Origin of the sequence: Sphingomonas endolithica (genome assembly GCF_025231525.1) — a bacterium.
GTDB classification, from domain to species: domain Bacteria; phylum Pseudomonadota; class Alphaproteobacteria; order Sphingomonadales; family Sphingomonadaceae; genus Sphingomonas; species Sphingomonas endolithica.
This window is the reverse complement of sequence record NZ_CP103057.1, coordinates 3,290,287-3,347,957: the sequence shown is the minus strand read 5'-3', so window position 1 is coordinate 3,347,957 and position 57,671 is coordinate 3,290,287. Positions and strand designations below refer to the sequence as shown.

49 protein-coding genes (1 of these 49 running past the window's edge) are annotated in these 57,671 nt (G+C 64.9%); 21 read left to right on the top strand and 28 right to left on the bottom strand.

Going from position 1 to position 57,671, the window contains the following annotated elements:
• The first annotated feature begins 37 nt into the window (after positions 1-37).
• Entirely contained in the window at positions 38-2,617 is a 2,580-nt protein-coding gene (gene clpB, locus NV382_RS15710; protein WP_260597650.1) for an ATP-dependent chaperone ClpB, read from the top strand.
• A gap of 51 nt (positions 2,618-2,668) precedes the next feature.
• On the opposite strand, the gene NV382_RS15705 is transcribed toward clpB, so the two are convergent.
• The gene (locus NV382_RS15705; protein WP_260597649.1) at positions 2,669-5,896 is read right to left on the bottom strand and encodes a TonB-dependent receptor domain-containing protein; all 3,228 of its coding nucleotides are present in this window, start codon (positions 5,894-5,896) and stop codon (positions 2,669-2,671) included.
• Positions 5,897-6,134: 238 nt separating this feature from the next.
• Here NV382_RS15705 and NV382_RS15700 point away from each other — a divergent pair, with 238 nt between their 5' ends.
• Complete coding sequence (locus tag NV382_RS15700) at positions 6,135-6,671, top strand: hypothetical protein (RefSeq protein ID WP_260597648.1); 537 nt, start codon at positions 6,135-6,137, stop codon at positions 6,669-6,671.
• A 210-nt stretch (positions 6,672-6,881) separates the two neighbouring features.
• Here NV382_RS15700 and NV382_RS15695 read toward each other — a convergent pair whose 3' ends face one another.
• Positions 6,882-8,117 (bottom strand): aspartyl/asparaginyl beta-hydroxylase domain-containing protein, encoded by a 1,236-nt coding sequence (locus tag NV382_RS15695; protein WP_312026753.1) that lies wholly within the window; start codon positions 8,115-8,117, stop codon positions 6,882-6,884.
• Positions 8,118-8,136: 19 nt separating this feature from the next.
• Between NV382_RS15695 and NV382_RS15690 the strand changes: the two genes are divergently transcribed.
• Complete coding sequence (locus tag NV382_RS15690; protein WP_260597646.1) at positions 8,137-9,264, top strand: hypothetical protein; 1,128 nt, start codon at positions 8,137-8,139, stop codon at positions 9,262-9,264.
• A 129-nt stretch (positions 9,265-9,393) separates the two neighbouring features.
• On the opposite strand, the gene NV382_RS15685 is transcribed toward NV382_RS15690, so the two are convergent.
• Positions 9,394-12,558, bottom strand: coding sequence for a TonB-dependent receptor domain-containing protein (locus NV382_RS15685; protein WP_260597645.1), 3,165 nt, complete (start codon positions 12,556-12,558; stop codon positions 9,394-9,396).
• A 34-nt stretch (positions 12,559-12,592) separates the two neighbouring features.
• On the opposite strand from NV382_RS15685, the gene NV382_RS15680 reads away from it, so the two are divergent.
• Positions 12,593-13,120 carry a hypothetical protein gene (locus tag NV382_RS15680; protein ID WP_260597644.1) on the top strand — a complete coding sequence of 176 codons (528 nt, stop codon included), beginning with the start codon at positions 12,593-12,595 and terminating at the stop codon, positions 13,118-13,120.
• Position 13,121: 1 nt separating this feature from the next.
• On the opposite strand, the gene NV382_RS15675 is transcribed toward NV382_RS15680, so the two are convergent.
• From NV382_RS15675 to xseA, 3 genes are read right to left on the bottom strand one after another with little or no spacing between them, the layout of a single operon-like run.
• The gene (locus NV382_RS15675; RefSeq protein WP_418066702.1) at positions 13,122-14,060 is read right to left on the bottom strand and encodes a M23 family metallopeptidase; all 939 of its coding nucleotides are present in this window, start codon (positions 14,058-14,060) and stop codon (positions 13,122-13,124) included.
• Positions 14,057-14,260 (bottom strand): DUF2093 domain-containing protein, encoded by a 204-nt coding sequence (locus NV382_RS15670; RefSeq protein WP_260597643.1) that lies wholly within the window; start codon positions 14,258-14,260, stop codon positions 14,057-14,059. Before NV382_RS15670 ends, NV382_RS15675 begins: the two co-directional genes overlap by 4 nt.
• A 12-nt stretch (positions 14,261-14,272) precedes the next feature.
• Positions 14,273-15,640, bottom strand: a complete 1,368-nt coding sequence (xseA, locus tag NV382_RS15665) for an exodeoxyribonuclease VII large subunit (protein WP_260597642.1) — start codon at positions 15,638-15,640, stop codon at positions 14,273-14,275.
• Here xseA and purD point away from each other — a divergent pair.
• Together purD and NV382_RS15655 are read left to right on the top strand one after the other, a co-directional pair.
• Positions 15,639-16,901, top strand: a complete 1,263-nt coding sequence (gene purD, locus NV382_RS15660; RefSeq protein WP_260597641.1) for a phosphoribosylamine--glycine ligase — start codon at positions 15,639-15,641, stop codon at positions 16,899-16,901. The genes xseA and purD overlap by 2 nt on opposite strands.
• A 106-nt stretch (positions 16,902-17,007) precedes the next feature.
• Positions 17,008-17,553, top strand: coding sequence for a hypothetical protein (locus NV382_RS15655; RefSeq protein WP_260597640.1), 546 nt, complete (start codon positions 17,008-17,010; stop codon positions 17,551-17,553).
• A 224-nt stretch (positions 17,554-17,777) separates the two neighbouring features.
• Here the strand turns inward: NV382_RS15655 and NV382_RS15650 are convergent, their stop codons facing one another.
• Positions 17,778-19,091, bottom strand: coding sequence for a hemolysin family protein (locus tag NV382_RS15650; protein ID WP_260597639.1), 1,314 nt, complete (start codon positions 19,089-19,091; stop codon positions 17,778-17,780).
• Between the two features lie 157 nt (positions 19,092-19,248).
• Here NV382_RS15650 and NV382_RS15645 point away from each other — a divergent pair, with 157 nt between their 5' ends.
• A complete protein-coding gene (locus NV382_RS15645) occupies positions 19,249-19,926 on the top strand; it encodes a YiaD family glycine zipper/OmpA-like lipoprotein (protein WP_260597638.1) in 678 nt (225 codons plus the stop codon).
• Positions 19,927-20,082: 156 nt separating this feature from the next.
• Here the strand turns inward: NV382_RS15645 and NV382_RS15640 are convergent, their stop codons facing one another.
• From NV382_RS15640 to NV382_RS15630, 3 genes are all read right to left on the bottom strand, one after another.
• Entirely contained in the window at positions 20,083-20,589 is a 507-nt protein-coding gene (locus NV382_RS15640) for a DUF1440 domain-containing protein (protein ID WP_260597637.1), read from the bottom strand.
• Between the two features lie 64 nt (positions 20,590-20,653).
• On the bottom strand, positions 20,654-21,103 hold the full coding sequence (locus tag NV382_RS15635) for a nucleoside deaminase (RefSeq protein WP_260597636.1): 450 nt from the start codon (positions 21,101-21,103) through the stop codon (positions 20,654-20,656).
• A 50-nt stretch (positions 21,104-21,153) separates the two neighbouring features.
• Positions 21,154-21,429 carry a hypothetical protein gene (locus tag NV382_RS15630; protein WP_260597635.1) on the bottom strand — a complete coding sequence of 92 codons (276 nt, stop codon included), beginning with the start codon at positions 21,427-21,429 and terminating at the stop codon, positions 21,154-21,156.
• Between the two features lie 161 nt (positions 21,430-21,590).
• Between NV382_RS15630 and rpmB the strand changes: the two genes are divergently transcribed.
• A complete protein-coding gene (gene rpmB, locus NV382_RS15625; protein WP_260597634.1) occupies positions 21,591-21,890 on the top strand; it encodes a 50S ribosomal protein L28 in 300 nt (99 codons plus the stop codon).
• 68 nt (positions 21,891-21,958) lie between these two features.
• On the opposite strand, the gene NV382_RS15620 is transcribed toward rpmB, so the two are convergent.
• Positions 21,959-22,942: an esterase-like activity of phytase family protein gene (locus tag NV382_RS15620; protein ID WP_260597633.1), complete on the bottom strand. Its 984-nt coding sequence runs from the start codon at positions 22,940-22,942 to the stop codon at positions 21,959-21,961.
• A 163-nt stretch (positions 22,943-23,105) separates the two neighbouring features.
• Here NV382_RS15620 and NV382_RS15615 point away from each other — a divergent pair, with 163 nt between their 5' ends.
• Entirely contained in the window at positions 23,106-23,510 is a 405-nt protein-coding gene (locus NV382_RS15615) for a glycine zipper 2TM domain-containing protein (RefSeq protein ID WP_260597632.1), read from the top strand.
• Positions 23,511-24,116: 606 nt separating this feature from the next.
• On the opposite strand, the gene phbB is transcribed toward NV382_RS15615, so the two are convergent.
• The 4 genes from phbB to NV382_RS15595 all read right to left on the bottom strand — a co-directional run bounded on the left by phbB (position 24,117) and on the right by NV382_RS15595 (position 30,112).
• Positions 24,117-24,839, bottom strand: coding sequence for an acetoacetyl-CoA reductase (gene phbB / locus NV382_RS15610; protein WP_260597631.1), 723 nt, complete (start codon positions 24,837-24,839; stop codon positions 24,117-24,119).
• A gap of 38 nt (positions 24,840-24,877) precedes the next feature.
• Entirely contained in the window at positions 24,878-25,885 is a 1,008-nt protein-coding gene (hemH, locus tag NV382_RS15605) for a ferrochelatase (RefSeq protein ID WP_260597630.1), read from the bottom strand.
• The gene (locus tag NV382_RS15600; RefSeq protein WP_260597629.1) at positions 25,882-28,134 is read right to left on the bottom strand and encodes a molybdopterin cofactor-binding domain-containing protein; all 2,253 of its coding nucleotides are present in this window, start codon (positions 28,132-28,134) and stop codon (positions 25,882-25,884) included. The genes hemH and NV382_RS15600 overlap by 4 nt, the downstream gene beginning before the upstream one ends.
• 286 nt (positions 28,135-28,420) lie before the next feature.
• Positions 28,421-30,112: a class I adenylate-forming enzyme family protein gene (locus NV382_RS15595; protein WP_260597628.1), complete on the bottom strand. Its 1,692-nt coding sequence runs from the start codon at positions 30,110-30,112 to the stop codon at positions 28,421-28,423.
• A gap of 67 nt (positions 30,113-30,179) precedes the next feature.
• On the opposite strand from NV382_RS15595, the gene lgt reads away from it, so the two are divergent.
• The 8 genes from lgt (at position 30,180) to NV382_RS15555 (ending at position 37,149) form a co-directional block, all read left to right on the top strand.
• Positions 30,180-31,049 carry a prolipoprotein diacylglyceryl transferase gene (lgt, locus tag NV382_RS15590; RefSeq protein ID WP_260597627.1) on the top strand — a complete coding sequence of 290 codons (870 nt, stop codon included), beginning with the start codon at positions 30,180-30,182 and terminating at the stop codon, positions 31,047-31,049.
• Positions 31,050-31,165: 116 nt separating this feature from the next.
• Positions 31,166-32,227 carry a class I SAM-dependent methyltransferase gene (locus tag NV382_RS15585; RefSeq protein WP_260597626.1) on the top strand — a complete coding sequence of 354 codons (1,062 nt, stop codon included), beginning with the start codon at positions 31,166-31,168 and terminating at the stop codon, positions 32,225-32,227.
• A complete protein-coding gene (locus tag NV382_RS15580) occupies positions 32,224-32,733 on the top strand; it encodes a GNAT family N-acetyltransferase (protein WP_260597625.1) in 510 nt (169 codons plus the stop codon). Before NV382_RS15585 ends, NV382_RS15580 begins: the two co-directional genes overlap by 4 nt.
• A complete protein-coding gene (gene pgeF / locus NV382_RS15575) occupies positions 32,730-33,488 on the top strand; it encodes a peptidoglycan editing factor PgeF (RefSeq protein WP_260597624.1) in 759 nt (252 codons plus the stop codon). Before NV382_RS15580 ends, pgeF begins: the two co-directional genes overlap by 4 nt.
• Positions 33,489-33,781: 293 nt before the next feature.
• The gene (locus NV382_RS15570) at positions 33,782-35,107 is read left to right on the top strand and encodes a cystathionine gamma-synthase family protein (RefSeq protein WP_260597623.1); all 1,326 of its coding nucleotides are present in this window, start codon (positions 33,782-33,784) and stop codon (positions 35,105-35,107) included.
• A gap of 87 nt (positions 35,108-35,194) precedes the next feature.
• Positions 35,195-35,572 carry a DUF2147 domain-containing protein gene (locus NV382_RS15565; protein ID WP_312026752.1) on the top strand — a complete coding sequence of 126 codons (378 nt, stop codon included), beginning with the start codon at positions 35,195-35,197 and terminating at the stop codon, positions 35,570-35,572.
• Between the two features lie 39 nt (positions 35,573-35,611).
• Positions 35,612-36,637, top strand: a complete 1,026-nt coding sequence (locus NV382_RS15560; protein WP_260597622.1) for an adenosine deaminase — start codon at positions 35,612-35,614, stop codon at positions 36,635-36,637.
• The gene (locus NV382_RS15555) at positions 36,634-37,149 is read left to right on the top strand and encodes a phosphoribosyltransferase (RefSeq protein ID WP_260597621.1); all 516 of its coding nucleotides are present in this window, start codon (positions 36,634-36,636) and stop codon (positions 37,147-37,149) included. Before NV382_RS15560 ends, NV382_RS15555 begins: the two co-directional genes overlap by 4 nt.
• A gap of 287 nt (positions 37,150-37,436) precedes the next feature.
• Here NV382_RS15555 and murA read toward each other — a convergent pair whose 3' ends face one another.
• The 4 genes from murA to NV382_RS15535 all read right to left on the bottom strand — a co-directional run bounded on the left by murA (position 37,437) and on the right by NV382_RS15535 (position 42,296).
• Positions 37,437-38,720 carry a UDP-N-acetylglucosamine 1-carboxyvinyltransferase gene (gene murA / locus NV382_RS15550; protein ID WP_260597620.1) on the bottom strand — a complete coding sequence of 428 codons (1,284 nt, stop codon included), beginning with the start codon at positions 38,718-38,720 and terminating at the stop codon, positions 37,437-37,439.
• A 421-nt stretch (positions 38,721-39,141) separates the two neighbouring features.
• Entirely contained in the window at positions 39,142-39,474 is a 333-nt protein-coding gene (gene clpS, locus NV382_RS15545; protein WP_260600443.1) for an ATP-dependent Clp protease adapter ClpS, read from the bottom strand.
• A 172-nt stretch (positions 39,475-39,646) separates the two neighbouring features.
• Complete coding sequence (locus tag NV382_RS15540) at positions 39,647-40,453, bottom strand: phasin family protein (protein WP_260597619.1); 807 nt, start codon at positions 40,451-40,453, stop codon at positions 39,647-39,649.
• Positions 40,454-40,562: 109 nt separating this feature from the next.
• Entirely contained in the window at positions 40,563-42,296 is a 1,734-nt protein-coding gene (locus tag NV382_RS15535; RefSeq protein WP_260597618.1) for a PHA/PHB synthase family protein, read from the bottom strand.
• A gap of 294 nt (positions 42,297-42,590) precedes the next feature.
• Between NV382_RS15535 and NV382_RS15530 the strand changes: the two genes are divergently transcribed.
• The 3 genes from NV382_RS15530 to NV382_RS15520 all read left to right on the top strand — a co-directional run bounded on the left by NV382_RS15530 (position 42,591) and on the right by NV382_RS15520 (position 45,566).
• Positions 42,591-43,796 carry an LL-diaminopimelate aminotransferase gene (locus tag NV382_RS15530; RefSeq protein WP_260597617.1) on the top strand — a complete coding sequence of 402 codons (1,206 nt, stop codon included), beginning with the start codon at positions 42,591-42,593 and terminating at the stop codon, positions 43,794-43,796.
• 19 nt (positions 43,797-43,815) lie between these two features.
• Positions 43,816-44,277, top strand: coding sequence for a RidA family protein (locus NV382_RS15525; protein ID WP_260597616.1), 462 nt, complete (start codon positions 43,816-43,818; stop codon positions 44,275-44,277).
• A gap of 152 nt (positions 44,278-44,429) precedes the next feature.
• Positions 44,430-45,566: a GNAT family N-acetyltransferase gene (locus NV382_RS15520; protein ID WP_260597615.1), complete on the top strand. Its 1,137-nt coding sequence runs from the start codon at positions 44,430-44,432 to the stop codon at positions 45,564-45,566.
• A 224-nt stretch (positions 45,567-45,790) separates the two neighbouring features.
• Here the strand turns inward: NV382_RS15520 and NV382_RS15515 are convergent, their stop codons facing one another.
• The 7 genes from NV382_RS15515 to NV382_RS15485 form a co-directional block, all read right to left on the bottom strand.
• On the bottom strand, positions 45,791-47,449 hold the full coding sequence (locus NV382_RS15515) for a hypothetical protein (RefSeq protein ID WP_260597614.1): 1,659 nt from the start codon (positions 47,447-47,449) through the stop codon (positions 45,791-45,793).
• Positions 47,450-47,461: 12 nt separating this feature from the next.
• Positions 47,462-49,246, bottom strand: coding sequence for a hypothetical protein (locus NV382_RS15510; protein WP_260597613.1), 1,785 nt, complete (start codon positions 49,244-49,246; stop codon positions 47,462-47,464).
• Entirely contained in the window at positions 49,243-50,748 is a 1,506-nt protein-coding gene (locus NV382_RS15505; protein ID WP_260597612.1) for an NAD(P)/FAD-dependent oxidoreductase, read from the bottom strand. Before NV382_RS15505 ends, NV382_RS15510 begins: the two co-directional genes overlap by 4 nt.
• Positions 50,749-50,826: 78 nt before the next feature.
• Entirely contained in the window at positions 50,827-52,047 is a 1,221-nt protein-coding gene (locus tag NV382_RS15500) for an argininosuccinate synthase (RefSeq protein ID WP_260597611.1), read from the bottom strand.
• Between the two features lie 35 nt (positions 52,048-52,082).
• Positions 52,083-53,324, bottom strand: coding sequence for an SAM-dependent methyltransferase (locus NV382_RS15495; protein ID WP_260597610.1), 1,242 nt, complete (start codon positions 53,322-53,324; stop codon positions 52,083-52,085).
• Between the two features lie 18 nt (positions 53,325-53,342).
• A complete protein-coding gene (locus NV382_RS15490; RefSeq protein ID WP_260600442.1) occupies positions 53,343-54,095 on the bottom strand; it encodes a molybdopterin-dependent oxidoreductase in 753 nt (250 codons plus the stop codon).
• A gap of 2 nt (positions 54,096-54,097) precedes the next feature.
• Positions 54,098-54,868, bottom strand: a complete 771-nt coding sequence (locus tag NV382_RS15485; protein WP_260597609.1) for a cytochrome b/b6 domain-containing protein — start codon at positions 54,866-54,868, stop codon at positions 54,098-54,100.
• 66 nt (positions 54,869-54,934) lie between these two features.
• Between NV382_RS15485 and NV382_RS15480 the strand changes: the two genes are divergently transcribed.
• On the top strand, positions 54,935-55,540 hold the full coding sequence (locus NV382_RS15480; RefSeq protein ID WP_260597608.1) for a flavin reductase family protein: 606 nt from the start codon (positions 54,935-54,937) through the stop codon (positions 55,538-55,540).
• A gap of 167 nt (positions 55,541-55,707) precedes the next feature.
• Here NV382_RS15480 and NV382_RS15475 read toward each other — a convergent pair whose 3' ends face one another.
• Positions 55,708-56,472: a sulfite exporter TauE/SafE family protein gene (locus tag NV382_RS15475; protein WP_260597607.1), complete on the bottom strand. Its 765-nt coding sequence runs from the start codon at positions 56,470-56,472 to the stop codon at positions 55,708-55,710.
• Between the two features lie 122 nt (positions 56,473-56,594).
• Positions 56,595-57,671, bottom strand: partial view of a dual-specificity RNA methyltransferase RlmN gene (rlmN, locus tag NV382_RS15470; RefSeq protein ID WP_260597606.1) — the 3' portion only. It continues 132 nt past the right edge of the window; only the last 1,077 of its 1,209 coding nucleotides appear in the window; its start codon lies off the right edge, out of view — the gene reads right to left on this strand; its stop codon occupies positions 56,595-56,597.

Here is a 57,671-nt window from a genome sequence, read left to right as displayed (position 1 = left end):
CTACATCGCGTGAGCATTCAAGAGGGGCGAACCACCCATGAACATCGAAAAATTCACCGACCGCGCGAAAGGCTTCCTGCAATCCGCGCAGACCGTCGCGATCCGTATGAGCCACCAGCGCATCGCGCCCGAGCATATCCTGAAGGCCTTGCTCGAGGACGAGCAGGGCATGGCCGCCGGGCTGATCACTGCCGCCGCCGGCGACGCCAAGCGCGCCGTGACCGAGACCGACCTGGCTCTGTCGAAGATCCCCGCCGTCTCCGGCGGCGGCGCGCAGCAGACGCCGGGGCTCGACAACGATGCGGTGCGCGTGCTCGACCAGGCCGAACAGATCGCGACCAAGGCGGGCGACAGCTTCGTCACCGTCGAGCGGTTGCTCGTCGCGCTGGCGCTCTCGCTCAACACGGTCGCCGGCAAGGCGCTGAAGAGCGCGGGCGTGACGCCCGAGGCGCTCAACACGGCGATCAATGAGGTGCGCAACGGCCGCACCGCCGACAGCGCCGGCGCCGAAGACAAGTTCGACGCGCTGAAGAAATTCGCCCGCGACCTGACGCAGGCGGCGCGCGACGGCAAGCTCGACCCCGTCATCGGCCGCGACGAAGAGATCCGCCGCACGATCCAGATCCTCGCCCGTCGTACCAAGAACAACCCCGTGCTGATCGGCGAACCGGGCGTGGGCAAGACCGCGATCGCCGAGGGCCTGGCGCTGCGCATCGCCAATGGCGACGTGCCCGATACGCTGAAAGGTCGCCGACTGATGTCGCTCGACATGGGGAGCCTCATCGCCGGCGCCAAATATCGCGGCGAATTCGAGGAGCGGCTGAAGGGCGTGCTCGACGAAGTGAAGGCGGCCGAGGGCGACATCATCCTGTTTATCGACGAGATGCACACATTGGTCGGCGCGGGCAAAGGCGAAGGCGCGATGGACGCGTCCAACCTGCTCAAGCCGGCGCTGGCGCGCGGCGAACTGCATTGCATCGGCGCCACCACGCTCGACGAATATCGCAAACATGTCGAGAAGGACCCGGCGCTGCAGCGGCGCTTCCAGCCGGTGTTCGCCGACGAGCCGACCGTCGAGGATACGATCTCGATCCTGCGCGGCCTGAAGGAGAAATACGAACTCCATCACGGCGTGCGCATCACCGATGGTGCGATCGTCGCCTCGGCGACTCTGTCGAACCGGTACATCACCGACCGCTTCCTGCCCGACAAGGCAATCGACCTGATGGACGAGGCCGCCAGCCGCATCCGCATGGAAGTGGAATCGAAGCCGGAAGAGATCGAGAATCTCGACCGCCGCATCATCCAGCTCAAGATCGAGCGCGAGGCGCTGAAGCGCGAAAGCGACCAGGCATCGCGCGACCGGCTGACCACGCTGGAGAGCGAGCTCGCCAATCTCGAACAATCCTCGGCCGAACTGACCACGCGCTGGCAGGCCGAGAAGGACAAGATCGCCGCCGAGGGCAAGTTGAAGGAGCAGCTCGACGCCGCCCGCCTCGAACTGGAACAGGCGCAGCGTGCCGGCGATCTCGCCAAGGCAGGCGAGCTTTCCTATGGTCGCATCCCGGACTTGCAACGCAAGCTCGACGAGGCGGCGGGTGCCGCGAAGGGCGCGATGCTGCGCGAGGAAGTAACCGCGGACGACATTGCCGGTGTCGTCAGCCGCTGGACCGGCATTCCGGTCGATCGCATGCTCGAAGGCGAGCGCGCTAAGCTGCTCGGCATGGAGGAAGCGATCGGCAAGCGCGTGATCGGCCAGCAACAGGCGGTGCGCGCGGTTTCCACCGCCGTGCGCCGCTCGCGCGCGGGGCTGCAGGAAGCCAACCGGCCACTAGGGTCGTTCCTGTTCCTCGGGCCGACGGGTGTCGGCAAGACCGAGCTAACCAAGGCGCTGGCCGAATTCCTGTTCGACGATCCAAGCGCGATGGTGCGCATCGACATGAGCGAATTCATGGAGAAGCACGCCGTCGCCCGCCTGATCGGCGCGCCTCCCGGCTATGTCGGTTACGAGGAAGGCGGCGTGCTGACCGAAGCGGTGCGCCGGCGGCCTTATCAGGTGATCCTGTTCGACGAGGTCGAGAAGGCGCACGGCGACGTGTTCAACATCCTGTTGCAGGTGCTCGACGACGGCCGGCTGACCGATGGCCAGGGGCGCACGGTTGATTTCAGCAACACGCTGATCATCCTCACGAGCAACCTCGGCAGCCAATACCTGACGGCAATGCCCGACGGTGCAGACGTCTCGACCGTCGAGCCGCAGGTGATGGACGTCGTGCGCGGCCATTTCCGCCCCGAATTCCTCAACCGCCTGGACGAGATCATCCTGTTCCACCGCCTCGGGCAAAGCGAGATGGCGCCGATCGTCGACATCCAGGTCAGCCGCATCGGCAAGCTACTCGCGGATCGCAAGATCACGCTTGATCTGACGGACGGTGCGCGGACGTGGCTAGGCCGCGTCGGCTACGATCCCGTATACGGCGCCCGCCCGCTGAAACGCGCGGTGCAGCGCTACCTTCAAGATCCGCTGGCGGACCTGATCCTGCGCGGCGACGTGAAGGACGGGACAACGGTGAAGGTGGGGGAAGGCGATGGGGAGCTGGAGCTCAGCCTGACATAAAAAAGGGGCGGACCGTAAAGGTCCGCCCCGATATTCTTATCAAAGCATAGACTAGAACTTGATACGTGCACCGGCGTAGAAACGCCGTCCAATAGCATCGTACGTTCCGGCATCTGTTTCAGCGCCCGTCGTGCTGCCCGGTAGACCGCTGATTACGGGAGGAGGAGCAGTGTCAAGCACGTTGTTCGCTCCGACGTAGAATTCGTAGTTATCGCCTGCACTGAAGCGGACCTGAGTGTCCAGATAGAAGGTCGATTTAATGCGCCCTCGACGATCCGTCGGCGAAAGATAGATATCGTTCGCAGTGGCCACGTCCTGGTTTTCAGGAAGCGCAGGATCCTGGAATTGAGTCAAGAACTGATCGTCCAGAAACGCCGGCCCAATATAGTTTCCGCGGAAAGTGACACCGACATTCTCGATATCATACGAGAACGTACCAAATACCTTGTTCCGTGAGGCACCTACTTCGTTGTTGAAGTTATCGCGCGGCTCGCCTGGCAGCGGCGTGACGTATCCTGTGAATACATGCGTCCACGCAACATTGAAGTTCACCCGACCTGGAAGTCCAACTGACGCGAGGTCAGACCTGTAGGATGCTGTGACATCGAGGCCCGACGTCTTGAGGCCGCCCGAGTTGTTGGATGTGGCATTCACGAAATCAAGCGAACCAGCGCTATTCGAGCCCGCAGCGGTAGGCCGACGCGTGATGAACTGGCAGAGACCGGCATTGGCCTGCTGATAGCATTGCTGCAGGATGAAGTTACGCGGCACGCTTACGATCGCATCGTCGATCTTGATATTAAAGTAATCGACGGTGAACGAGAAGTTGCGCAGGAAGTTGATCGACCTGGGGTTGATCACGGCACCCAGAGTGTACGAGGTACCCTTCTCAACATCGAGATTTGGATTGCTCGTGTTAAGACCGCTTACACCCTGTATGTCAGCCTGATTGAGCGTGAATGCTCCATTGGCCCCGATGTTTTCACGAACACCGGGATCAGCGCGGCACTGCGTACCAAGCGTGCCCGCGGTTGCCGCGGTCACACCCACGCAGGGGTCCAAGATGCCGGTCGGGAAGTCCTGGCCGGCACCGCCAAATAATTCGCCGATGTTCGGCGCACGAACCGATCGAGCATATACGCCGCGGAAGCGAATATCCTCCACCGGGGCCCATTCGAGATTACCGTTATAGCTAAACGTCGTCCCCACAGTCGAATATTTGGAAACACGACCTGCGCCAGTCGCCGTGAGTTCATGGAAGAACGGCTGGTTGGCAAGCAGCGGGATGCGAAGCTCACCGAAACCTTCGATGACGTCAAAGCGGCCCTCCGTATTGGCGAGCCGGTTGCCGCCGTTCAAACCAGCGTTGGTCAGCGCATCGAACGTCTGGCGTGCAGCTTCGCGACGATATTCGGTGCCCACAGAGATGCCCAAGGGGCCCGCCGGAAGATCGAATAGCGATCCGGAAACATTTGCCCCGGCAACCGACTGGCTCGTGAAGCTCGTCAACTGGCTGGGTGCGGCGATGTAGTTGACTGCAGCCTGGCTGAGGGTTCCCGCACCGTTGAACACATCCGCCGGCACACAACCTTGTGCCCGCGCATTGGCATCACGGCAGATCGCATCGGCTGTCGAACCGTTGCCATTCAGATCGAACACGTCGGTCACGACATCGAGAGCATTACGGAAGTTAAGCACGTTGACCTGCCCGCCGGAGAACTGAGACTCCTTCGTCTGGCCGTAGGTGTAATATGCCTCGTACTTGAACTTGTCGGTGATGTCACCATCGATGCCCGCCACGATACGGAACGTGTCGCGATCCGCAGTGGACCCGCGATTACCGAAGTCGTTCAAGCGTCTTGTGAATGCCAGATCGCGGAGCCCGTCGCCGCCAGCGTCAAGACGGTCGATAACGCCGTTGCCATTGGTGTCACGCGTCGGTGTGTCCAACGCCTGATTGAAAACGGCGAGCGGCACGAGTGGGTTGCGCGACAGAACGGTAGCGCCGGTGGTCGGGTTGGTGATGAAGTTCTCGATCGCGAACCGGCCGCCCGTTGCCGGGAAGATGCCGTTCACCCCGGACGAATCGAGCGGGAACGGCTCAATTTCGGTCGTTACCGAAGTTGAGGCATACGTCCCCTCGAGGAAGATGTTCGCTGCCTTGCTGATTTCATAATTGGCGCGCGTCGCGAAAAGATAACGCTCGGTGGGGATGGCGATCGTGCGGTATTGTGAACGGTTAAACCCGGTTGCGTTGCCCCCAGCCCCGTTAGTGTTTGCCGCAACCAATGCGCCCGTCACGGGATCGTACGTCCGGGTCAACCCGCCCCGCGCTGTGATGTCGCCGGGATCGGTGAAATCGCCGTCACCATTGCTATCGAAGCCTGGAATCCCCTGGACGACGCCTAGAGTACCGCGCGGATTGAAGCCCGAGTAGAATGGCGTAGTGATGGAAAAGATATCGTTGGGATCACCCGTCACGTTCGCGCCAGTGCTGGCCTGATCGATAGCGGAACGCTTGCGATCTCTTGAAAATACAGCGCCTTCCTTTGTGTAGCCAACATAGGCGATCACATTGCCGCGATCGTCCCCGAAATTGCCGCCAACCGTGAGGTTGGCTTGCTTCTCAGCGCTGTCGCCTTCCTCCGAAATGCCGAACTGACCGCCAAGCTCAACACCCTGGAAGTTCTTCTTGTAGATGATGTTGACCACGCCGGCGACGGCGTCGGAACCGTAAATTGCCGAAGCGCCGCCCGTCAGCACGTCCACGCGCTCGATGAACTGGGCAGGGATGACGTTCAGATCGACCGTTGCGGATCCCGGAATGCCAGCCACGAAACGACGCCCGTCCACCAGCACCAGCGTACGATCGGAACCTAGGTTGCGGAGATCGACAGTCGCGACGCCCGCGCTCGACGTCGAGAAGTTCGAATTGGTGCGGCTAATGCCTGGGGTACCGAATGCCGGGTTTTGCAGCAGAACACTCTGCAGGTTGGGCGTCCCAGAGTCGTCGATGTCCTTTGCATCGATGATCTGCAAGGGCGATGCGGAAATGAGTGCACGGGAAGCGATGCGCGACCCCGTGACGACAACATCCTCATTCGGAGCAGTATCGCCGATATCGCTGGTTTCGCGTTCTCCAGTCGTCTGGTCGGTGGTGCCGGCCGGCGGTGTGGAAGGAGCGTTGTTTGTAGATTGCGCAAGCAGCGGCGAGGCGACGAGCGCTCCGCCAATTAGGAAAGTTGACGCCATCAGACGCCGACGGATCGTTGCAGCCATCTTATCTTCACCCCTTAAATCGCCGTACCGCGCCCCTGTGATCGCGGCACTTGGGGACTGTCGCCGTCCCAATGACGATGGTGTAGGGCGGGAGCGAAGCACCGCGCAACGGCTGCCGTACCACGCCATTCAATCTGCATTAATGTGTAGTAATACTGCAACAGTGTTACCGTGGCCATATGCACTTGCATGTATGCGGACACCGACGGTAGACCTTGATCTAGTTAGGGAACCGTCCATGCCTATTAACAAAATCTGGTGCATGCCGCTGACATTGGCGGCGCTGGCTTGCGCTCCGGCTGCCGCTGACCAACCACCAGCTCGTTCCAAAGTAGTCGATGAGATATCGCGTTGCCGATCCGTCCTGGAGGTCACCGCGCGTGCGGCTTGCTACGACCTAGCCGTTCCTGCTTTGACGGAGAGAATAACCAACGGCACGATCGTCTTGCTTGAGAAGGGCGAGATCCAGCGGACCCGCCGCTCACTGTTCGGATTTGCTTTACCGCACCTGTCGTTTTTGGATGGAGGCCGGGAGGACAAGCCCGAAACTGTAGCTATCAAGGAGCTATCCACCACCATCGTTAGCGTTCGGGCCAGTGGGTACGGAATGTGGTCCATGACATTGGCAGAAGGCGGTACTTGGCGGACGACGGAGCCAAGTCGCACACTAATACCGCGCTCTGGCGACCCGATCTTGATCAAACGGGGTATTGTCGGTGGCTACATGGCCACGATCGGCGGGGTGCGGCAAATAAGATTGCAGCGCATCGGCTGATCGAGCCGACACTCCAATAAAGTAACAACTTACTACATGATTGTCGAAACGGCGATACGCCCTGGGTCTGAACTCTGAGCGTTAAGCGGCGCTGAGGTCAGATTGTGCGCCGCTGATTAAATTGCGTTCCAAAAGTCCTTCAGACGTTTTCGTGTGTCCCGATGCATCTTCCCGCCCGCTTTGTCAGTCGTTATCCGACCTCCAAGGCTACTAGGCGTCGGCGGCTTCAAAGAAGCCCTGCATCAAGCGCTGCTCTTTTTCACTGAGGTACGGGTTCCAAACGTCCAATATCAGGACGACACGCAATGCATCGCTGTCATTCCACGCCTCATGCTCAATCGTATCATCAAAGGCGAATGCCTCGCCTACTCGCCACGGGCGCGTGTCGCCGCCGACTCGGAACCGGCAATTCTCTGGAACGACAAGCGGCAAGTGGATGATCGCGCGAGTGTTGGTAACCCCGGTATGGGCGGGAATGTGCGCATGCGGTTTCAGGAGAGAGAAGAAGGCGGAGGGTGATTTGCCCGGAATGATGTTTTGCGGAATGCTGGCCAAAGCGTCGGCCGTTTCCGGGCATAGCGCGCATACGGGATCGTTGCGTACGCCGTATTCCCAAAGAAAACATGCGCTCCAGTCGAGCGACTGATCCAGCGAGGACCATTTGTTATCGGGGGTCCCGGCCTCCTGGCGGACATAGGGACGGATCAACGCACCGCCGTCGGCGATCAATCGAAGTGCCTCGTCGCGGATTGCGGCGGTGCGTTCCTCCAAGGCGGCAAACCAGGGAAATTGATCGCGATCGAAGAATTCGACTGCCGGCAGGAAGGGGAAATGCACACCGGCGCATTCGTTACGGTAGATCGCCCGCCGACCAAGTGCATGATCCATGCAGGCGCGGAAACGTTGCGTACCGGCCTCGTCCGCCGCCAATGCGTCACCCAGGCGACGCTCGATCGCCGCGGCAAGCACTACCGCACGCTCGGCGACATATTCATGCCCGCGTGCCAGCGTCTCAAGCAGATCGGGGCGCAGGTTGGCCATGGTCTTTGCCATGGTCAGGACGCCCTGCCATCCTTCGATCGCGGCGGAAACATTGCCGGTACGCTGGTTCAGCTCCGCCATGCGCAACTGCGCCATGAAGTTGAGACGATCCAGGTCGAGCGCGTGCATGAGGCTGACGCGCTCGCCATCGTCATTCCGCAAATGGCGATTGGCCGTGGCTAGGTTCATCCACAAGGCAGGTTCACGCGGATCCGCGGCGGCCGCGGCGGCGAAGCATTCACGCGCTCGCGCGTTGTCGCGGTCGGCGAGTGCTCGCATGCCGCGGGCATTGAGCACGCGCGGATCACTAGGGGCCAATGCCAGCGCTCGATCGATCATGCGCAATTCGTCCGCGGCGGCACCACGTTGCCGCGCCGCCGCCGCCGCGGCTATCAACTCGTTCACGCTGGTGTCCTGTCCGTCCATGTCGACGAGTAATCACATACAAGCTACAGGCGCAATCACAGGTATAAGGCCGAACCTCGGGCTTGATCAGGGCGCGCGTTCCCGCCACCAAACGGAGATGACCGCTCACCAATCAGCAGCACGATCGTTGCCCAGCACATGGCTCGCGCATCGTTATGATCCGGGGCACGACGCCATCCACTTCATCAATGCGGCCCGGCCGCTGCGCCGCACGGCGCCATTCCTGACCGACGAGCGTTTGCCGGCAGGCGAACCGATGGTGGTCACGCGGCGCGATGCGTTAGCCGTGGCGGAGCGAAGGGCCCCGATCCACTTCATCCTACATTCGGGCTATTGCTGCTCGACACTCCTCGCGAACGCGCTCGATCGTGATGGCATCGCCTCCAGTTTCAAAGAGCCGGTCATCTTAAACGACGTAGCCGGTTGGCGTCATCGCGGCGCGGCGCCAGCCCAAGTTGGTGCAGTACTGGACGACGCGTTGACCTTGCTGGCGCGACCATTCGGGACCGACGAGGCAAGTATCGTAAAGCCGTCGAACCTGCTTAACGGGCTTGCGAGCGCGATGCTGCAGCTGCGTCCTGATGCCGGGTGTCTGTTGCTCTACGCGCCGTTGCCGATCTTCCTCGGCTCGATTGCCGCCAAGGGCATGTGGGGCAGGCTATGGGTGCGCGATCTACTGGCCAAGCAGTTGAAGGATGGCATCGTCGATCTGGGTATGTCGCCCGAGGACATCTTCCTGCAAACCGACCTGCAAGTCGCCGCCGTCGGCTGGTTGGTACAACAGCAATTGTTTGCGGCGCTCGCCTCGCGTTGGCCAGACCGGGTACGTACGCTTGATAGCGAGGAGATGCTGGCACGGCCGGCAGCAGCGATCGCCGCGACCGGCAAGCTTTTTCGGTTGGCCCTTAGCGACGACGACGTTCGAGAGATTGCCGGTGGCGCGGCATTCACGCACAACGCGAAAAGCGGCGAAGCTTATTCACGCGCCGATCGCAAGGCGGCGCAGCGCGACGCGGCCGCCATCCATTCCGAAGAGATTGACCGAGTGGTGATCTGGGCACGCGCGGTTGCGGAGGCGGCTGGTATCGAACTCGTCCTGCCGCAGCCCTTACTCTTTAACTGCTGAAGGGGTTCACCCCCGTGCACGGCGCATGGCAACTCCGGAATGATGTAAGATCATCGCAATTCGGAGGATCACGCACAAAGGGGGCAGGCAATCGCCCACCCCCTTCCTACTATCAGTGCTAGTAGCGGATCAGAACTTCACGCGTGCACCCACTGTAAAGCGCCGACCCAGCGCGTCATAGGTCGATGGGAACGTATTGCCGCTGTTGAAGGTGGTCGAACCGATGTTGTTGCCGAGAAGCGGCGCACCCTTGTCGAGCAAGTTCGTCGCCGTGAGGGTGAGATCGAAATTCTCGGAGATACCGAAGCGGGTTGCCAAGTCGAACCAGTTATACGCTTTCACCCTGCGAAAATCGGCAAATGCCGGACCGTTGCTGCCGAAGTTAGCCTCGACCGCATCGAACGGTTCCTGCTTGTTGCTCGAGATATGGCGCCAAAGCAGCGACACATCGACATCACCAAACGACAGGGTCGTACGCTGATTGAAGCTGAACTTGGGTAGGATCGAGCCCGTAAAGCCACAATTGATGCTGTAATAGCCGACGCATTCGCGGTTCAGGCCACCCGGCGTGGACTGAAACTTTGACTCGAAGGTGTAGTTACCGCTGAAGTTCAGGGCCAACTGAGCGAACGATCCGAGATCGGTGCGGAAGTTGGCAGTCAGATCCAGGCCGCTGGTCTCCAAGCGCCCACTGTTGGTCGTAGGCAACTGAAGGCCTGGTGTGGTGCTGGCATCGCCGTCAAGACCGCCAGTCGCCGGATCGCGCCGGATCGACGTACAGGCAACGTCGGTGGCGCTGGCAGCCGTCAAATTACCGAAGCAAGCCCCAATGACATCGCCCGGACGCGGTGCGGTGATCGCGTTGCGCACCTTGATCTTATAGTAATCGAGCGACACCGTGAACCCGCGGACGAAAGTCGGCTGGAAAACGGCACCGACGGTGAACGTGTCGGCCTTCTCGGGACGCAGATTGACGTTACCGCTAAAGGTAGCGTTGATCTGGCTAGCCGAAGGTGGATCGATCTTTCCGATCTGGCTGGCCGGTGCACCCTGCGCGATGCAGACCGCGCGAAGGTTGGCGTTGGTGACAGCCGCAGTCCCCTGGCACGGATCGTTCTTCAGGTTCGTCAAATTGACCGAACTTGGCGCGAAGAGCTCACCGATGTTCGGCGCTCGTACCGCTCGCTGATAGTTGGCGCGCAGCTTGAGACTTTCGACCGGCTCCCAAGTGGCGGCCGCCTTGTAGGTCGTCGCATTGAAGGAGGGGCTGCCTGCAGCATCCACCTTATAGCTGGAATAGCGACCGCCCGCCTCAAGTGTGAGGCTGTGGAAGAACGGTGCGTCCGCCAGTAGCGGTATGATGATTTCTCCGAAGCCTTCGACTACGTCGTATCCGCCGGAAACTGGCGTGATCGCCCCGCCGGCGCCGCCGAGTTCACCCGGGTTCTGCGACAGCGTATCTGCAGTGATATCCGCCGTGTATTTGCGGTATTCGCTACCAATCGCCACCGAGATTGGCGCGCTTGCCGAAAACGCCGTACCAAGATCGGCCGTGATCAAACCATGCACTTGCGCCAAGGTTGTCTTGTTCGTGGAGAAGGCTGCTGCCTGCAGATACGCCGCCTGTTCCGGCGTGATGGTGCCCTGCGAGCCGAACAGATTGATCGGCACACAGCCACCGGTGGAATCGACACAGGTCGTCGCGCTGGTGGCGCGGAGTCCCTGTTGGAACCGCGAGGTCAGCGCGTACCCGGTCTGCGCCTGGGTGTTCTCGCTTTCGCCGTAGGCGCCATAGACATCATACCGGATCTTATCCGTGATGTTGCCGCGAGCGCCGGCGCGATAGTTGAACAACGTGGTCTCGTAGGTACTAACACGGCCGCCGGCTTCAGCCAAGCGACGTGACACATTGGTTGAGAATTCACGATAGTTCGGATCGTTCGGGTTGGTTGTCGCCGCCGCTGCCGCACATTGCGCCGCAGTGAGCGTCTGGACACCCTCGGCCGACTGATCAAAATCGTTATTGGCGCAGAAGGTCGCACGAGCGCCTGCAGGCAAGAAAGGATTGCTGACCGGGATCAGCAAAGGGGACGAGAAAGCGCCGGATGGAGCGATGATCGTCTGTACTTTGTTCTTCGAGAAAATGCCCTGCGTGTAGACTTCAACCGAGTCCGAAACTTCATAATGCGCCGCGCCGTACATGTTAAACCGCCGGAACGGCGTTTGGAATACGTTGTACGGGTTGAAGTTAAAGCTTGCGAACACAGGAACCAATTGGCCGGTCGCCGGATCGATGTTTTGGTTGCCCACGCCAGCTACCGAGAAGCGCGTAGGGATAGCAGTTGCCGAACCACCGGTAGATGTACCATCGAACGAATCCACCGTCTCGTTCGACGCGCGGCGTTCGCCACCCTGATATACTGGGTCTGATTCCTGGTAGCCGACGCCGAATACGGCATTGCCGCGGCCTTCGCCGAAGTTTCCGCCGACAGTCAGATCGACGCGGAACGCGTTGCCGTCACCGCGCTCGGTCAGGCTCTCGCTTGCCTGCAGATCGACGCCGGCGAAATCGCGCTTGGTGATGAAGTTGACCACGCCCGACACTGCATCGGCGCCGTAGGTGGTGCTCGCACCGCCGGTCAGCACGTCGACACGCTCGATCAGCGCAACCGGGATGACGTTGAGATCGACCGCGCCGTCCAGGTTGGCAGGCGTGATACGCGTGCCATCGAGCAGGACGATGTTGCGGTTCGCGCCGAGGCCGCGAAGATCGACGAAGGAGGCGCCTTCGTTGCCGTTATTGGCCGACGATCCGACGTTCGATGCGACGCCCGGAATTTCGCGCAGCAGCTGTTCGGCGTTGAACGTCTGGCGAAGCTGGATTTCGTCCTCGGTCACGACATTGACCGGGCTGGACTGAACCAGATTCGGATTGCGGAACAGCGAACCCGTCACGACGATGTCGGCGCCAGCTTCCTCGGCAGGCGCGTTGTCCTGCGGGGTGACGCTCTCAACCGGCTGGGTTTGCGCCAAGACGGGAGCGGCGATCGTCCCCGCGCCGATCAGCAGCGTGGAGCAAAGCAAGCGCGCACGAAAAACATTCTTCATAATGAACCCCTTTCCGGCTTCGTTGAGCCGTTCGTCTTTCCGCCACCCCGGACGGGCGGATAATGGGCGCACGTGTAACGATTGCCGCGCCCCTGCTGCAACGCGGAATCCGGTTTCGCGCAGCTTTCCGAAACAATGTGACACAAAAAACACATGGCTCGTTCGGCAACTTGCATCGCACCACATACAGACGATACGAAGAACCCAAAGGAGCCGTTACATGCCTGTTCGTCGATCGCTATCTCTTGCCTGTTTGGCAACCTTGATAGGAGCGTCGCAGGCGGTCGCCGGTGGCAAGCAAGACGACGGCACTGCTGCGAAAATAGTGGACGAAATCACATCGTGCCTCACGATTGCGAACAACATCGAGCGGCTGGCCTGCTTCGATCGCACGGCAAGGGTTCTTGCCGCCGCGCGCGATAAACGCGACATCGTCGTGCTGGACCGCGAGCAGGTGCGCAAGACGAACCGTTCAGTGTTCGGTTTTGTGATGCCACAATTGAAACTGTTCGGCAGCGAGGGTGAGTCCGACGAGATCAAGCAGCTGGATTCGACCGTCAAGGACTTTAACGATTTGGGCTATGGTCGCTACCGGCTGTCTCTTGCCGACGGATCGATTTGGGAAACGACGGCGGTGATGCGCTTCATGCCACGCAAGGGCGATCCAATCACGATCAAGGCAGGTATCTTGGGCGCCTATCACGCCACGACGCGGGGTCGATCGACTGCCATTAAGCGGGTGCGCTAGCTCACATCGCCGGCATCGCCCCCGCCAGCAGCAACGGGTCCAGCCGCGCTTCGCGCCATTTCATCCCCCAGTGAAGATGCGGCCCGGTAGCCCGGCCGCTCCGCCCAACCGCGCCGATCAGTTGGCCGCGCACGACGCGGTCGCCCACCCGCACGTCCATGCGCGAGAGATGCAGGAAGGCGCTGCTCAGCCCCATGCCGTGGTCGATCATCAGCAGATTGCCCTCGAGCGTAAAGGGATGATCGGCGGCCAGGATGACGACGCCGTCGGCGGGCGCCACCACTGGCGTGCCGGTGGCGCGGGCGATGTCGAGACCCGAATGGTACGACCCTGCCTCGCCATTCTTGTAGATCCGCTGCGACCCGAACAGCGTCGAGATGCGGCCCGTGGTCGGCCACAGGAAGCTTTGCCGCCAGCCTGACGATTCCACAGGGGTGCGGCGGGCAGCGGTGATCTGCGCGAGTTCGGCCGGTCGCACGCGGGCGAACTCCGCCTCCGGGACCGGGTATTTGGGCAGCGAATTGAGGCGCGAGATATCCCAGGCGCGTGGCGCGATGCTCAGCATGTCGCGGATCTCGCGGCCGTCCGCCAGGGTGGCGAGCAATGTGGCGGCGGGCGGCGCGTCGCGGTCGAAGGCGATCAGGAAGCGGCCGTCTTGCGCCACCGGAACCGCCATGCCGTCGAGCGTGAGGCGGCGGGTGCCGGCAGGTGCCGTGCCGATCACGACACCACCCTGCACGCGCTGGCCGCTATAGCCGAAGGTAATCGGCCCGGGGGGGACAGGTCGTGGCGCAACCATGCTGGCCCGCTCGGCCGGTTCGGCCCGGTGGGGCGGCGCGGATGCAGGGGCGACGCAACCCGCAAGCGATATCAACGATGCGGCAATGATATCCTTGCGCAGCACCCGGCCCGCGCCGGGGTGCGCCGGGGAAAGGGTCAATGCGGCAGGCTCATCTGCCTGGTAGCGATCTCGGCACTGGCATAGGCTTCCTGCGCCGCGACGCTCCAGTAGCGCAGTTCCTCCAGCGGGATGCGGTCACCGCTGACCGCGCAGGTGACATGATCGCCCGGCGCCAGCACGCGAAAGCCGTTGGCCATGTAGTGGAGCCGCGCGGGGCGGTCGGTGTTCGACATCAACATGGGCAATTCCGGCTAGAGCAGGGTCGGCTGGTCGACCACGGGCTTGTCATAGGTCTTGGCACCGGCGCGCTCAACCCGGGCGTCCACGGCGCCGTCGCGGAAGTGGAGCGTCACGGCGCCCGCGCCGCGTGCCGCCGCCGCCGTCGACACGATCGTGCCGCCCGGGCGGGCGGAGACGCGGACATAGCCGCGGTCGAGCAACTTGTCCGGATTGAGCGATTCGACCAGCCGCCACGTACCGTCCAGCCGATCGCGCGCCGCGGTCAACTGCCGCTCCAGCACCGACAGGCGCAGTGCCCCGCCGGTGCGATCGAGCAGGCCGCGCGCCTGGCCGACGCGCCGCTCCAGCCCGCGGTCGAGCCGCGCGCCGACATCGTCGGCGCGCTGGCGTTGCGGCCCGAGCAGTGCATCGCGCTTGGGCAGCACCCGGACCAATGCCTCCAGCCGCTCCTGCGATCGGTCGTGATAGCGCCGCGCACAACGCTCGGTGCGCTGCGCGAAACTATCGAGCGTCAGGCGCAGGTCGGCGAGCACCGGCACCGCCATCTCGGCCGCGGCCGTCGGCGTCGGCGCGCGCAGGTCGGCGGCGAAATCGCACAAGGTGGTGTCGGTCTCGTGCCCGACGGCAGAGATGATCGGGATGCTGCAGGCAGCAACCGCGCGCACCACGACTTCCTCGTTGAACGCCCACAGATCCTCGATCGAACCACCACCCCGCGCGACGATCACCAGATCGGGGCGGCTGTCGGGCGGCATCGCGTCGAACCCGGCAATCGCGGCGGCCACTGCCTGCGCGGCGCCGTCTCCCTGCACCTTGACCGGCCAGACCAGCACATGGGTGGGGCAGCGATCCTCCAGCCGGTGCAGGATATCGCGAATCACCGCGCCCGTCGGCGAGGTGACCACGCCGATTGTGCGCGGCAAGAACGGCAGGCGCTTCTTGGCCGCGCCGTCGAACAGCCCCTCGCCTGCCAGCTTGGCCTTCAGCTTCTCGAGCAGCGCCATCAGCGCGCCTTCACCGGCCAGTTCCATCCGGTCGATGATGATCTGGTATTTGGAACGACCGGGATAGGTGGTGATCTTGCCCGTCGCGATCACCTCGATCCCGTCCTGCGGCTGGAACGGCAGCTGCGCCACCTGCCCTTTCCAGATCACGCCGTCGATCACCGCGCTGTCGTCCTTGAGGCTGAGATAGGCGTGGCCCGAGGCGACACGCTTATAGCCCGATATCTCGCCGCGCAGCCGGACATGGCCGAACTCGCCCTCCACCACGCGCTTCAACTTCTGCGCGAGTTCGCCGACGCCCATCGCGGCGGAATTGTCGCCGGGCATCTCCTCGGCTATTAGCCGGTGATTGGTATCGAAAAAGGGGTCGGCCATGAATGTCCTGTTGATCGGCTCCGGGGGCCGGGAACATGCGCTTGCCTGGCGGCTGGCGCAATCGCCGGGGTGCACGAAACTGTTTGCAGCACCAGGCAATCCGGGGATCGCCGAGCATGCCGATTTGGTGTTGCTGGACGTCGCGGACCATGCGGCAGTGCTCGATTTCTGTCGTGAACAGGCGATCGGCTTGGTCGTTATCGGCCCGGAAGCGCCGCTCGTGGACGGGCTGGCGGACAGTCTTCGTGCCGATGGGGTACCGGTGTTCGGGCCGGGCAAGGCGGCAGCCCAGCTCGAAGGGTCGAAGGGCTTTACCAAGGATCTGTGCGCCAGCGCGCGCATACCGACGGCCGGATACGTCCGCGTCACCGATCGTGCCGAGGCGCTGGCCAGGCTCAACGCCTTCCCGCTGCCGGTCGTGATCAAGGCCGATGGGCTGGCCGCCGGCAAGGGCGTGACGGTGGCGATGAGCCGCGACGAGGCGGAGCGCGCGATCGGCGAGATCTTCGACGGCGGCGGCGAGGCAGTGATCGAGGAGTTCATGGACGGCGAGGAAGTCAGCCTGTTCGTGCTGACGGACGGCACCGCGCTGATGCCGTTTGGCACCGCGCAGGATCACAAGCGCGTCGGCGACGGCGACACCGGGCCGAATACCGGCGGCATGGGGGCCTACAGCCCGGCGCCGGTGCTGACGCCGGCTTTGGAACAGCGCGCTATCGACGAGATCGTCGCGCCCACCGTGGCGGCCATGGCGACGGCAGGCACGCCGTTTTCGGGCGTGCTGTATGCCGGGCTGATGCTGACCGCCGACGGCCCCAAGCTGATCGAATATAATGCGCGGTTCGGGGATCCCGAATGCCAGGTGCTGATGATGCGCTACCGCGGCGACCTGCTGGCATTGCTGCTGGCGGTGGCGGAGGGCCGGCTAGGCGAGCAGCCGGCGCCGGACTTCTCGGGCGACACGGCGCTGACGGTGGTGATGGCCGCGCACGGCTATCCCGGCGCGCCGGACAAGGGCGGCACGATCGGCGGCATCGCGCGTGCCGAGGCGACGGGTGCGCGCGTGTTCCAGGCCGGCACCGCGCTGCAGGATGGCGCGTTGGTGGCAAGCGGCGGGCGCGTGCTGGCGATAACCGCGGTGGCGACGACGATCGCCGCGGCGCAGCAGGCCGCTTACGCCGCCGTCGCGCAAATCGATTTTCCCTCCGGCTTCAACCGCAGCGACATCGGCTGGCGCGAGGTCGCGCGACAGGCCGAATAAGCTATTGTGATGGTGCGAAAAGTACGGAGCCGTATCGTTGCACCGATAGTTGATAACCGAACCGGCTTCATGCGGCGACCGCCGGCGCGCATCACGGAGTAAGCGAGTGACCCCTTATGGCAGCGACATGATGCCGTTCACGATCGCGCAATTCGTCCTGATCGGCGTGTTCGCGCTGCTGGCGGTTGCGGCCATCCTGTATGGCATGAAGCTGAAGCGGCGGCGCACCACCGCGCAGGAGGAGATCGAGGAGCATCGCGAAGCCGCGGACGCGCCACGCGTGGCGCCGGCCGAGGCTGTGCCGGAGGCCGCTTTAGTGCCGCCGCCCGTGGCCGAACCAGTGCCTGTCGCGCCGATGCCGCCGCTGGACGATCAACCTGCCGTCGCCACGCCCCCTGCCCCTGCTCCCTTGGCATCGGACATCATGCAGTTGAAAGGCCTCGGCCCCAAGCTTGCGGCAACACTCGCCGGGCTCGGCATCACCCGCGTCGAGCAGATTGCGGCGATGAGCCCGGCCGAACTCGATGCGCTCGACGCGCAGCTCGGCACCTTCCGCGGCCGCCCGGCGCGCGACCGGTGGGCGGAGCAGGCGCGGTTGCTGGTGGCAGGCGACAAGTCCGGGTATGAGGCGGCGTTCGGCAAGCTCGGTTGAGCGCTGGTTGAAGAACAAGAAGCTGCCCACACGCTGCTCCCCGGCGAAGGCCGGGGCCCCGGCGGACAGGTCAGCGAAACCGAGCGCAGCACCAACCACCCACGTTCTACTACTGGGCCCCGGCCTTCGCCGGGGAACAGCGTGTGGTGGGCACCACGATCTAGAGTGCTTCTCGTGAGTAGTGGATAGCCAGCAACCGTCGATCGCCCGCCACAGCCTAGGCCTCAACCCGCCTTCGTCACCGCACTGACCAGCAACTTGTCGATCCGCCGCCCGTCGAGATCGACGATCTCGAACTTCCAGCCCTGCTGCACGAAGCTTTCGCCCTCGCCCGGCAAGTGGCGGAACACGGCAAGCGCCAAGCCGGCGACGGTCGCGTAATCGCGGTCCTCGGGCAGGTCGATGCCGAGCCGTTCGGCGAGCGAATCGACCGCCATCTGGCCGGACACCAGCAGCGAGCCATCGTCGCGCTCCACCACCGACGGGCTGTCCTCGGGATTGCTGTCCGAGGCGAACTCGCCGGCAATCGCGGCGAGCAGGTCGGTCGGCGTGACGATGCCTTCGAAATGGCCATATTCGTCGTGCAGCAGCGCCATCGGCACCTCGGCTTGGCGCAGCGCGATCAGCGCGTCCATCGCGTCGAGCTGATCGAGCACGACCGGCGCCTGCCGCATCAAGGCGCGCAGATCGAGCGCCTGCCCGCCGAGCAGTGCCGCGGCGATGTCGCGCGCCTGCACCACGCCGATCACCGCATCGACCGATCCCTCCGCCACCGGCAGGCGGCTATGCTGCGCGGCGAGCAAGGCGGCGCGGATACCGTCTGCATCCAGCGCGACATCGATCCACACGATGTCGGTGCGCGGCGTCATCACCTCGCGCACCGGCCGGTCCGCCAGGCGCACCACGCCCGAAATGATCGAACGCTCATGCTCCTCGATCACGCCGGACTTGGATGCCTCGGCGACGATCAGGTGCAGTTCCTCCGCCGTCACGTGATCCTCGGTCTCGCGCTGCAGCCGCATCAGCCGGAACAGCAAGGCGCTGGTCGAATCGAGCACCACGACGACCGGCGCCGTCCCCCACGCGAGCCAGCGCATCGGTTCGGCCATGAAGGCGGCGATCGGTTCCGGCGCGCGCAGCGCGATCTGCTTGGGCACGAGTTCGCCGATGATCAGCGAGGCGTAGGTGGTGACGCCGATGACCAAAGCGAAGCCGACCGTGCTGGTCGCCTCGGCCGACAGACCCAGCCAGCCCAGCCGTGCCGCGACCGGCGCGCCGAGGCTCGCGCCCGAATAGGCGCCGGCCAGGATACCGATCAGCGTGATGCCGATCTGGACCGTCGACAGGAACTTGCCGGGATCAGCGGCGAGCAGCATCGCGGCCCGCGCGCCGCGTTTGCCGGCACGTGCCATCGCCTCCATCCGCGCCTTGCGCGCCGAGACGATCGCGAGTTCGGACATCGCGAACACACCGTTCAACGCGACCAGCGCGAGGATGATCGCTACGTCGATCCAGGGAAAGGGGGGAAGCGGTGCCATGTCGCTGTGCACTTCCTTGCCGCACATCGCAGGCGCGCACAACCGGCATGCGCGAAGATACGGTCAAATCGCTGCCGGAACAATCATCGGCGAGCACGAGTTATCGGGCTGTTCAAAGGGGGCGCGTGCGACGGCGCCGTATACAAGGAGTAATCTGATGCGATCTTCCAAGCTGATGATCGGTGCCGCTCTGGCCGCATTGATGACGACCAGCGCGTGCGTCACCGATCCCGAGACGGGCCAGCGCACGATCTCCAAGGCGGCGATCGGCGGCATTGGCGGCGCGCTCGGCGGGTATCTGCTCGGCGACATCGTTGGCGGGCGCAACGATCGCACGGCCAAGATCGTCGGCGCAGGCCTCGGCGGCATCGCCGGTGCCGGGATCGGCGCGTATATGGACAAGCAGGAACGCGACCTGCGCGCGCGCACCGCGGGCACCGACGTGCAGGTCATCCGCCAGGGCGACGATCTGATCCTCAACATCCCGTCGGGCATCAACTTCGCCTATAACAGCGCGGCGGTCGCGCCGAACTTCCAGCGCACGCTGGATCAGGTGTCGAGCGTCCTCGGCCAGTATAACGAGACCTATGTCGACGTGTACGGCCACACCGATTCGACCGGCAGCGACGATTACAACCAGGGCCTGTCCGAGCGGCGCGCGATCTCGGTCGCCGATTACCTGTCCGGCCACGGCGTGCAGGCCGCCCGCATCGCCACCCGCGGCTTTGGCGAATCGCAGCCGATCGCGTCGAACGACACGCCCGAGGGACAGGCGGCAAACCGCCGCGTGGAAATCAAGATCGTACCGATCTCGCAGGACGATCTGCGCCGCTGATCTGGCACACGTGCTGTTCCCCGGCGAAGGCCGGGGTCCAGGCGGACAGGTCGATGTAAACGGCCGCCGCGTGCGCCATACATGTTCCACTACTGGGCCTCGGCTTTGCCAGGGAACAGCAGTGTTTGCTGCGCTAGAAGTAACCGACCCTGATCATCACGCCCGCAGCAAAGCGGCCACCTGGCGGCGGGCGAGTTCGGCGACGCTCCCGAACACCAGGTGCGAGGCATAGGAAAACAGATTGCCCTGCACGCCGGCCTTCCACGGCGCTTGCCCCAGCCCGAGCGCCGGCACCGCAGTCTCGTCCAGCACCGTCGCCGTGACGATCCCGAAGGCGGTACCCATGCCGGTCGTCACGCTCGGGCGGAACTCGGCCGCGACGCCGTAGGCGACGCCCAGCCCGATCCCCAACGCATAGTGCATCGCCTGGCCGGCCAACGGCTTGTCGGTCGCATCAAGCGTGCGCCCCGTAAGCGCCTGGGCAACACCGTCGGCGGCCTTTTCCGTCGCCGGCTCCGACGCGCCATCATCACCGCCGGGCGACGACAATGAAGCGGCGGCGGACTGGAACGCGTCCATCACGAACGACGCAGCTATCCCAGCGACCAGACCCGCCAGCGCACCGCGCAGCACTTTGCGACCCTTATTGTCATTCTGGTCCATCATCATTCCCGTTCATGGTGCCTTGGACACCGAACGAGCCGCGGCACGTGAGGTTTCGTCACCATCACCGACGCGCTGCGAAGAACTCCCTGAGCAACCGCGCCGCTTCCTCCTCACCGATCCCGGCATACACTTCGGGTCGGTGGTGGCAGGTCGGCTGCGCGAAGAAGCGGGGTCCGTGCGCGACCGCACCACCCTTGGCGTCCTCCGCACCGTAATACAGCCGCGCGATGCGCGCATGGGCGATGGCGCCGGCGCACATCGCACAGGGCTCCAGCGTGACCCACAGGTCGCACGCCTCCAGCCGGTCGCTGCCGAGCACCTGCGCGGCCGCACGGATCGCCAGCATCTCGGCATGCGCGGTCGGGTCGTGCAGTGTGCGCGGAGCATTGGCGGCGGTGGCGATGATCTCGCCACCGCGCATCACCACCGCGCCGACCGGCACTTCGCCGGCAAGTGCGGCGCGGCGCGCGGCATCGAGCGCGGCGCGCATCGGAGCGGGCATCGGGAACATGGATTCGATCCTTGCCCAGTGATGCCCGTCGGCGCGACCCTTATCGCGGTTTATTGCGCGGTCGAATTGCCTTCCGGGCGGTTGAGGTGGACGGTCGGCACGCTGATCGTCTTCTCGGTGGTGCCGACAGTCGGCACGTCGACCGTCTTGTTCTCGGTCCCGACCGAGATCGTCGCCATGTCCGCCTTGACCTTGGGCGCCTCGCCGCCCTGCACATGGACGCTGGGCAAGGTGCCGGCCGTGGTATTGAGTTTCAGCAAGCCGACCGACATCAGGCCGACGACGACGAGGGCGGCAAGCCCGATCAGGATCAACAGCGCGCGCATTTCATTCTCCGCCAAAAATCGAGCCGTGCCCGTTGGAGGAGACATGTCGCGCCTGTTGCTGCGCGCGTAAAGCCTGAATCGGTTGACGCCCTGTCCCGATCGGGCTATCCGCGCCGCCTTTCAGGGACACGGTTCGTGTCCGAAATTCAGGATTAGCGAACATGTCGCGTATTTGCGAGCTGACCGGCAAGGGCCGGATGGTGGGTAACAACGTTTCCCACGCCAACAACAAGACCAAGCGCACCTTCCTGCCCAACCTGCAGAACGTGACTTTGATGTCGGAAGCGCTGGAGACCAGCGTGAAGCTGCGCGTCTCGACGCACGGCCTGCGTTCGGTCGAGCATGTCGGCGGCCTCGACAATTGGCTGGTCAAGACGACCGACGACAAGCTGTCGCTGCGCGCACGCCGGCTGAAGCGCGACGTGCGCAAGAAGCTCGGCACGAGCGTCGCTGCCGCCTAAATCCGCTTGACGGTTCGGCTGTCACGGCCCGCGCCTCAGCCGAGGCGCGGGCCGATGCCGTTTGTGGCTCAGCGATCTTCCAGGCGGAACTTGAGCAGCAGCGTGCGTTCCATCCACGACTGATTATCGTCGGATACGATCCACAGGACCGTGCGATTGCCCTCGCGCACGATCGCGACACCCTCGAAATTGTCATGGATCAATGGCGCGGCCAGCGTTGCGATCTCGGTGCCCTTGATCAGCCGCCCGGGTCGGATCGCCGCGGGATCGACGATCGTCAGCTTGGCCGAAAAGCTGAACGGCAGCGCGAAGCGTCGGTTGAGCACGAGGATACGTCCATCCGGCAACAGCGCCGCGTCGCTCGGTTCGTAATGCCGCGGCGGCAGGTAGCCGAAGCGCCAGCCGCGCCTCGGGTATAGCGTCGGATCGCCCGCAAAGCGGATCGCCACCTTGCCCGCGCGCGCGCGCCATTCGGTCGATTCGGCAAAGACGATCGTCGCGCCGTCGGCCAGCCGCGCCATCGCCTCTGCGCCGCCATTTTCATCCCAGCGCTTCATCGCCGGCGGCGCCGAATGGCGACGCACGCGGGCCAACGCCGCGTCGTAGCGCCAGATCTCGTCGCTATTCTCGAACCCGACCAGCACGTCGCCGGTCGCAGGATCGGTGGTCAGCGATTCGCTGTCGCGCTCGCGCTTGCGCCAGCCGGTGCCGGGGCCTGCCGGCAGCTCGGCGAAGCTGGGTGCGCTCACCCGCCCGTGCCCATCCATGCGGAACCGTGCGATGTTGCCGCCATCGCTCAGCAGCATGAAGCGATCGCCCTCGACCTTGAGCGCGGAGAAGCCGCCAAAGGTCGGGTCGGGACTGGTCAGCCGCACCCCGCCCAGGAAGGTCAGCCGCCCGGTACGGCGGCGCGCAGGGTCGTTGGGGTCGAGTGCCACGCGTTCGGCATGGATCACGGCCCTGGTACCGAGTAGCATCAGACGCGGTTCGCCGGACCATTGCGGCACGGCGACGAAGACGAGCAGGATCGACAGCGGGATAGGCAGGCGCACGCGCCCTCATAGCGGCGATCCGCGGCGGGGCCAGCGACTTGCGCTGGATGAACGCGCGATAACAGGCGCATTCAGGCAGCGCTCAATGCGACTCGGGCATAGCTGTCGTCATCGAGGAAGGACCACTGGTTCGGACTCGCACAAGAACCACAGGAGAAAGCCCGTGTTCAAGAAACTCACGCTCGCCGTTACCGCCCTTGCCATGGGTTCTGCCGCCCTGGTCACCGCGACGCCTGCTTCGGCACAGCGCTACGACCGCGGCTACAGCCAGTATGACAATGGCTATCGCGGCGACTATCGCCAGAACCGCCGCGACTATCGCGATGGTCGCGGCTACCGTGACGGCCGCGGCTATGACGACCGCCGCTATTACCGCAACAACCGCCGCAACCGGGGGTGCGACTCGACCGGCGGCACCGTGATCGGCGCGATCGCCGGCGGGTTGCTCGGCAACACCGTGGCAGGACGTGGCGATCGCACGCTGGGCGCGGTGCTCGGCGCCGGTGCCGGCGCGCTGGCCGGCCGCGCCATCGATCGCTCGGACGATCCGCGGTACTGCCGCAGGTAAGTGCGGCCACGCCCGCACGGTGCTTGGCGTAGCCCAAGCATAGCGCGGCACGGCCGGCGGGGTCGCCTCGAACAGGCGACCCCGACCGACGGCGGCTTTGCCGCCGTCCGCCCCCAAGAGCTTGCGTACCCCTCGCGTTGCCTATCGAGGTAGAGGCCGGTCCCCGTTGTACTGGGGGCCGGCCTTTTTTTGGCCCTGCGCGACCACTCGACGTCACCCCGGACTTGTTCGGCAACTGTTCCTTTCAAACATGATTTGTCATTCCCGCGAAGGCGGGGATCCATAGTGGCAGGCTTAGCGGCTGAAAGGCAGACGTTCGAGTATATGGATCCCCGCCTGCGCCGGGATGACGGCGATTACTTGCTCGAGCGAAACAACTGGCGGCTGGTTCCGGGGTCCACCGGGCGCACGCTCTACCTTCACGGCACCATCGTTCCGGTAGTTCGCGTGGTAGATCCTGGAACAGTCCGGGGGTGTCGGTGTACGACCTCAACGTCACGCCGACGGCAAAGCCGTCGGCCGGATCGGGGCTGCACCCCGTCCGCCGGCCGTGCCGGGCGCTCGCGCCTTGCGCGATCGGCGCGGGCGTGGCCGCGCCTGCGCCCGTCAGTACATATGCTGCCCACCATTAATCGACAGCGTCGATCCCGTCACGAAGCCGCCCTCTTCCGAACACAGGAACGCGACACCGCGGGCGATCTCGTTGGCCTGGCCAAGACGCCCGACCGGGATCTTCGCCACGATCTTCTCCAAGACATCTGCCGGCACCGCCGCCACCATGTCGGTGTCGATATAACCAGGCGCGATCGCGTTGACGGTCACCCCGGCGCGCGCGCCTTCCTGCGCCAGCGCCTTGGTGAAGCCGTGAATGCCCGATTTCGCCGCGGCGTAATTCACCTGGCCGTACTGCCCCGCCTGGCCGTTGATCGACCCGATGTTGACGATCCGCCCCCATTTGCGGGTGCGCATGCCCGGGAACACCGCCTTGGCCATGTTGAAGCAGCCGCCGAGATTGGTGTCGATCACCTCTTTCCAATCCTGGTAGCTCATCTTCAGGATCGTGCCGTCGCGCGTGATGCCGGCATTGTTGACGACGATATCGACGTCCCCGAGCTCTGCTGCCACCTGCGCACAGCCTGCCTGGCAGGCGTCGTAATCGGCGACATCCCACTTGTACGCCGGGATGCCGGTGCGCTCGGTGAACTCGGCCGCGCGCTGCTCGTTGCCGGCATAATTGGCGGCGACGGTGATCCCCAAATCCTGGAGCGCCAGGCTGATCGCCTCGCCGATCCCGCGCGTGCCTCCGGTAACGATCGCCACGCGTGCCATATGTCTCTCCTAGAATGCGCTATCGTTGAGCGCTTACGCTACGGCGTGGTCGTCCAGCCTTCAAGCTCCCGAGCGAGCAGCGTGCGTAACATTTCAATGCCACGCGCGCTGTCGTTCAGGCACGGCAGATAGGCGAAATCCGTGCCGCCTGCGCCGATGAAGCTTTCACGCCCGCGGATGCTGAGCTCTTCCAATGTCTCGAGGCAATCGGCCGAGAAGCCCGGCGCCAGAATCGCCACTTTCTTCACGCCCCTGCCGGGCAGTGCCTCCAGCGTTTCGTCGGTCGCGGGGCCGAGCCACTTGGCGGGGCCGAAGCGCGACTGAAAGGCGATGATCACTTCCCGGCCCAGTGCCTCGGACAGCAATCGCGCGGTCTTCTGGCAGTGGCAATGATAGGGATCGCCCAGCTGCAACGTCCGCTTGGGCATGCCGTGGAAGCTGGCGATGATCGCCTCGGGCGTGAAGTCGAGGGCGGCCAGCCCGTCCTCGACCGATGCCTTGAGCGCGGCGATATAGCCGGCATCGTCATGATAGGGCGGTAGCGTACGGAGTGCCGGCTGCCAGCGCATGCCGGCGAGCGAGGCGAACGCCTTGTCATTGGCAGTGGCGGTCGTCGCGGCGCAATATTGCGGATAGAGCGGCGCCACCAGGATGCGCTCGCAACCGGCATCCTTCATCGCCGCCAGCCGCTCGGAAATCGAGGGATTGCCGTAGCGCATCGCCCAGTCGACCAGCACGCCCGGCCCGAATGCATCCTTCAGTGCCGCAGCCTGCAGCCGCGTGATCGCGGCAAGCGGCGAGCCATCCTCGCGCCAGACGAGGCCGTAGGCATGCGCCGACTTCTTGGGACGCGTGTTGAGGATGATGCCCCGCAGGATCGGCTGCCAGGCGATCGCCGGGATCTCCACCACGCGCCGGTCGGACAGGAACTCGCCGAGATAGCGTTTAACCGACTTGGTATCCGGTCCGTCGGGCGTGCCGAGATTGGTCAGCAGCACGCCGATCTTGGGGCGAGGAATGATCGGATGGTCGGCGGGCAACATCATGAGTCTCCAGGCCTGAGCGGCAAGGTGCGCAGGCGAAATCCGGTGGCCGATTGCAGCGCATTGGCAATGGCAGGCGCAACGGGGGGAACGGCAACTTCGCTGACGCCGCCAGGATCGGCGTCGCTGCGGATCAGCTCGACCGTAATGTCCGGCGTGTCGGCAAGGCGCGGCAGCGACAGATCGCCAAAGCCACGTGCGTCGGCCAGGTTCTCGGTAAAGCCGGTCGAGGCGCCCAGTGCCTGCGCCATGCCGAACACCAGACCGCCCTCGATTGCCTGCAATACCACATCCGGATTGATCTGCCGCCCGCAATCGACCGCCGCCACCAAACGGTCGACCCGTGGGCGCTGGTCGTTGCCGATATGGGCCTCCGCCAGCACCGCGATATAGCTGCCGCGGAAGCTGTGGCAGGCAATGCCCTGCCCGCTCCCCGGTACGCCGCCGCCCCAGCCGCCAAGCGACGCGACGGTCGACAGGCAGCGCGCCAGTCGCACGTCGCCGCCGAGCATGCCGATGCGGTACGACAAGGGCTCGGTCGCCGCGACATGGGCGAGCTCATCGAGGAAGCATTCGGTGAAGAAACAGGTGTAGCTATGCGCGCCCGAGCGCCAATGGCCGGTCGGCACGCCGATCTCGGCCGGGTGGTGATCGACCGCGAACGCCGGCATGCGGTAGATCGGACGCGCACCGGCCACCGCGTAGCGATCGCCGCTGCCGCGCGCGGCAAGCGCCGCTGCCGCCACGCGATCGCCGTCGAGCAAGCGGTCGGCAAGGTCGCGGCCGGTGGGTGGCGCGGCGATCTTGGCCAGCCAGCCGAGGATCTGGCCATTGGGGCCAAGCCGCGCCGCCATCCGCGCGGCCGCCGGTGGACGGTAGCGGTCGTGCAGCAGGTCTTCGCTGCGCGACCAGACCAGTTGCACCGGACGCTTCACCTCGAGTGCCAGCAAGGCTGCCTGCTCGGCGGCGAGATGTTCCAGATTGGCGCCGAACGATCCGCCGATCAGCATCGGATAGACGATCACCGCATCCTCGGGCAGGCCAAGCGTCGCCGCCGCAGCGGCGCGGGCAAGGCCCGGCGCCTGTGTCGGCAGCCAGAGTTCCAGCCGCGCCGTGCCATCGCGATCGCTATAGGAAGCGGTGGCGGTCATCGTCTCGATCGCGGCGTGCATCGCCAGACCGGCGCGATAATCCGCCGTCACCACACTCGCGCCCTTGAAGGCGGTCGATAGATCGCCCTCCGTGGCCAGCCGCGTGCCTGGCCCGTCCAGCGCTGCGGCCAGCGCCGTGTCGAACGAATCGGTGTTGACGATCGCCCCGGTGGTGGCGAAGCGCGGGCTGAGCGCATCGAGCGCCTTGTTCGCCGCCCACCAATTGGTCGCGATCGCCGCGACCCAGCGTTCGTTGGTCACGACCTGCAGCACGCCGCGGATGCGATCGGCAGCGGCGCGATCGACGCGGATCAGGCGCGTGTCGCCGACCGGTCCCTGCCGGATGCTGGCAAAGACCATGTCGGGCAAGCGGATGTCGCCGGCGAAATTTGCCGAACCATCGACTTTCGCCGGCACGTCGAGCCTCGGTAGCGAGCGGCCGACCAGCCGGTTCGGCTCGGCGGCGCGTAGCGGGATCGGATCGGGCACCGTGCCGCCCGCCGCCTCGGCGGCGAGCGAAGCGAAGCGCAGTTTCTTGTCGCCATGCGAGATGAACCCGTCGCGTGCACCGCAACTGGTCCAATCCACGCCCCAGCGCGCCGCGGCCACCTTGGTCAGCAGGATGCGCGCCGCCGCGCCTGCCGCGCGCAACTGCCCCTCGAACGCGCGCACCGAGGTGGAACCGGCGGTCAGCGTCAACGCAGGGCGCTCGGCGAGCGTGCGGCGCAGCGACACCGGCAGCACACCAAGCGCGCCTTCGAACAATTCGTCCACGCCCAGCGCATTGGCGTAGAGCGGGTTGAGCGGCGCGGGCTGCACCCCGACCGTGCGCCAGTCCGCCCCCAGTTCGTCGGCCAGGATCTGCGGCAACGTGGTATACACCCCCTGCCCGTGCTCGGCCTGCGGCACGGCGACCGTGACATGACCATCCTCGCCGATCTTCAGCCAAGCGCCGAAAACCGTCTCGCCCGAGGCTGCGGACAGGTTGGGCGCATAGTCGCGCGGCCAGACCGCCAGCGCCACGAGCAGCCCGATCCCGGCGCCACCGCCAATGAGCAGCGTGCGACGGTCGATCCTCGCCTGGGTGTCGTGCGCTGCCATATCGACCGCACTATCGCGGGGGAGGGAATGGGGGAAGGGTCGATGCCGGCCCGATAGACTGGTCGGGTACTTGCCCCTCGGGCAGATACTCCCTCGTCATGCCGGACTTGTTCCGGCATCCGCGGTGCCGCAAACGCGCGGATCGTCGATCTGCAGCACACTGGACCCCGGAACAAGGCGGTGAGCGTACCGCTCGGACATGGTCCACCACATCATCCCTGCCTGCGCGGGGAGGACGATCTATGCTCGAACAGGATCGCCGCCGAACGAGTCCGGGATGACGGGACTAGGCTATACCCGCCAGCGCGCGATACCTCGCCTTCAGGGCCACCTTGTCGATCTTCTCCGTTCCCAGCCGCGGGAGCGGATCGATCGACACCCATATCCGCTGCGGCACCTTGAACGCGGCGATGTGCGCGAAGAGATAGGCAGTGAGCTCTTCCGCCGTCATGTGCTCGCCGGGGCGGAAGACGACGACCGCGCCCGGCACCTCGCCCAATCGTTCGTCGGCGAGCCCGAACACCGCCGCTTCGGCGACACGCGGGTTCTGGTAGATCGCCGCTTCCACTTCCAGACACGAGATATTCTCGCCGCCGCGGATGATGATGTCCTTCTTGCGATCGACGATGAACAGATAGCCGTCCTCGTCGAGATAGCCGATGTCACCGGTCAGGAAGTAGCGATCGGGCGTGAAGGCGGCGGTGGTATCGGTCGGGCGGCCCCAATATTCCTTGAAGTTGCACACCGATCGGATCGCGACTTCCCCGCGCGTGCCCGAGGCCACCGGCTGCCCGGCGCCGTCGAGAATGGCGAGGTCGATCAGCGGCGGGGAGGGGCGGCCGGTGGAATTGGGCTTGGCGATATAATTGCCGCGCCAGTTGCCGCAGCCGGCACCGTTGGTTTCGGTCAGGCCATAGCCGAGCAACGGGGCGCCGCTGTTCGGCCCGCCCATTTCCTCTGCAATGCGCCGCACATGCTCGACCGGGCGCGGCGCGCCGCCGGCGGCGAAATCGGTGACGGATGACAGGTCGTATCGGGCGCGGTTCGGGTGCGTCAGCATCTCGAAGCTCATCAGCGGTACGCCGACGAAATAGGTCACGCTTTCGGCCTGGATCAGCCGCATCGCTTCCTCGGCATTCCATTTCGGCATCAGCACCAGCTTTCGTCCCATCGCGAAGCTCTGCAGAAATACCGGCACCTCGGCGGTAACGTGAAACAGCGGCACGTTGAGCAAGGTCGCGGGTTGCGTGGTCGGCGGATTGCCGTCCTCGGTGGCGATGCCGAGCATCACCAGCGCCTGCGCCAGATAATTGAACACGGCTTGGCAGACCGCGCGGTGATCGCTGAGCGCGCCCTTTGATTGTCCAGTCGAGCCGGAGGTGAACAGGATCGTCGCGGAATCGTCGCCGGTAAGGCTGGGCAGCGTGGCGTCCGCATCGTTACGCGCGAAAACCGACATGGCGGCGGGCAGCGGCGCGGAATCGTCGATCTCGATCACGCGCACGGCAAAGCCCGGAATGGCCGCCAGACGGCGCGCGCGCGGTGGATCGGCGAAGATCAGCGTGCAATCGACCTCGCCGATCGCCGCGGCCAGCTCGCCCGGCTGCCACCAGCCGCTGAGCAGGCAGGCGATGCCGCCGGCCATGGTGACGCCCATGTACAAGGCGATCCAGGACGGCGAGTTGCGCATCGCAATGCCGACGCGGTCGCCCTTGGCGATCTCGCCCACCAGGCTGTGCGCAACTTTCTGCGCCTCGGCATAGACCTGCCCGAAGGTCAGCCGCTCGTCGCCCGCGACAAGAAAGGTCGCGTCGCGATGCTCGTTGCAATAATGCGCGAAATAATCGGGCAGCACCGCCGGCGCGGCGGTGATCATCGGCAGCGTCACGCCGTTCAGCTCGATCGACCCGAGCGGCAGCGCCGTCGCGATCAGCCCGGCCACGCCATCGTCCATCCGCTCGTCGAGCTCGGTGCGCATGTCATTCTCTCCGCTTGGTCTTGTCGCCTGCGGCCTTTATGGACACCTCAAAGCCTGGGGAAAAGCCTTGATCCTGACTGCCGCCACTGCCGTCCAGCACCACCTGCTGTTCTCCGACCTCGGGCTGGACCCGGTCGCGCTCGATCTCGGCTTCTTCCAGATCAAATGGTATTCGCTCGCTTATATCAGCGGCATCCTGCTCGGCTGGTGGTATCTGCTGAAGCTGCTCGCCGCGCCCGGCGCGCCGATGGCCAGGCGCCACGCCGACGATCTGGTATTCTACGTGACGCTCGGCATCATCCTCGGCGGGCGGATCGGCTATGTGCTGTTCTACGCGCCCGAGATGCTGGCCAGCCCGATGAAGGTGCTGCGGCTCTGGGATGGCGGCATGTCGTTCCACGGCGGGGTGATCGGCACGTCGATCGCGCTGATCCTGTTCGCCCGCAAGAACGGCCTGAACTGGCTGCGCATCCACGATTACGTCGCCTGCGTGGTGCCGTTCGGGCTGTTCTTCGGCCGGCTGGCCAATTTCGTGAACGGCGAATTGTGGGGCAAGCCCAGCAACGTCGCCTGGGCGATCGTCTTCCCACGCACCGGCGACGATGTCGCACGGCATCCGAGCCAGCTGTACGAGGCGGGGCTAGAAGGCGTGCTGCTGTTCGCGCTGCTGTGGTTCGCATTCTGGCGCACCAAGGCGCGCTACGATCCGGGCAAGCTCGTCGGGCTGTTCGTGCTCGGTTACGGGGTGGCACGATTCGTGGTGGAATTCTTCCGCGAGCCGGATTCGCAGCTGGTCGGCTTTGCCGAGCGGACGGGGCTGCACATGGGCCAGTGGCTGTGCGTGCCGATGATCCTGGGTGGCGCGTATCTGGTGGCGACGGCAGCCGGGCGGCGGCAGCGGATCGAGCCGATCGCGGGTGGCGAAAGCGTTGCCTGATGGCTTCGGCCACGTCCCTTTCTCCGTTCGTGTCGAGCGTAGTCGAGACACCGGTCTAGCGCTTCCGCCAATGTGTCTCGACTTCGCTCGACACGAACGGTTAGGGGGTGACGACGATGACCACCCTTGATCGCGCTCCGACCGACGCCCCCCTGCCCGACCGACTTGCCCGCGCGATCACGCTCGCGGGGCCGATCTCGATCGCCCAGTATATGGCGGCGGCGAACGGACATTATTATGCGACGCGCGATCCGCTGGGCGCGGGCGGCGACTTCGTCACCAGCCCCGAGATCAGCCAGATGTTCGGCGAACTGATCGGGCTGTGGTGCGCCGATCTATGGGATCGTGCGGGCCGGCCGGCGTTGGCGTGGGTCGAGCTGGGCCCTGGGCGGGGCACGCTGGCAAGCGATGCGCTGCGGGCGATGGGGAAAGCGGGCCTCACCCCCGACGTGCATTTCGTCGAGAACAGCCCGGTGCTGCGCGCGGCGCAGGCCGAGCGGGTAGCCGGCGCGACCTGGCACGACAGCATCGACACCCTGCCGACCGACCGGCCGCTGATCGTCGTCGCCAACGAATTCTTCGACGCGCTGCCGATCCGCCAATTGCTGAAGACGGCCGGTGGCTGGCACGAGCGGCTGGTGGCCTGCCAGGACACCTTGTTCCTGCCGATCGCGGGCAAGCCGGTGCCTGCCGGACTGTTGCCGCCGAGCATCGAGGAGGCACCGCCAGGATCGATCCTGGAGACCTCCCCCGCCAGCGTCGCGGTGATGCGCGCGCTTGCCGGTCGGATCGTCGCGCAGGGCGGCGCGGCGCTGGTGATCGATTATGGCTATGAAGGCCCGGCGGTCGGCGAAACGCTGCAGGCGATGCGCGCGCACGCCTTTGCCAACCCGTTCGAGCATCCCGGCGAGCATGATCTCACCGCGCATGTCGACATGACGACGCTGCTGGCATCGGCGATGGCCGAGGGTGCGCGGCCGCTTGGGCCGACACCGCAGCGCGAGTTGCTCACCGGCCTCGGCATCGTCGCCCGCGCCGCCACGCTGGCCGCCGCAGTGCCGGCGCGGGCGGCGCAGATCGTCGCCGATCGCGATCGGCTGATCGAGACCATGGGCGCGCTGTTCCTGGCGATCGCGATCACCGCTCCCGGGTGGCCCGAGCCGGAGGGCTTCGCATGATCACCTACCGCGATGCCCGCACGATCGACGGCCCGGCGCTGTCGGCGATGGCGCGGCGCAGCTTCACCGAGACGTTCGGTACCTTGTACCGGCAATCCGACCTTACCGCGTTCCTGGACGATGCGTTCGGGCCCAACGGGTTGGCGGCGCAATTGTCCGAACCCGATTTCGCCATTCGCCTGGCGCTGGACGACGACCAGATCATCGGCTTCGTGAAGATGGGTCCGGTGACCTTTCCCGGCGAATGGCGGCCCGACGCGATCGAATTGTACCAATTCTACGTGCTGGGGCCATGGCAGGGCCAGGGCGTCGCGCAGGAATTGATGGCCTGGGCGCTGGAGCACAGCCGGTCGCACGGCGCCAAGGAAGTGATCCTGAGCGTCTATGTCGACAACCACCGCGCACACCGTTTCTACGAGCGCTACGGCTTCCGCGACATCGGGCGCATCGCGTTCCGGGTGGGCGAAACGGTGGACGACGACAATCTCATGCGGCTGGTGCTGTGAGCGTCGACGTCTTCCGCAGCAGGGCGCTGGACGGCGTCGCGCACGGCTTTCTCGGGCGGCGGGGCGGCGTGTCTACCGGGATCACCGCCGGGCTCGACCTGGGACGGCGCGGCCAGGAACCGACGCCGGAACTGATCGAGAACCGCAGGCGGGCGATCGCCGGAATACTGCCGGGCGCCGAGCTGCTCACCGTCTATCAGGTGCATTCCGCCGATGCGGTGACGGTGATCGCGCCGTACGAGGATCGGCTGCGTCCGCATGCCGATGCGCTGGTCACCGATCGGCCGGGCCTGGCGCTCGGCATCCTCACCGCCGATTGCGCGCCGGTGCTGTTCGCGGACCGCGAGGCCGGCGTGGTCGGTGCGGCGCATGCCGGCTGGAAAGGCGCGATCGGCGGCGTCACCGATGCCACGATCGTGGCGATGGAGGCACTCGGCGCACGGCGCGAGCGGATCGCCGCGGCGGTCGGCCCATGCATCGCGCGCGCCAGCTATGAAGTGGATGACGGCTTCGCGCAGCGCTTCGCAGCGCACGATCCCGCCAACGAGCGCTTTTTCGCGGCGGGCAAGCCCGGCCATCACCAGTTCGATCTGGAGGCGTACGTCGTGCACCGCCTGGCCGCCGCCGGGCTGAAAAGGATCGAGGCGCTCGGGCTCGATACCTATCCGGACGAAGAACGCTTCTTCAGCTTCCGCCGCGCGACGCATCGCGGCGAGCCGGATTACGGACGGCAGATCTCGATCATCGGACTGTAGGGCATGTGTAGGACTCGATAGGGCTCGCGCTGGTGCCAGCGCTTCGTCACCCCGGACGTGTTCCGGGGTCCACCCTGCCACACACTCCGCCTTCACGGCACTGTTCGCACGGAACGCCGCTTGGTGGACCCCGGAACAGGTCCGGGGTGACGGCTTGGCGGACGCAAGCACCTGCCAACCGACGCCAAGCCCAGGCCGGAATGTCGATGCCCACCCCTCCCCGTGGCAGGGCGGATAGTATAGAACGATACCGGATCAGCTGCGTTTAGGCGGTATTCCACAGGAGTTTCCCCATGTCCGATACCCCCAACGAAGACGAGCTGACCGGCGGCGCGCCGACCCCGGCCGGGCGCAAGAGCGTCGAGCGGATCGGCGATCGCAAGCTGAAGCCGTCGACGATGATGATGGGGCACGGCTATGATCCGATGCTGTCGGAAGGCGCGCTGAAGCCGCCGATCTTCCTCACCTCGACCTTCGTCTTTCCCAACGCCGCCGCGGGCAAGCGCCACTTCGAGGGCGTAACCGGCAAGCGCCCGGGCGGTTCGGAAGGGCTGGTCTATTCGCGCTTCAACGGCCCCAACCAGGAGATCCTCGAAGATCGACTCGGCGTGTGGGAGGAAGCGGAGGATGCGCTTGCCTTCTCCAGTGGCATGTCGGCGATCGCCACCCTGTTCCTGTCGATGGTCAAGCCCGGCGACACGATCGTCCATTCCGGCCCGCTTTATGCCGCGACCGAGACGCTGATCGGGCGCATCCTCGGCAAGTTCGGCGTCAACTGGCTGGACTTCCCCGCCGGCGCGACGCGAGAGGAAATCGATGCGGTGCTCCGCCAAGCGGCAGGCAACGGCAATGTCGCGCTGATCTATCTCGAAAGCCCCGCCAACCCGACCAACGCCCTGGTCGACATCCAGGCAGTGGCCGCCAGCCGCGATGCGATCTTCACCGGTGAGACCAAGCCGCCGATCGCGATCGACAACACGTTCCTGGGCCCGCTGTGGCTGCAGCCGTTGAAGCATGGCGCCGACATCGTCGTCTACAGCCTCACCAAATATGCCGGTGGGCATAGCGATCTCGTCGCCGGCGGCGTGCTGGGCACCAAGGAGCACATCAACACGATCCGCTCGATGCGCAACACGATCGGCACGATCTGCGATCCGAACACGGCGTGGATGCTGATGCGCAGCCTGGAGACGCTGGAATTGCGCATGAGCCGTGCGGGCGAGAATGCGATCAAAGTGTGCGAATTCCTGCGCACGCATCCCAACGTCGAACGAGTCGGCTATTTGGGCTTCCTCGAGAGCACGCCCGGGATGGAGCGGCAGGCCGACATTTACCGCCGCCATTGCACGGGGGCCGGCAGCACCTTCTCGCTGATCGTCAAGGGCGGCGAGAAAGAGGCGTTCGCGTTCCTCGACGCGCTGAAGATCGCCAAGCTGGCGGTCAGCCTGGGCGGTACCGAAACGCTGGCATCGCACCCCGCGGCGATGACGCATCTGTCGGTGCCAGAGGAGCGCAAGCAGGCGCTGGGCATCACCGACAATCTGGTGCGCATCTCGATCGGCGTCGAGGATGCCGACGACCTGATCGCCGATTTCGCGCAGGCACTCGATTCGTTTTGACGCCGTTCAGCCGCCGCTAAGCCGCCAGGGCGCATCGTCCCGACCCTTCAACCGATGGGCGAGACGATGCGAGCTGGAACGATGATCATGGCGGCCGTCCTGGCGATCGCACCTGCCGCAGCGCAGGCAGCGACTCCCAAGGGCGTGTGGACCAACCCCAAACAATCCGTCCGCGTCGTCTTCCAGCAATGCGGACGCGCGATGTGCGGCAAGGTCGTCTGGGCCAGCCCCAAGGCGAAGGCCGATGCCGCGGCCGGCGGCGGCCGGCCGCTGGTCGGATCGATGCTGTTCCAGGATTTCGTCGAGGAGGAGCGCGGGCTGTGGCGCGGCAGCGTGCTGATCCCCGATGTCGGGCAGACCGTGTCCGGCACGATCGAACAGACCGGCGCCAACACGCTGGTCGGCGAAGGCTGCCTGTTCGGGCGGCTCGGCTGCAAGACGCAGACCTGGACGCGGATGCGCTGAAGCCTTGCCCGGCGGCGCCGATGCGGCGATGATGGCGGCATGACCGACATCGCTTCTTCCGGGGATTTCATCGCCGGCCTGCCCAAGGCCGAGCTGCACCTGCACATCGAGGGCAGCCTCGAGCCCGAACTGATGTTCGCGCTGGCCGAGCGCAACAAGGTGGCGATCCCGTTCGCCAGCGTGGAGGATGTGCGCGCGGCGTACGCCTTCTCCAACCTGCAGGACTTTCTCGACATCTATTATGCCGGGGCCGACGTGCTGCGGACCGAAGCCGATTTCCGCGACCTGGCGGTAGCGTATTTCGATCGTGCGGCGGCGGACGGCGTGGTGCATGCCGAGATCATGTTCGATCCCCAGACGCATACTGCGCGGGGCATTCCGTTCGGTACGGTGATCGAGGGATTGCTCGCCGGAATGGCGGACGCCGAGGCGCGGCACGGCATGACGACAAAGCTGATCATGTCATTCCTGCGGCACCTCGACGAGGAGGATGCCTTCGCGACCCTCGCCGCGGCCGAGCCCTGGCTCGACCGGATCGATGCCGTCGGGCTCGATTCGTCCGAGATGAGCCATCCGCCGAGCAAGTTCGCGCGCGTCTTCGCCGCCGCCCGCGCGGCGGGACTGAAGCTCGTCGCGCATGCCGGTGAGGAAGGGCCGCCGGAATATGTCTACGAGGCGCTAGACCTGCTGGGCGTCGATCGGCTCGACCATGGCAATCGCAGCCTCGAGGATCCGGTGCTCACCGCGCGCCTGGCCCGCACCGGCATGACGCTCACCGTCTGCCCGCTGTCGAACCTGAAGCTGTGCGTGGTCAACGACATGGCGGACCACCCGATCGATCGCATGCTGCGCGAGGGGCTGCGTGCGACGATCAATTCGGACGATCCGGCCTATTTCGGCGGCTATATCGCCGACAATTACCGCGCCGCCGCCGTGTCGCGTAATCTGGACCGCGACGATCTGGCGCTGCTGGCGCGCAATTCGTTCCTCGGCAGCTTCCTGACCGACGATGCGGTGGCCGCGCACCTCGGCGCGCTCGATGCCTATGTGGCGCAAACCGCATGACGGTTTACACATTGGTGCCGCAGGAAGAGTTCGTCGCGGCGATCCGCACGCTGGCGGCGGCACTGGCCGACGATTCGTGGAAGCCGGATTTCATCATCGGCGTCGGGCGCGGCGGCCTCGCCCCGGCGGTGTTCCTCAGCCACGCGACCGGCCTGCCGATGCTCTCGGTCGACTATTCCAGCCAGGTGAAGGACTTTGCCGACGAGCCGCTGGTGAAGCTGGCGCGGCGCACGCAAAGCGGCGAGCGGCTGCTGTTCCTCGACGACATCAACGATTCCGGCCGTACCATCGGCCGCCTGCGCGCCAAGCTGGCCGATGGCGCCGCAGTCCCGGACAGCATCCGCTTCGCCACGCTGATCGACAACGTCTCCTCGCTGCAGACCGTCGACTATCGCGCGCGTACGATCGACCGGCGCGACACGAAGGATTGGTTCATCTTTCCGTGGGAAGCCGTCGCGCCGGACGTGACGATCGCCGAAGATGCGGCGGCAGTGCCGGAGCGGATCGCCTGAGTCTTCAACGTTCAACGATACCGCACACCCCGGACTTGTCGCTGCTTACACTGCCGAGCATGTAACTTCCGTCATCCCCGCGCAGGCGGGGATCCATAGTCTCCACAGTGGCGATTTCGCTGCCAGGTCAGCCAGTATGGATTCCCGCCTGCGCGGGAATGACGATTACGTTCGGATCGGTATAGCCGCCGACTTGTTCCGGGGTTTACCGTCCCGAACTCAACCGACATGGACCCGGAACAAGTCCGGGGTGACGCACACATTGGCGTCAACGACTTGTCTGTGACTCACCCATCGCCAACGCGCTCGATGTCCGCCCCGACCGCACTCAATTTCTCTTCCAGCCGCTCATACCCGCGATCGAGGTGATACACCCGGCCGACCTCGGTCTGCCCCTCCGCGACCAGACCGGCGATGATCAGGCTCATCGAGGCGCGCAGGTCGGTTGCCATTACCGGCGCGCCGGTCAGGCCGCTTACGCCGCGGACGATCGCGGTGCGGCCGCTGACCTGGATGTCGGCACCCATCCGCGCCAATTCCGGCACGTGCATGTAGCGATTCTCGAAGATCGTCTCGGTCAGCACGCTGGCGCCATCCGCCATCGTCAGCATCGCCATCAGCTGCGCCTGCATGTCGGTGGCGAAGCCCGGGAATGGCGCGGTGGAGAGCGTCAGCGGCTGGAGGCGGTCGGGCGCGTCGACGAACAGGCTGCGCCCGCGTTCCTCGACCTTCACGCCCGCTTCGACCAGAGCGGAGATCGTCGCGCGCATATTGTCCGCGCCGATTCCGACCAGTTCGACCGAGCCGCCGGTGATCGCCGCCGCACAGGCATAGCTGCCCGCCTCGATCCGGTCGGGCATGACCGCATAGGTCGCGCCGTGCAGGCGATCGGTGCCTTCGATCGTCAGCGTCTCGCTGCCGATGCCGTCGATCTTGGCGCCCATCGCCACCAGGCAATTGCACAGATCGACGATCTCCGGCTCGCGCGCGGCATTCTCGATCACCGACGTGCCGCGGGCGAGCACCGCTGCCATCACGACATTCTCGGTCGCGCCGACCGACACTATCGGGAAGGTGTAGCGGCCACCGGCCAGGCGGCCGCCCGGCGCAGTCGCTTTGACATAGCCCGCCGCGAGTTCGATCTCTGCGCCGATCGCCTCCAGCGCCTTCAGGTGAAGATCGATCGGGCGATTGCCGATCGCGCAGCCGCCGGGCAGCGACACGGTCGCCTCACCGCCGCGCGCGACCAGCGGCCCAAGCACCAGGATCGAGGCGCGCATCTTGCGCACGATATCATACGGCGCCTCGCTCGAGGTGAGCTTGCCGGCGCGGATCGTCATCACGCGGCCGAAATCCTCCGGCCGGCTGCCCTCGATCCGGGTCGACGCACCGAGCTGATTGAGCAGGTGTCCGAAACTGTCGACATCAGCGAGACGCGGCAGATTGCGCAGCGTCAGCGGCTCGTCGGTCAGCAGCGCGCACGGCATCAGGGTGAGCGCGGCGTTCTTGGCACCGGAGATCGGCAAGCGGCCGGAAAGGCGGTTACCGCCGCGAATGAGAATTCTGTCCATGCGGGAGCTTTATCGCACGCGTTCCGCCATGCAAGCGCGCGGAGGGCCTTGGGGCAGATCGTCAGTGGAGATTCGTGCGCGCTGCGGTAAATGGCAGAGCTCTATCAACCAAACCGTCACTCCCTTGATGCGTACCCCTACCCTCCAGTCATTCCCGCGTAGGCGGGAATCCATGGTGGCTGGCGCCGTTGCTCTTTTCAAAGCCTCGATATTATGGATCCCCGCCTGCGCGGGGATGACGATACAAGCGACATGGTCGAAGGGTGTCACCCCGGACTTGTTCCGGGGTCCACCAAGCGCCTTACGACGCGCATCGTGCATCGAAGGCGGAGCGTGCGGCGCGGTGGACCCCAGCACACGTCCGGCGTGACGTCGAGGAGATTACCCCGCTCCCCGCATCAACCTTTAAGCGAGAGCAGCCTCAGGCCTTTTCCAGCGTGCATTGCAGCGGATGCTGGTTCTGGCGGGCGAATTCGGTGACCTGCGCTACCTTGGTCTCGGCGACCTCGTAGCTGAACGTGCCGCAGACCCCGACGCCCTTCTGGTGAACGTGCAGCATCACGCGCGTCGCCGCTTCCATGTCCATGCGGAAGAAACGCTGCAGCACCAGCACGACGAATTCCATCGGAGTGTAATCGTCGTTGAGGAGCAGCACGCGGTAAGGAGTCGGCTGCTTGGTCTTGACGCGGGTCTGCGTGGCGACGCCGGTGCCGTCGTTGCCGTCATCCGGGCCGCCGTCGCGGCGTTCGGCCATGGCGTATGGGGTGTGATGATCGATCATGAGTTCCGAAAATATGGCATCAAGGGGCCGGGGGGCAAGGGGTAGCAAACGCTTGCCGCTCGATTATCCACCGTAGCAGGGCTGGATGAAACGAAAAGGGCGGCACCTTTCGGCACCGCCCCCATGGAAGTATCGAGTCGCCGGCTCAGGCGGCGATCTTGACCTTCTCGGCCGCGATCGCGACGCGGTTCGACACCGGCTGGGCGACTTCGCCGGCCAGCTTCAGCATCGCTTCGGTGTTCTTCGAGGTCTGCGCGACCAGCTGGTCGAGCGACGAGCGGACGAAATCGCTCTGCAGCTTGAAGAAGTCGGTCGGCGACTTCACGGCCGACATGCTCTTGAACGCGGCGGTCGCGCCTTCGATCTGGCGGCGGCTGAACTCGGCGGCTTCCTGGCTCATCGCTTCGATGCCGCGTGCGGCGATCTTGCTGCTCTCGACGATGGCTTCGATGTTGCCCTTGCCGAAGTCGTTCATCTCGGCGATCGCCTTGGTGCCCTTGGCACTGGCATCGGCGAACATCGTCTTGGCCTTGTCGGCCATGTCATTGGTGTTGGTGTTGGCATTATCGAACGGTGCGGTGGTCGTGGCGTCCATGGTCGGTTCCTTCATGATGGCCTCGGTCGTTGCGACGGAGGGTTCGACGGTTTCTTCGAGCTTTTCAGCGACAGGCGGGGCCGTGACGGCCTTCTTCTTGGCCACGGGCGCAGGCGCCTGGGCGGGAATCAGGGAAGCGGCGGGTGGCGATGCGGGCAGCGGATCGATCGCCGGGGTCGCAGCGGCCGGTGCCTCGATCGCCACGAACGGCGGCTGAGGTGCGGCCGCCGGCTTTGGTGTTCCAGCTTGCGTCGGGACGAACGCAGGAACGTCGCCGGGTGCGGTGATTGCCGGTGGCACCGCGGCGAGATCAACCTTCGCTACGGTCTTCTTGCCGGTCGGTGTCTTGCTGGCCATCGCGCGGTCCTCGCAGTGTTTTGCTGCAGTGCGATATAATCGCCAGCGGCGCGCGTGCAAGTGTTTTTGTGCACTGCACCATCCTTTTTAATTGTCTTATAATAAGATCTTAGCGGGCAGCGACATAGCTCCCGGGTGCCTCGCCAATTGCCTTCAACTTGCCTTTGCCAGGCACGCGTGCCCCCTCGGCGGGCACCGTCGCCTCATCCTGCGCGGTCAGCCAGTCGATCCAATCCGGCCACCAGCTACCCTTGGTCTCGGTGGCGCCGGCGACGAACTCCTCCAGCGTCTCCACAGGGTTAGGATTGACCCAATATTGGTATTTCCCCTGTGACGGCGGATTGACCACGCCGGCGATATGCCCGGACCCGGCCAGCACGAACTTGATCGGGCCGGCGAAGTGCCGCGTCATCTCCCAAACGCTGGCGACCGGCGCGATATGATCTTCCTTCCCGGCCTGGATATAGGCAGGCGTGGTGACCTTGGTCAGATCGATCGGCGTACCACCGACCGACAGTGCACCCGGCTTCACCAGCAGATTGTCGCGGTACAGGTCGCTCAGATAGCTTTGGTGCCATTTCGCCGGCAGGTTGGTGGTGTCGCCATTCCAGTGCAACAGGTCGAACGGCACATAATCCTGGCCCAGCAGGTAATTGTTGGTGACATAATTCCAGATCAGGTCACGACCGCGCAGCGCATTGAAGGTCAGTGCCATGTAGCGCCCGTCGAGAAACCCATCCGGCGACAGCGCCGCGACCGAGGCCAGTTGCTCATCGTCGATGAAGTGGCGCAATTCGCCGGCCTGGGCGAAGTCCACCTGCGCGGTAAAGAAGGTCGCGCTCTTGATCCGGTCCGCCCGGCCCGGCGCCGCCTCCACCGCGAGCGTCGCCGCCAATGTCGTGCCCGCCACGCAATAGCCGATCGTATGCGCGGCCGGCACGTCCAGCGCATCCCGGATCACGTCCACCGCCTCCACCTGTGCCGCGACGTAATCGTCCCATTGCACGTCCTTCATGCTGGCATCGGCGGATTTCCACGAGACCATGAACACGGTGATGCCCTGCTCGACCACCCAGCGGATGAAGCTCTTCTCGGGCGTGAGATCCAGGATGTAGAAGCGATTGATCCAGGGCGGGAAGATGACCAGCGGCACCGCCAGCACCGACTCGGTCACCGGCGTATATTGGATCAGTTCGTAGAGCGGGGTGCGGTGCACCACCTTGCCCGGCGTCATCGCCAGGTTGCGGCCGAGCTCGAAGGCGGTCGGGTCGGTATGCGTCACCTGGCCCTTGCCGATATCGGCGAGCATGTTCTGCAGGCCCTTCAGCAAATTCTCGCCGCCTGTCTCCAGCGTCTTCTGCAGCACGACCGGGTTGGTCGCGGGGAAGTTGGACGGGCTCATCGCCTCCAGGAAACCGCGCGCGGCAAAGCGCATGCGATCCTTCTGCTTGGCGTCCACGCCGTCCAGCGCGTCGATGCCCTGCATCAGGTGGTCGGAGATCAGGAAATAGCTCTGGCGGATCCAGTCGAATACCGGTTCGCGCCAGGCGGGATCCTTGAAGCGCTTGTCGCGCGCATGTTCGGGCGAGTCCTCCCCCGTCGCCGCAGCCTTGGCCGGATCGAGAAAACGCTGCCACAGATCCAGGCTGTCGCTCCAGAAACTCTGCGCGCGGGCGATCGTCGCGGGATCGGTGAGGCCGGGCACGGCGGGCAGCGCCGTCTTGCCAAGCGCCTCCATCCCCTGTTCCATCATCATCTGCTGCGCGCGGCCCAGCACCCAGGTCCAATGCTGCATGTCCGCAAGACTGAGGATCGATGGAGGGCTGTTGCGATCTTCGGCCATGTCTCTCTCCTGCCTCTTCCTAGCCGCAACCACCATGATGGCGAAAGCACGCAACACGTCGCCCGGGCGAAGGCGAGACTTACGTAATTACCCGTCACCCCGGACTTGTTCCGGGGTCCACCGTGCCGCGCTTTCCCAACGCATTGGTTTTGCGACGGGGGTGGACCCCGGAACAAGTCCGGGTGACGGTAAGGTGATCGTTTTGCTCATCTAGGCCAACCCCCCGCTTCGCGGGGATGACGAAGGGGTGCGGAATGACGTAAGACCAGCGTTCCTCAAGCTTCGGAAACGCACATGTCCGACGATTTCTACCGCATCAAGCGCTTGCCCCCCTATGTCATCGCCGAAGTGAACGCGATGCGGGCCGCGGCGCGCGCGGGCGGAGAGGACATCATCGATCTCGGCATGGGCAATCCCGATCTGCCGCCGCCGCCGCACGTGATCGAGAAGCTGATCGAAGTGGTGCGCAAGCCGGACGCGCACGGTTATTCGCAGTCCAAGGGCATTCCCGGTCTGCGGCGTGCACAGGCGAATTACTACGGCCGCCGCTTCGGCGTGGATGTCGATCCCGAGAGCGAGGTCGTGGTGACGATGGGGTCGAAGGAAGGGCTGGCCAGCCTGGCCACCGCGATCACCGCCCCCGGCGACGTCGTGCTCGCGCCCAACCCGAGCTACCCGATCCACACGTTCGGCTTCATCATCGCCGGGGCGACAATCCGCGCGGTGCCGACCACGCCGGACGAAGCGTATTTCGACAGCCTGGAGCGCGCGATGGCGTTCACCGTGCCGCGGCCGTCGATCCTGGTGGTGAACTATCCGTCGAACCCGACCGCCGAGACGGTGGATCTCGCTTTTTACGAGCGGCTGGTCGCCTGGGCGAAGGACAATCAGGTGTGGATCATCTCGGACCTTGCCTATTCCGAGCTTTATTATGACGGCCAGCCCACCGTCTCGATCCTGCAGGTGAAAGGCGCCAAGGACATTGCGGTCGAATTCACCTCGCTCAGCAAGACCTATTCGATGGCCGGCTGGCGGATCGGCTTCGCGGTCGGCAACAAGACGCTGATTGCCGCCATGAGCCGGGTGAAATCCTATCTCGATTATGGCGCGTTCACGCCGATCCAGGCCGCCGCCTGCGCCGCGCTGAACGGCCCGCAGGAGATCGTCGCGGCCAATCGCGAATTGTATCACAAGCGCCGCGACGTGCTGGTGGAGAGCTTCGGCCGCGCCGGATGGGACATCCCCTCCCCCCGCGCGAGCATGTTCGCCTGGGCACCGCTGCCGCCCGCACTCGCGCATCTTGGCAGCCTGGAATTCTCCAAGCAGATGCTGGCGCACGCCAAGGTCGCGGTGGCACCCGGCGTCGGCTATGGCGAAAACGGCGAGGGCTTCGTGCGCATCGCGCTGGTCGAGAACGAGCAGCGCCTGCGCCAGGCCGCACGTAACGTACGCAAATACCTGCAAAGCATGGGCGTCAACACGCCCGCCCGTTCCGCCTGAGCTGACGAAAGAGACGATGATGACCGAACGCGTAGATACCAAGCTGGCCGAGCTCGGCCTGACCCTGCCACAGGCCGCCGCGCCGATCGCTTCCTATGTGCCGGCAGTGGAAGCGGGCGGGTTGCTGCACGTGTCCGGCCAATTGCCGTTCAAGGACGGCGCGGTGATGATCGGGCGCTTGGGCGAGGACCGCGATCTCGCTTACGGGCAGGAAGCGGCCCGGGCCTGCGCGCTGATGGTCGTCGCGCAGGTAAAGCTGGCGCTGGGCGACCTCGCCCGGGTCAAGCGGATCGTGAAGCTCGGCGTGTTCATCAATTCGCATGCCGATTTCACCGACCAGCCCAAGGTGGCGAACGGGGCCTCCGATCTGATGGTCGCGTTGTTCGGCGATGCGGGCAAGCATGCGCGCGCCGCGGTCGGCGTGCCGGCGCTGCCGCTGGGCGCCGCGGTGGAGATCGATGCGATCGTCGAAATTGGCTGACCTTTCTCCACCCATACCACCTCGTTCTCCCGCGAAAGCGGGAGCCCAGGGCCTCATAGGACGACCCTAGCGGCCCTGAGCCCCTGCATTCGCAGGGGAACGGCATCAACAACGCCTTGGCCTAAGTCATTGTCCACCCTACCTACAGTGCAATGACCGCCGTCACCGCCCACATCGCCGACGGCGTCGCAGCCATCCCCGCCGCCGATTGGGATGCTTGCGCGGGGGCGGACAATCCGTTCCTCAGCCACGCCTTCCTGTCGATCGTCGAGCAATCCGGCAGCGCCACGCCGCGCACCGGCTGGCAACCGATTCCGATCGTCATCGACGGCGCCGATGGCCGCCCCGTCGCGATCGCGCCTGCTTATGCCAAGAGCCACAGCCAGGGCGAATATGTCTTCGATCACGGCTGGGCCGATGCGTGGGAGCGCGCCGGCGGTTCCTATTATCCCAAGCTGCAGATCGCCGCCCCCTTCACGCCCGTGCCGGGCCCGCGCCTGCTGCTGCGCGATCCGGCGCAGGCCGCGCCATTGCTGGCCGCGATCGAGGCAATCACCAACCGACACGGTCTGTCCTCCGCGCACGCCACCTTCATCGCGCCCGATCAGGTTCCCTTGTTCGAAGCCGCGGGCTGGCTGATCCGCACCGGCACGCAGTTCCACTGGCGCAACGAAGGCTATGGCAGCTTCGACGATTTCCTCGGCGCGCTAGCCAGCCGCAAGCGCAAGGCGATCCGCAAGGAACGTGCCGCCGCCGTCGAAGGGCTGACGATCCGACATGTCAGTGGCCCCGACATCAGCGAAGCCGACTGGGACGCGTTCTGGGTGTTCTACCAGGACACCGGCGCGCGCAAATGGGGCAAGCCGTACCTCACCCGCCCGTTCTTTACGCTGCTCGGGCAGACCATGGCCGACCGCGTGCTGTTGATCCTGGCCGAGCGGGATGGCGTGCCGATTGCGGGTGCGCTGAACCTGATCGGCGCCGACACGCTGTACGGCCGCTATTGGGGCTGTACCGAGGACGTGCCGTTCCTGCATTTCGAATTATGCTATTATCAAGCGATCGACGCCGCGATCGCGCGCGGCCTGACGACGGTCGAGGCCGGCGCGCAGGGCGAACACAAGCTCGCACGCGGCTATGTGCCCGTCACCACCTGGTCGGCGCATTACATTCCGGACCGCAACTTCCGCCGCGCGATCGCCGATTTCCTCGAGCGCGAACGCGAGAGCGTGGTGTCGGACCAAGAGTATCTGGCCGAACTGACGCCGTTCAAGAAGGCCGGCGCCTAAGAGGGAGCTATCCGGGCCCGGGCAAGTCCCGCGTCAGTTCCGAAGTGCGCCTGCACCAGCCAAGCCGTCACCCCGGACTTGTTCCGGGGTCCACCGAGCGGCTTTCGACAAGGATCGTGCATCGAGCGCAGAGCGTCCGGCACGGTGGATCCCGGAACAAGTCCGGGGTGACGATTAGAGGCTACCAGCGCCGCTAGCTAAAGGTCGCCATTTCCTAACCCAGCCTAAAACGACGCGCGCCACGTAATCCGGGGATGAACCTCGGCATCGCTGACGAACACGCCCGGCTTGCTGTGATCGATGCGGTACAGGACGCTCGTCCCATCGCGCCACACCTCGACCAGTCCCTGGTTGAACTTCGGATCATAAGCCGGTGGCTCGATCAGCCAGACATAGTCGAATGCCCGGCGCGGCATGCGCGCCAGCGCACGGTTGATCGGCCGCCACCATTCGCGCGGACACTGGATGCTGGTCACGATCTGCGACGGGTCGTGCGCGAACCGCCCGGCCGGCAGATATTTGACCGTCAGCAACTGCGCGCCGGCCATCGACCATTGATCGTTGGTATAAGCCAGCCGCCGCTCCAGCGCGAGCGCCGGCATATGCTCGACCCGCGTCATCAGCCACCGGTTGCCGCATTCCTGCCCGACGAAGCTCACCAGCCGTGCGCCGATCGGCACATGCTCCAGCGCCTTCAACTCGCGATCGTATTTGGCATCGAACATCCAGTAGCTGACCGTGCCCGCTCCGATCCGCACCAGGAAGAACGCGCAGCCGAGCACCGCCAGCGTCGTCGCCCGGCGCCTGGACAGGCCGGCGCGCGGGCGCAGCGCGATCACCGCGACGGCGATCATGAATGGTGCCAGCCGCATGTCGGCATAGGCCGACCCGAACACGATCCGCGGCAGTGCCACGAACATCGCCATCAGAAACAGCGCCGACAGCCCCAGATTGCGCGAATATTCGATGTTCGGATCGCGAAAGCCGCGGAACAGGATCAGGTACAAGGTGGCGATCGAGGCAATGTCGAACAGCTCCCAACGGTCCTTCAGCACCATCGTCAGCCAGCCGGTCTTGGCGCGCCAGTTGAACCAGTCGCCGGTCTGCCCGGTGACGTGATCGCCCGATCGCCAGACGATCATCAGCACCATCGGCAGCGCCAGCGGCAGGCAGTGCAGCCCGGCCTTGAACCACGCCTCGATCCAATGCCCGCGCCGGATCCGTTCCCATATCCCGACATGCCGGCCGGCATCGCCGCGCCGCTCGGTCATCAGATCATGCTGGCGGATCATCTCGGCGGAAAAGGCGAGCACGCCCAGCACGCCCCAGCCAAAGGTATGGCACAACCACAACAGGCAGGAGAGCGGCACGAAAACGATGCCGCGCAGCCGGAGCTTGCCGAGGCGCGCCATGCGCAGCCACAAGGCGAACAGGTTGAGCGACAGCGCCATGGCCAGCGCGAAATTGACGAAGCCGAACTGGAACGGGAAGCTGTAGGCGAGCGGCAGCGCGAACAAGGCCGTGGGCGGAATGCGCCCATGCACTTCGCGCGCGATCCACAACAGGCCGAGCACGGTGAGTGCCGGAATGCAGATCACGATCAGCTTGACCGCCAGTTCCAGGCCGAACACGGGCGCCAGCGGAACGATCAGCAGGTCGATGCCCAGATTGCCGATCAGCGACCATTTGAAATCGTACCAGTCGGCGAGCCACGGCACCTGCCCGATCGCCAGCTGCACCCGGTACCGCCCCATATGCCCAGGCAGATCGACCAACGGCGGGATATCGGGTTTGAGCAGCGGAATGATCGAGACGAGCACCATCAACGCCACGAACCAGCGCGTCTGCCACCACTCAAGTGGTCGAGAGTGATCTTCCCCCATAAGAGCGCACCCTTAGGGCCGCGCAGGCATCCGCGACAAGGGCTTGCGCGACGGATCGCCGACACGCCACACCAGCAAGGGCGATCCGTCCAGGGTGACGGGTGTCAGCCAATCGAAACGCTCGCCACGCTCCAGTCGCGCCCAGAACCCATTGGGCGCATCATTCTTATACAGCTCTGTTTCGAAAAGACCGGGACAACCCACCACGTATTCAGCTCGGCTCCGCAGTATCTCATGGTGCGCATCGTTGGCATTGCCGATGAAAGTCGCCAGCACGCGATGAAGGGCAGCATCATTACGATGATAGCCGGCGCCAATCGCCCGGTGCCGAGTGACGGCCAGCAATTGCGGCGTAATATCGATCGGCGCGAACACGGTGGATTGAGGCAGCGTCGCCAGCGCCGACACGTCGCTGCTATGCCCACAAGACGGTCTTGCGAGATCGCCTGGCCCTGGCCGGGGCGCCGCCGATCGGGGCATTCCGGCAAGCATCGCTCCTCCGACGAGGCCCGGCGACGCGACAAGCAGCGCGCCGGCAGTTGCCAAGATGCGTGGCAAGAGCGCCGGGATGGCCCGGGCGCGGCTCAACAAGGCGTGCAGCACCCACGCCGTGCCCGGCAAGGCGAGGGCGTTGGCCGTACCGCTTGCCCGCATCACGAACACCGAAAGCACGAACGCCACCCCCGCTACCCCTAGCAGCATGGCCCAGCGGCCCCGCGTCGGCCCTGTCGCGGCGCGCAACGCAAGCAACGACCCGACCAGGCCGACAATCGGCATGCCAATCGACATGATTGCCCAAGAAGGAACTTGCCGCCAAACAGGCAGCCCCTCCGAGACATTTTCGTACCACAGACGGTACACCAACTCGTCGAGCGTCGAGAACGGCCCAGCCAAGCATTGCGGCGCCAGCAGCACAGCGATCGTACCACAGCCCAGCCCGACCGCGCCAAGGAGCGCAAGACGTACCGAAAGTGCTGCCGGCCGAAGAAAGCTCGCTGCCGACAGACCCAATGCGGCAGCACAGAGAACAGCCAGCCAACTAGGCGACACCGCGTCGCAGACTGTGTCGAACATCGCCGGACCGCGGGTCGCCGCTTGAAGAACGACAATGGTCGCGAGCAGAGAACAGGACGATGCTACAAGGTAGGCGCGGCGCGTGGGGTCGATCGCCCAGGCCAGGGCAGCCGTCCCCACGATGGCGACGGTAATCGGCAATCCCTCAAGCGAGATGGTGAGGAGAAGGCCCAGAGCGAGACCGCTCAATGCACCACGTCTGAGGCTCGGAGGTCCGAGCAGGAGCATGGTCGCTGCCATCGCCAACACGATCTGCCAACCGTGGTGATCGATCCGCAGCGGTCGCAGCTGGTAGACGAGCGGGACGCTGAGTGGCGCAAGCAGAACCGCCCAGCGCGCTCGCTCTGCATCCAGAAGGCGCCGGGTCATCTCGGCCGCTAGTGCCATCACGCAAAGCAGCGTTAGCAACGGCACGACCGCCAACGCTACACGCGTGGCCAAAGCCGTCCCGACCAACGGATCGAGCGGCACGATGACCGCTGCGAGCGGCAGGTCTACTAACCGTGACCAATGCATTGCGAAGTCGCCACCGTTCAGGCGATGCTGGCCGACATCCCACCAGCTTTGTCCCGCGAGCCAGTCGCGCACCTCGACCAGACGCATCGCGTCGTCGGGGTCGGGAAACCACAATAGGTGCAGCGCCTGGAACGACGCTGCCAGGAGCACGATTGCGGCGACCGCCCAGGCGCCGAGAACCGCCGGCCAAAGCCGGTCATGGCTCATGCCGCTAGGCGGTTCGGCACCGCACGCAGGCTGCCGAGGGCGGCCTGCTCACCCTCGCTACCTGCTTCATGGTATTCGGCGTCTTCATTGACATCCCAGATGTCGTAGAGCTTCTCGCCTGCAACGATGTTGCGAACGGTGAGCATCGCCGTCATCATCGCGTGATCCTGGTTGTTGTAGCGGTGCATGCCGTTGCGGCCGACCAGATGCAGCGTCGGGTACCGCGTCTCCAGCTCGTCACGCATCGCATCGACATTGGCGCGATAGGCGTCGTCATAAACCGGGTAGGCTTTTTCCTGCCGGACGACTCGCCCGCCGACCACCGTGGCTGGATCGCACAGGCCAAGCGTGGCGAGCTCCTGCGTCGCCAGTGCGATCAAATCGGCATCGCTCGACGACCATATACCGTCGCCTTCAAAGCAGAAATATTCGAGGCCGACACAGGCAAGTGCCGCATCGGGCACCATTTCGGGCGACCAGCTGCGGAAATTTTGCACGCGACCGACCTTTACGCGCGGATCGTGAACATAGATCCAATTGTCGGGGAACAGATCGTCCGAGCGGATCATCAACGCGACAGTGAGGAAGTCGCGATAGCCAAGATCGAGCGCGTTGGGCAGCGACTTGGGCAGCGGGTGGATCCGCCCGGCCAGTTCACGCATCGGCGCCGACGAGATAACGTGCTTGGCCTTGATGATCGCAATCTCGTCCTCGTGCTTCACGGCCACGCGCCACCGGCCGGTGACATCGTCATGGCTGAGCTGATGGAGCGATGTTGCCATTTGCACGCGGTTCCCGGCCTCGACCACACGGTCTCGCGCCGCGTCCCACATCATGCCCGGGCCCTGCCGCGGATAGCGGAATGTCTCCAGCAGCGACTTAACCGCCATGCCGTCGTTACGGCGCTTGTGAAGACCAAGCGACCGCTTCAGTCCGTCGAGCACTGCGCCGCCGAGGCTCAGCCCCTTGATGCGCTGCGCCGCCCAATCGGCCGACATCTCGTCGCACGGCATGCCCCACACCTTCTCGGTATAGGTCTTGAAGAAGATCGAATACAGCTTGTGTCCGAACTGGTTGACCACCCATTGTTCGAAGCTCCTGGGGTTCTTGTGGGGGAACGCCTTGGCTTTGGCATAGCTCGCCATGCACAAGGTCGACCGCCACAGCCCTAGGTTCATCAACGCCTCGAAAGCGCGGAGTGGGTAGCTGTAGAACTTGCCCTCGTAGTAGATGCGGCTCATTCGCGGCCGCTCGATGAAATCGTCGGGCAGCAGCTCGTTCCACAGATCGACCACTTCCTTCGACTTTGAGAAGAAGCGGTGCCCGCCAATGTCGAAACGAAAGCCTTCATGCTCCACGGTGCGGCTGATGCCGCCGACATAGATCGGGTCCTTTTCGATCACCGTCACGGAGTAGCCGAGCTTGGTGAGCTGATAGGCGGCGGTCAGCCCAGCGGGCCCTGCACCGATGATCGCCACGTCGACGGCTTGGTCGGGATGCATGTTCAGGCCCTTGGGAAATGGTTTCTCAAGGACCGTATGTGGCGATCAAAGGCTAAGCCATGGTTAACGAATGGTAGATCAATCGCGGTCCCGCCGCCCCAACAACCTGAGCCGCAGCGCCTGCAGCTTAATGAATCCTGCCGCATCGCGCTGGTCATAGGCTCCCTGGTCGTCCTCGAACGTCACGACCTTTTCCGAGTACAACGAATTCGGCGACTTGCGCCCGACCACCGAGACACTGCCCTTGTACAGCTTCAGCCGCACCGTGCCCGCGACCTTTTCCTGGCTGTGGTCGATCGCCGCCTGCAGCATCTCGCGCTCGGGCGAGAACCAGAAGCCGTTATAGATCAGTTCGGCGTAACGCGGCGCAAGCTCGTCCTTGAGGTGCGCGCCCCCCCGGTCGAGCGTCAATTGCTCGATCCCGCGATGCGCGAGATTGTATATCGTGCCGCCGGGCGTCTCATACATCCCGCGCGATTTCATGCCGACGAAGCGGTTCTCGACCAGGTCGAGCCGGCCGATGCCGTGCGTGCGGCCATAATCGTTGAGCTTGGCCAGGAGCGTCGCCGGGCTCATCCCCTCGCCGTTGATCGCCACACCGTCGCCACGCTCGAAATCGACCGTGATATATTCGGGCGTATCGGGCGCGTCTTCGGGGTTGTTGGTGCGCGAATAGACATAGTCCGGCACCTCGTCCCACGGATTTTCCAGCACCAGCCCTTCGGAGGAGGTATGCAGGATGTTGGCGTCGGTCGAGAACGGCGCCTCGCCGCGCTTGTCCTTGCTGACCGGGATCTGATGCTGTTCGGCGAATTCGATCAGGCGCGTCCGGCTGGTCAGATCCCATTCGCGCCACGGCGCGATCACCTTGATGTCGGGTGCCAGCGCATAATAGCCGAGCTCGAAGCGGACCTGGTCGTTGCCCTTGCCGGTCGCGCCATGGCTCACCGCATCGGCGTTCAGCATGCGCGCGATCTCGATCTGGCGCTTGGCGATCAACGGCCGCGCGATCGAGGTGCCGAGCAGGTACAGCCCCTCGTACATCGCGTTAGCGCGCATCATCGGGAAGACGTAGTCGCTGACGAACTCCTCGCGCAAATCGTCGATGAAGATGTGCTCGGGCTTCACGCCGGCGTCCTGCGCCTTCTTGCGCGCGGGCTCCAGTTCCTCGCCCTGCCCCAGATCGGCGGTGAAGGTCACCACCTCGCACTGATAGGTCTGCTGCAGCCATTTCAGGATCACGGAGGTGTCGAGGCCACCCGAATAGGCGAGAACGACACGGTTGATCTGGTCTGTCATGCAACGGCTCCGGCGATACTGAACTCGCGCGCGTCCTATGCGGCGGGGGCGCCTTGAGCAAGCATGCGCTCACCCTCGACCATGTAATCGCGCGTGATCGGCAAGGCGGTGCGGCTGCGCGAGAATTGCAGCTGGTAATTGACCAGGCCGCCGTGGCGGAACGCCTGGCCCGCGCCCGCCAGGTAGAAGGTCCACATGCGGTAGAAGCGTTCGTCGTACAAAGCGACGATCTGCTCCTTGGCCGCCACCGTGCGATCGTACCAGGCATCCAGCGTATAGGCGTAGTGCAGCCGCAGCACCTCGATATCGGTCGGGAACAGCCGCAACCCTTCATACCCGCGCACGATCTCCGATAGCGCCGGGTTGTAGCCGCCGGGGAAGATGTACTTGGCGGTGAAATCGTCGGTGACGCCGGGCTTGCCCATGCGGCCGATCGTGTGAATCAGCATCACGCCGTCTGGCGTCAGCAGGTCGCGGCACTTGCGGAAGAAGGCGCCATAATGTGCCGGGCCGACATGTTCGAACATGCCGACCGAGACGATGCGGTCGAACGTGCCGGTCAGCGAGCGATAGTCGATCAGCTCGAACTTGACCTTGTCGGCAACGCCTGCCTCCTGCGCCCGCCGGCGCGCGACCTTCAACTGCTCCTCCGACAAGGTAACGCCCAGCACCTCGGCGCCGGTCTTGGCGTGCAGATACAGCGCCATGCCGCCCCAGCCGCAGCCGATATCGAGCACGCGCATCCCCGGCGCGATCGCCAGCTTGGCGGCGATGTGCGCCTTCTTGTCGGCCTGCGCCTGTTCCAGGCTGTTGGCAGTATCCGTATAATAAGCGCAGCTATATTGCCGGTCGGCGTCGAGGAAGAGGTCGTATAGCCGGTCGCTGAGGTCGTAATGGTGCGCGACATTCTTCTTCGATTGGCGCGCCATGTTGATCCGCCCCAGGCGGTGCGTGACCGCTTGCACGGCAAGCCGACCGCGGGTCGGCTTCAGCCCGCGCTTGCCCGCTTCCCATGGGCCGTTGCCCGACAGCAGGTTGACGAGGTCGCGGATGTCGCCCTGTTCGATGATCAGGCGGCCGTCCATATAGGCCTCGGCCGCGCCGAGCCCGGGATTGCGCACGATGAAGTTCGCCGCCCCCTTGTCGGTGAAGCGGATCGTCACATCGCGGAAGGCGGGGTCTGCGGTGCCTAAGCGGCTGGTCTTGCCATCGGCGTGGTGGACGGTGAGCTGACCGCGCAAGACGCGGCGGGCGAGGAACAGGTCGATCAGTGCCATGCGCAGCCCAATACCGGCTCAGATGCCGGCATACCAATCGTAATCGACATTGTCCTCCCAATAGCCGCCCTTGCCCAGGCCGATCCCGTCCAGGCTGGCGACCGCATCGATACGCTGCACGTATTTGGCATGCTTGTAGCCCAATTGCCGCTCGACTCGGAGCCTGAGCGGCGCGCCGTGCCCGATATCGAGCAGGCGGTCGTTCATCATCCAGGCCAGGATGGTCTGCGGATGGCGCGCATCGACCAGGTCGATCGATTCGTAATAGTTGGCGCCGCCGTACAGATCGGCGCAGGTGAAGACGATGTAGTGCGCCCGGTCGCTCAGCCCCGCGGCGTCCAGGATCGTCGACAGGCGCGGGCCGCCCCACTTGCCGATCGCGCTCCACCCTTCGACGCAATCGTGCCGCGTGATCTGGGTGCGCGCGGGCAGTTGTCGGATGTCCGCCATCGACAACGCCCGCGGGCGGGTGACGAGCCCCTGCACGACCAGCCGCCAATCGGCGAAACGCGCCGCGGCGTGCGCGGCATATTCAGGCGTATTGGGGTTGGCGGTGCCGTTGGTGCGAAAACGCGGCGACATCTGGTCGGGGCGGAATTCGGGCGCCAGCGCATCACGGTTGGTCAGTGCGCGCTGCAGCCCCTGGTTCATTTTCTCCCCCGAGAACAGGATCTGCCGGAATTGCTGGTTTTCCGCCAGCCGATCGCACCCCGACAGCAGCAATCCGGCCGATGCCGCCGCGCCGCCGATCAATCCGCGCCTGGTGATCAACGTCACAGGCCGCGCTCCCCCAGGCTACCGTCGGGCACCCGCCAGCGCCCGGTGATCATCGAGCGCAGCTCGTTCCACGGCCCGGCGAGGATGACGAGCGTCAGATGCACGACGATGAACAGCACCAGGAACGTGGCGGCGATGAAGTGAACCGAGCGCGCCGATTGCCGGCCGCCGAACACCTCGAGCAGCCACGGCCAGGCGGCATCCATGCCCGGCGACATGGCAAGCCCGGTGAAGATCATCAGCGGGAACGCCACGAAGATGACGACGACATAAGACAGCTTCTGGAAGATGTTATAGGCCTGCGGGTCGGCCGGATCGTGGAAGCGAAACGCCAGATGCTCGCGAAAGTCGTGGCTAATATTGCGCGGGGCAAGCTCCCCGGCCCGTACGCGCAACTTCCGCTGGAAATGCCGGTTGATCAGGCTGACGATCATGAAGGCAAGCAGGGCGAAGGCGAACACCAGGGCAAAGAACAGGTGCCAGCGCCGCGATAGCGCCAGATTGTAGCTGGCGGGAATGGTCAGGACATTGAGCATGGTACCCACCCAGGGCGGCATCCAGTCGAGCGACAGCCACGGCGTGTCGAAATTCGCGCCGTAGCGGCCCCAATACAGATGCGGATGCGCCTTCAGGATGCCGATGCCGCTGCCGATCATGATGAACATCGTGATCGCCGTCACCCAATGCCATAGCCGCGTGACCAGCGCATGCCGGTAGATCGTCGTTCCGGGTGCGGCGGGCGCAGCGATGGGGGATTGCTCGACCATATCCGGTGCTTATCGCGTTCCGCGGCGTTCTAGAACAGCAATCGTCGTTTGAAGGCTATCTGGTCCATGTCCGATCATCATTTCTACGAGCCGGTGAACGGCCACGGTTTGGCGCACGATCCGCTCAACGCCATCGTCGCGCCGCGGCCGATCGGCTGGATCAGCACGCTGAACGCGGCGGGTGTGCGTAACCTGGCGCCCTATTCGTTCTTCAACCTATTCAACTATCGTCCGCCGCTGATCGGCTTTTCGTCGATGGGGTGGAAGGACAGCGTGGCCAACGTCGCGGCGACCGGCGAGTTCGTCTGGAACCTGGTCACCCGTCCGCTTGCCGAGGCGATGAACGCCAGCGCCACCGACCTCAAGGCCGACGAATTCGACCATGCCGGGATCGACGCCGCGCCCTCCCGCCTGGTCGCGCCGCCCCGCGTCGCGGCCAGCCCAGTGGCGTTCGAATGCAAGCTAACGCAACTCATTCGGCTGGAGACGAAAGAAGGCCGCGAACTCGACCAATGGCTGGTGCTTGGCGAAGCAGTCGGCATCCACATCGATCCCGCACTGATCGAGGACGGCATCTACCAAACCGCCCGCGCCAACCCGATCTCGCGCGGCGGCGGGCCGGCCGATTATTTCGAGGTCGGCGAGTTGTTCAAGATGGGTCGGCCGGGATAGGGTTGTCGGCCGCAGCCTTGTTAGACATCCCGCTCCGATTTTCCTCACCGTCACCCCGGACTTGTTCCGGGGTCCACTGCTCCACACGTTGAGCGGCCTGGGAGGATGCGGCACGGCGGACCCGGCAACGAGTCCGGCGTAACGGTGCAGGGATGGTCCCGCTGCGATCAGAAATACGCCCGCCAAAAGAACACCGCCGTCGTCGCCCCGGTCACGAGCAAGGTCCACGCCCTGACCGCCCCTGCCGGCAACCGCCTCCCGATCCGCGTCCCCAGCCAGCCGCCGAGCACCGATCCCACCAGCATCGGCAGGCACGCCGCCCAATCGATCAGCCCCGCCCACACGAACACGATCGCCGCGGCGGCATTGGCGAGCGCCAGCATCAGCGTGCGCGGCGCGAACAGCGCGCGGGGGGATACGCCCGCCAGCAGGCCGTACACGGCGGTAGTCATCAGCCCGACGCCGCCGCCGAAATAGCCGCCATAGATGCCGAGCAACACCTGTGCCGAGATCAGGCTGCGCCGCCCGATCGTCACGCGCCCGTGCAACCAGTCGGCGGCGTGGCGCCCGAACGCGATCACCACGAAGGCGAACAGCAGCAGCCAGGGGATGATCATGTCGAAGGCATGCGTCGGCGTGACGACCAGCAGCCCGCTGCCCGCCAGCCCGCCGAGGAACGTGATGCCGCCGAGCACCCGCACGTCGATGCCGCCAACGGGCGCCAGCTCGCACCGGAACCCCCAGGCGCTCGTCGCCGCGCCCGGCAGCAACGCGACATTGGAGGTCGCATTGGCGGTATCGGCGGGCAAACCGAGCGCGATCAGCGCCGGCAGCGTGGCGAAGGTGCCGCCACCGGCAAGCGCATTCATCGCGCCGCCGACAACGCCGGCGGCAGCGATCACTGCGAACGAAGCTATCGAGATATCGGCCACAAAACCCCGTTCGTGCTGAGCTTGTCGAAGCACGTGCTCCGGACCACGCCCTTCGACAAGCTCAAGACGAACGGCCGTTTTAGAAAAGCTGCGCTCTGAAGAAAGCGAGCCGATTGAAATCGCTAGCCGATGGCCGCCAGTTTTTCTTCGGTTTGCCGATCTCGATCAGCGCGGCTCTGCTTTTCGCTGGCGGTCTTCAACTGCCCGCATGCCGCATCGATATCGCGCCCGCGCGGCGTACGCACCGGCGCCGAAATACCCGCATCGAAGATGATGTTGCTGAACGACTTGATCCGCTCCGGCGTCGAGCAGTCGTACGGCGCGCCCGGCCAGGGGTTGAACGGGATCAGATTGACCTTGGCCGGCAGGTCGTAATGCTTCAGCAAGCGGACCAGCTCGTGCGCCTCGGCATCGCTGTCATTCTTGTCGCGCAGCATCACATATTCGAACGTGATGCGCCGCGCATTATTCGCGCCGGGATAATCGGCGCACGCCTGCAGCAATTGCTCGATGCCGTACTTGCGGTTGATCGGCACCAGCTCGTCGCGCACTTCCTTGGTGACGCCGTGCAGCGATACGGCAAGGTTGACCGCAATCTCCTCCCCCGCGCGCGCCATCATCGGCACGACACCCGACGTGCTGAGCGTGATCCGCCGACGCGACAGGCCAAGGCCGTCACCGTCCATTACGATCTTCAGCGCGTCGCGGACATTGTCGAAATTGTACAGCGGCTCGCCCATGCCCATCATCACGATGTTGGTCAGCATGCGGCCTTCGGGCTGGCTCGGCCATTCGCCCAGCGCGTCGCGTGCCAGCATCACCTGCCCGACGATCTCGCCGGGCGTCAGGTTGCGCACCAGCCGCATCGTGCCGGTATGGCAGAAGGTGCAGTTGAGCGTGCAGCCGACCTGGCTCGACACGCACAAGGTGCCGCGATCGGCATCGGGGATGAACACCATCTCGTAATCCTGCGCGTCGTCCGACCGCAGCAACCACTTGCGCGTGCCGTCGGTCGAGACCTGCGCCTCCACCACGTCCGGCCGGCTGATCACGAAGCGCTGCTCGAGCCACGGCTGCATCGTCTTGCTGATGTCGCTCATCAGCGAGAAATCGGTCACGCCGCGATTGTAGATCCAGTGCCACAATTGCTTGGCGCGCAATTTTGCCTGCTTGGGCTCCAGCTGCGACGTCTCCAGCGC

Coding starts and splice junctions, on each gene's coding strand:
- clpB (WP_260597650.1), top strand. CDS start 38: ATGAACATCGAAAAATTCACCGACCGCGCGAAAGGCTTCCTGCAATCC.
- NV382_RS15705 (WP_260597649.1), bottom strand. CDS start 5,896: ATGGCTGCAACGATCCGTCGGCGTCTGATGGCGTCAACTTTCCTAATT.
- NV382_RS15700 (WP_260597648.1), top strand. CDS start 6,135: ATGCCTATTAACAAAATCTGGTGCATGCCGCTGACATTGGCGGCGCTG.
- NV382_RS15690 (WP_260597646.1), top strand. CDS start 8,137: ATGTCGACGAGTAATCACATACAAGCTACAGGCGCAATCACAGGTATA.
- NV382_RS15685 (WP_260597645.1), bottom strand. CDS start 12,558: ATGTGGTGCGATGCAAGTTGCCGAACGAGCCATGTGTTTTTTGTGTCA.
- NV382_RS15680 (WP_260597644.1), top strand. CDS start 12,593: ATGCCTGTTCGTCGATCGCTATCTCTTGCCTGTTTGGCAACCTTGATA.
- NV382_RS15670 (WP_260597643.1), bottom strand. CDS start 14,260: ATGTTGATGTCGAACACCGACCGCCCCGCGCGGCTCCACTACATGGCC.
- purD (WP_260597641.1), top strand. CDS start 15,639: ATGAATGTCCTGTTGATCGGCTCCGGGGGCCGGGAACATGCGCTTGCC.
- xseA (WP_260597642.1), bottom strand. CDS start 15,640: ATGGCCGACCCCTTTTTCGATACCAATCACCGGCTAATAGCCGAGGAG.
- NV382_RS15650 (WP_260597639.1), bottom strand. CDS start 19,091: ATGGCACCGCTTCCCCCCTTTCCCTGGATCGACGTAGCGATCATCCTC.
- NV382_RS15645 (WP_260597638.1), top strand. CDS start 19,249: ATGCGATCTTCCAAGCTGATGATCGGTGCCGCTCTGGCCGCATTGATG.
- NV382_RS15640 (WP_260597637.1), bottom strand. CDS start 20,589: ATGGACCAGAATGACAATAAGGGTCGCAAAGTGCTGCGCGGTGCGCTG.
- NV382_RS15635 (WP_260597636.1), bottom strand. CDS start 21,103: ATGTTCCCGATGCCCGCTCCGATGCGCGCCGCGCTCGATGCCGCGCGC.
- NV382_RS15630 (WP_260597635.1), bottom strand. CDS start 21,429: ATGCGCGCGCTGTTGATCCTGATCGGGCTTGCCGCCCTCGTCGTCGTC.
- rpmB (WP_260597634.1), top strand. CDS start 21,591: ATGTCGCGTATTTGCGAGCTGACCGGCAAGGGCCGGATGGTGGGTAAC.
- phbB (WP_260597631.1), bottom strand. CDS start 24,839: ATGGCACGCGTGGCGATCGTTACCGGAGGCACGCGCGGGATCGGCGAG.
- hemH (WP_260597630.1), bottom strand. CDS start 25,885: ATGATGTTGCCCGCCGACCATCCGATCATTCCTCGCCCCAAGATCGGC.
- NV382_RS15600 (WP_260597629.1), bottom strand. CDS start 28,134: ATGGCAGCGCACGACACCCAGGCGAGGATCGACCGTCGCACGCTGCTC.
- NV382_RS15595 (WP_260597628.1), bottom strand. CDS start 30,112: ATGCGCACCGAGCTCGACGAGCGGATGGACGATGGCGTGGCCGGGCTG.
- NV382_RS15585 (WP_260597626.1), top strand. CDS start 31,166: ATGACCACCCTTGATCGCGCTCCGACCGACGCCCCCCTGCCCGACCGA.
- NV382_RS15580 (WP_260597625.1), top strand. CDS start 32,224: ATGATCACCTACCGCGATGCCCGCACGATCGACGGCCCGGCGCTGTCG.
- NV382_RS15570 (WP_260597623.1), top strand. CDS start 33,782: ATGTCCGATACCCCCAACGAAGACGAGCTGACCGGCGGCGCGCCGACC.
- NV382_RS15565 (WP_312026752.1), top strand. CDS start 35,195: ATGGCGGCCGTCCTGGCGATCGCACCTGCCGCAGCGCAGGCAGCGACT.
- NV382_RS15560 (WP_260597622.1), top strand. CDS start 35,612: ATGACCGACATCGCTTCTTCCGGGGATTTCATCGCCGGCCTGCCCAAG.
- NV382_RS15555 (WP_260597621.1), top strand. CDS start 36,634: ATGACGGTTTACACATTGGTGCCGCAGGAAGAGTTCGTCGCGGCGATC.
- murA (WP_260597620.1), bottom strand. CDS start 38,720: ATGGACAGAATTCTCATTCGCGGCGGTAACCGCCTTTCCGGCCGCTTG.
- clpS (WP_260600443.1), bottom strand. CDS start 39,474: ATGGCCGAACGCCGCGACGGCGGCCCGGATGACGGCAACGACGGCACC.
- NV382_RS15540 (WP_260597619.1), bottom strand. CDS start 40,453: ATGGCCAGCAAGACACCGACCGGCAAGAAGACCGTAGCGAAGGTTGAT.
- NV382_RS15535 (WP_260597618.1), bottom strand. CDS start 42,296: ATGGCCGAAGATCGCAACAGCCCTCCATCGATCCTCAGTCTTGCGGAC.
- NV382_RS15530 (WP_260597617.1), top strand. CDS start 42,591: ATGTCCGACGATTTCTACCGCATCAAGCGCTTGCCCCCCTATGTCATC.
- NV382_RS15525 (WP_260597616.1), top strand. CDS start 43,816: ATGACCGAACGCGTAGATACCAAGCTGGCCGAGCTCGGCCTGACCCTG.
- NV382_RS15520 (WP_260597615.1), top strand. CDS start 44,430: ATGACCGCCGTCACCGCCCACATCGCCGACGGCGTCGCAGCCATCCCC.
- NV382_RS15515 (WP_260597614.1), bottom strand. CDS start 47,449: ATGGGGGAAGATCACTCTCGACCACTTGAGTGGTGGCAGACGCGCTGG.
- NV382_RS15510 (WP_260597613.1), bottom strand. CDS start 49,246: ATGAGCCATGACCGGCTTTGGCCGGCGGTTCTCGGCGCCTGGGCGGTC.
- NV382_RS15505 (WP_260597612.1), bottom strand. CDS start 50,748: ATGCATCCCGACCAAGCCGTCGACGTGGCGATCATCGGTGCAGGGCCC.
- NV382_RS15500 (WP_260597611.1), bottom strand. CDS start 52,047: ATGACAGACCAGATCAACCGTGTCGTTCTCGCCTATTCGGGTGGCCTC.
- NV382_RS15495 (WP_260597610.1), bottom strand. CDS start 53,324: ATGGCACTGATCGACCTGTTCCTCGCCCGCCGCGTCTTGCGCGGTCAG.
- NV382_RS15485 (WP_260597609.1), bottom strand. CDS start 54,868: ATGGTCGAGCAATCCCCCATCGCTGCGCCCGCCGCACCCGGAACGACG.
- NV382_RS15480 (WP_260597608.1), top strand. CDS start 54,935: ATGTCCGATCATCATTTCTACGAGCCGGTGAACGGCCACGGTTTGGCG.